We start from the raw sequence: 57,671 nt of genomic DNA, 5'->3' as shown, positions 1-57,671 counted from the left end.
CCAGTTTGAGGCCGCCGCGACCATGCTGACAACCCCGACATGCGGCTGGGTGCGGCGCCAAGTGACAGGCGCGGTCAATCACAGGATAATGCGCGCACTTTACATGGAGGTTCGCCCTTGGCGAACCGGCAATGGTCTTGGCTGTCTGTATCCTTTGTTTGGCTGTCCGAGCCTGACAACCCAGGAGTGTCTGGTTTGATCGTCTTCCGTTATCTGTCCCGCGAGGTCCTGGTGACCTTGAGCGCCGTCAGCGCCGTGCTGTTGGTCATCATCATGAGCGGGCGTTTCATCAAGTACCTGGCCCAGGCTGCCCAGGGCGCGCTCGACCCGAGCGTACTGTTCCTGATCATGGGCTATCGACTGCCGGGTTTCCTGCAGTTGATCCTGCCACTTGGCCTGTTCCTCGGAATCCTGCTGGCCTATGGCCGGCTCTACCTCGAGAGCGAGATGACCGTGCTCTCGGCTACTGGTATGAGCCAGCAGCGCCTGTTGGCCATGACCCTGGCACCCGCGGCGTTGGTCGCCCTGCTGGTGGCCTGGCTGAGCCTGAGCTTGGCGCCCCAAGGCGTGGACCGGGTGGCGCAGATCATCAATCAGCAGGACGCCCTGACCGAATTCGACACCTTGGTGCCGGGCCGCTTCCAGACTTTGCGCGATGGCACCCGTGTGACCTACACCGAGGAACTGTCGGACGACCGCGTCAACCTGGCTGGCGTGTTCATCTCCGAGAAGCGTTTCAACCAGGACAAGACCAAGGACCGCGGCCCTTCGGTGCTGGTCGCAGAGAAGGGCCACCAAGAAGTCCAGGCCGATGGCAACCGCTACTTGATCCTGGAGAACGGCTACCGCTATGACGGCAACCCCGGCCAGGCCGACTACCGCGCGATCAAGTACGACACCTATGGCGTACTGCTGCCCAAGCCTGAGGTCAGTGACGAAGTGACGGAGCGCGAAGCCATCCCGACCTCGCAGCTGTTTGGCAGTGACAACCTGCGCGAGCGCGCGGAGCTGCAATGGCGCCTGTCCTTGCCGTTGCTGGTGTTCGTCGTGACCCTGATGGCGGTGCCGCTGTCCCGGGTCAACCCGCGCCAGGGCCGCTTTCTCAAGCTGCTGCCGGCCATCCTCCTGTACATGGCTTACCTGACAATGCTGATTTCCGTACGCGGCGCCCTGGAAAAGGGCAAGTTACCGATCGCCCTGGGCATGTGGTGGGTGCATGGGCTGTTCCTGGCGATTGGCCTGCTCCTGCTGTACTGGGAGCCGCTGCGCCTCAAGCTGGCGGCGCGCCGTGGGGAGGTGACCCATGGTTAAGCTGGACCGCTATATCGGCAAGAGCGTATTGCTGGCGATCCTCGCTGTGCTGGGGATCATCCTCGGGCTGGCCTCGTTGTTCGCTTTCATCGACGAGATGGGCGACATCAGCGACACCTATACCCTCATGGACGCTGGCAACTTCGTCCTGCTGACCGCGCCACGGCGCCTCTACGACATGCTGCCGATGGCTGCTCTGATCGGCTGCCTGATCGGCCTGGGTAGCCTGGCCAGCAGCAGCGAGCTGACCATTATGCGCGCCGCCGGTGTCTCCATCGGCCGCATCGTCTGGGCGGTGATGAAGCCGATGCTGGTGCTGATGGTCGTTGGCTTGCTGATCGGCGAATACCTGGCTCCAGTGACCGAGAACAAGGCCCAGGCCGAGCGTTCCCTGGCCCAGGGCGGCGGTGAAGCGCAGAGTTCCAAACGCGGCATGTGGCACCGCCAGGGCGAAGAGTTCGTGCACATCAACTCGGTGCAGCCCAACGGCCTGCTGCTTGGCGTGACTCGCTACCGTTTCGATGACGAGCGGCATATGGTCTCTTCCAGCTTTGCCCGCCGGGCGCAGTACCAGGAAGATCACTGGCTGCTCAGCGATGTCAGCACCACGCATTTCCGTGGCGACCACACCGAAGTGATCACGGCACCGGAAGAGCGCTGGGACGTTTCGGTGACCCCACAGTTGCTCAATACCGTCATCCTTGCGCCGGAATCTTTGTCGATCACTGGGCTGTGGGACTACATCCACTATCTCTCCGAACAGGGCTTGAACAACGCCCGCTACTGGCTGGCGTTCTGGACCAAGGTTCTGCAGCCGGCCGTCACGGCGGCGCTGGTGCTGATGGCGATTTCCTTCATCTTCGGTCCGCTGCGCTCGGTGACCCTCGGCCAGCGTGTATTCACCGGTGTGTTGGTGGGCTTCGTGTTCCGCATCGCCCAGGACCTGCTCGGGCCTTCGAGCCAGGTGTTCGGCTTCCCGCCATTGCTGGCGGTAGTGATCCCGGCAGGGATCTGTGCCCTGGCGGGGCTATGGCTGTTGCGCCGCGCGGGTTGATGGCCGACATGATGTGAAAAAGCCGACCTCAGGGTCGGCTTTTTGTGAGCACTTACTTCTTCTGCTTGGGGATCCGCACCAGTTGGGTCTCCGAGTAAATGTCGTGCCAACTGCGCTTGCGCTTGTCATACAGCGACCAGAGAAAGCCCAGGCCCAGGCACAGCCAGGACGCAATCGATACGACGAAGCGCAGCAGCGCTTGCCACAGGCTGATGGCGGTGCCATCGGCGTTCTGTACCCGCACGCCCCAGACTTGCATGCCCAGGGTCTGGCCACCATGGGTCCAGAATTTGGCGAAGAAGGCGAACAGGGCGAACAGCAATACGGTGGAGAGCAGGGGATCACCATCCAGGGCGCCTGCTTCGGTGAGTTCGCGCATGCGCGCTTCGCCGATAATGGCCATCTGGATGAGCTTGTAGATGCCGGCGGTGACGATCAGCAGCGCAGTGCACAGCAGGAAGTCATAAAACATGGCGGCCAGGCGTCGGCCCAGGCCGACTGCCGGGAAGTCTCCCTGAGGGGTGAGCACGTGCTTGGGCATGCAATGAGGTTCCTTGCGAGAGAAAAGCCCATTCTACGGAATCGCGGGCACAAAAAAGCCCCTGCTGTTGCCAGCAGGGGCTTTTTATCGGAAATCAGCCTTCCGCGATAACTTCGTCGGCTTGCATGCCTTTCTGGCCTTGAACGGCGACGAAAGTCACTTTCTGGCCTTCTTTCAGGCTCTTGAAGCCGCTGCCCTGGATAGCGCGGAAGTGCACGAACAGATCCGGACCGCTCTCAGGAGTGATGAAACCAAAACCTTTTTCGTCATTGAACCATTTGACGGTACCGGATTGACGCTCAGCCATTGTCTTATTTCCTTTGAAACTTGAATTTTGATGACAGTTTCTTCCAGTTGGATGTGCTGGAAGAGTACTGGGCTGGGTTGCAGGAAAGTAAGAGACGTCAAACGGGTTGTAGCAAATCTCAGCGCTACTGCCCAGGTCACGAACCGTAGCGACCCATGCAAACACAGTTCAGTGACTCTACGCTAACTTCGACGACAAAAACAAGCCCTGCATACAGCTGGATTTCGACCTTTTTCCGGCCACCGGGAAAATCGCCGGACACGGCATGGCGCCTGCCTTTGCGCCATGTTCGAAAGTTATGGAACAGGTTCGAAATCGAATATGCCGGACCTGCTCCATCCGTGTGCATCAACCGCGGTAGTAGCGCTGTGCAACAAACGGCATCTTGCTCACTTTTAGTGCAACGCGCTTGCCACGGACCAATGCCCAGAGAGGGGTATCCAGGGCGGCATGTTCGCTGTCGACATACCCCATCGCCACCGGCCCGGCGAGCGTCGGACCAAAGCCACCGCTGCAGACTTTGCCGACCACCGTGCCCGCTTCATCGACGATCTCGGCATCTTCGCGTACCGGTGTCCGCTCCTGGGGTAGCAGGCCGACACGTTTGCGCGCCACACCCTCCCGTTGCTGGGCAAAAATCACTTCGGCGCCGGGGAATCCGCCAGCGCGCACGCCATCGGCGCGGCGGGGTTTGGAAATGGCCCAGAGCAGGCTGGCTTGCGCCGGAGTGGTTTGGGTGTTCATGTCGTGGCCGTACAGGCACAGGCCGGCTTCCAGGCGCAGGGAGTCGCGCGCGCCCAAGCCGATCGCAGCTACTTCCGGTTCGGCCAGCAGGCGGCGCGCCAGGGCCTCGGCGCTGGCAGCCGGTACGGAGATCTCGAAGCCGTCTTCACCGGTGTAGCCCGAGCGGCTGACATAGCAGTCTTCACCCAGCAGTGTGACGGCTTTGAACTGCATGAAGGTCATGTCGGCAACCTCTGGCGCCAGGCGCTTGAGCACCTCCACTGCCGCCGGTCCTTGCAGGGCCAGCAGGGCGCGCTCCTCGAACAGCGGCTGAACCTCGCATTGGCTGCCGATGTGCTGGCGCAGATGGGCCAGGTCCTGCTCCTTGCACGCGGCGTTGACCACCAGGAAGAGTTCATCGTTGCCCAGGTTGGCGACCATCAGGTCGTCGAGGATGCCGCCCTGTTCGTTGGTGAACATGGCATAGCGCTGCATGCCTACCGGCAGGTCGATGATGTCCACCGGCACCAGGGTTTCCAGGGCCTTGGCGGCTTGGGCGCCGCTCAGGCGGATCTGGCCCATGTGCGAGACATCGAACAGTCCGGCCTGCTCGCGGGTATGCAGGTGTTCTTTCATGACCCCCAGCGGATACTGGACCGGCATGTCATAGCCGGCGAACGGCACCATACGCGCGCCCAGTTCAAGGTGCAGGGCATGCAGCGGGGTCTTGTGCAGTGTTTCGGACATCGGTGGCTCCTTGGGTTGTAGAGGGTCAACATTCGATGATGTTGACGGCCAGACCGCCGCGAGCGGTCTCCTTGTACTTGCTTTTCATGTCGGCGCCGGTTTGGCGCATGGTGCGGATGACCTTGTCCAGCGAGACGTAGTGTTGCCCATCGCCACGCAGGGCCATGCGCACCGCATTGATGGCCTTGACCGAGCCCATGGCGTTGCGCTCGATGCAAGGCACTTGGACCAGCCCGCCGATGGGGTCGCAGGTCAGGCCCAGGTTGTGCTCCATACCGATTTCGGCGGCGTTCTCGACTTGCTGCGGCGTGCCGCCCATGACCTCGCAGAGTGCGCCAGCGGCCATCGAGCAGGCCACGCCTACCTCGCCCTGGCAGCCAACCTCGGCGCCGGAGATCGAGGCGTTCTCCTTGTAGAGGATGCCGATCGCCGCAGCGGTGAGCAGGAAGCGCACCACCCCGTCCTCGTTAGCACCGGGGATGAAGCGCATGTAGTAGTGCAATACCGCCGGGACAATGCCCGCCGCACCGTTGGTCGGCGCCGTGACCACGCGTCCTCCGAAGGCGTTTTCCTCGTTCACCGCCAAGGCGTAGAGGTTGACCCAGTCGAGTACTGTCAGGGCATCACGCAGGCTCGCTTCCGGGTGCTGGCACAGTTGCCGGTACAGCCCTGCGGCACGCCGCTTGACCTTGAGTCCACCGGGCAGGATGCCTTCATGGTGGCAGCCAGCGTCGACACAGTCCTGCATCACCTGCCAGATGCGCAGCAGGCCGGCGCGGGTCTCGCTTTCCGGGCGCCAGGCGGCTTCGTTGGCCAGCATCACCTGGCTGAACGACAACTGCTGCGCGGTGCAATGGGCGAGCAGCTCCTTGGCGGTCTTGAACGGATAGGGCAGGAGCGTGCTGTCTTCAACGATGCGGTCCTGCCCTGCGGCGGCTTCATCGACCACGAAGCCGCCACCTACCGAGTAGTACTCGCGGCTGCGGACTTGCAGGCCGGCGCTGTCGAAGGCACGGAAGATCATGCCGTTGGGATGGAAGGCCAGGGGTTTGCGGATCATCGCCAGGTGCTGCTTTTCATTGAACGCGATCTCGTGTTCGCCGAGCAGCTTGAGGCGGCCGCTGTCGCGGATCGCCTGCAGGCGGGCGGGGATCGATTCGGTATCGACGGTGTCTGGGTGTTCACCCTCGAAACCGAGCAGCACAGCCTTGTCGCTGCCGTGGCCCTTGCCGGTCGCGCCGAGCGAGCCGTACAGCTCGGCCTTGACGCTGACCGTGCTGGCCAGCAGGCCGTCGCGGCGCAGTCCTTCGGCGAAGCGTGCAGCGGCGCGCATTGGCCCGACAGTGTGGGAGCTGGAGGGGCCGATGCCGATCTTGAACAGGTCGAAGACGCTCAGTGACATGGTCGTACCTCCGGGTGGCAGGGCCTGTCCGTAATGCAGGGGCTGGCGCTGGACTTGTAGGAGCGCCGAACTGCCGCTCCTACAAGAGTCGTGGCGACTTTGCCAAGGCGCCACACGAAAACGCCGGTGTCAGGCGTCCTGGTAGCTCTCGATCGACGGGCAGGCGCAGACCAGGTTGCGGTCGCCGAACACGTTGTCGACCCGGCCGACCGGTGGCCAGTACTTGCCTTCCACCAGGCTCGGCAGCGGATACACCGCTTGTTCGCGACTGTAGCCATGCGGCCATTCGCCTGCCAGCTCCGCGGCGGTGTGCGGGGCGTTCTTCAACGGGTTGTCGTCCTTGTCCAGGCTGCCGTTCTCCACTGCGCGGATCTCTTCGCGGATGCGGATCATGGCGTCACAGAAGCGGTCCAGCTCCTCTTTAGACTCGCTTTCGGTCGGTTCGATCATTAATGTGCCGGCCACCGGGAAGGACATGGTCGGGGCGTGGAAGCCGAAGTCGATCAGGCGCTTGGCCACGTCATCGACGCTGATGCCGCTGCTGTCCTTGAGCGGACGCAGGTCGAGGATGCACTCGTGCGCCACCAGGCCATTGCTGCCGCTGTACAGGACAGGATAGTGCTCTTCCAGGCGGCGGGCGATGTAGTTGGCGTTGAGGATGGCCATCTGCGAGGCACGCTTGAGGCCGGCACCACCCATCATGCGGATGTACATCCAGGTGATCGGCAGGATGCTGGCGCTGCCGAACGGCGCGGCGCATACCGCGCCTTGGTTGTTCTCCAGTTGCGCGTGGCCTGGCAGGAAGGGCGCCAGGTGCGACTTGACGCCGATCGGGCCGACGCCCGGGCCGCCGCCGCCATGGGGAATGCAGAAGGTCTTGTGCAGGTTCAGGTGCGAGACGTCGCCACCGAACTTGCCCGGAGCGCAGAGGCCGACCATGGCGTTCATGTTGGCGCCATCGATGTACACCTGGCCACCGTTGTCGTGGATGATCGCGCAGATCTCGCCGATGGCTTCCTCGAACACGCCGTGGGTCGACGGGTAGGTGATCATCAGGGCGGCAAGGTTCTCACGGTGCTCGGTGGCCTTGGCGCGCAGGTCGTCGATGTCGACGTTACCACGGGCGTCACAAGCGGTGACCACCACGCGCATGCCTGCCATGTGCGCGGTCGCCGGGTTGGTGCCGTGGGCCGAGGACGGGATCAGGCAGATGTTGCGGCGGCTTTCGCCACGGCTCTGGTGATAGGCGCGGATCGCCAGCAGGCCGGCGTATTCGCCCTGGGAGCCGGCATTGGGTTGCAGCGACACGGCGTCATAGCCGGTGGCGGCGCAGAGCATAGCTTCCAGTTCGCGGGTCAGTTGCTGGTAGCCCTGGCTCTGATCGGCCGGGGCGAAGGGGTGCAGGTTGCCGAATTCGGCCCAGGTCACCGGGATCATCTCGCTGGCGGCGTTGAGCTTCATGGTGCACGAGCCCAGCGGGATCATGGTGCGGTCCAGGGCCAGGTCCTTGTCGGCCAGACGGCGCAGGTAGCGCATCAGCTCTGTTTCGCTGTGGTAGCGGTTGAACACTGGGTGTTCGAGGATGGCCGACTGGCGCAGTAGCGCAGTTGGCAGATGGGGCTGGGCACTGGCGGCCAGGGCGGCGAAGTCAGGCAGGGTCTGGCCCTCGGCGAACAACTGCCAGAGCGCCTCGACATCGGCTTGAGTGGTGGTTTCGTCCAGCGACAGGCCGAGGTGGCCGGCATCGACCTGACGCAGGTTCAGGCGCTGGGCGCGGGCCTTCTCGTGCAGGCTGGCGGTGGCGTTGCCGGTGGCCAGGGTGAGGGTGTCGAAGTACGCCTCGGTCACCACAGCAACGCCCAGGGCCTTGAGGCCGGCGGCGAGGATCGCGGTCAGGGCATGGGTACGCTCGGCGATGGCCTTGAGGCCAGCCGGGCCATGGTAAACGGCGTACATGCTGGCGATATTGGCCAGCAGCACCTGGGCGGTGCAGATGTTGCTGGTGGCCTTCTCGCGGCGGATGTGCTGCTCGCGGGTCTGCATGGCCAGGCGCAGGGCGGTCTTGCCGAAACGGTCGATCGACACTCCGACCAGACGGCCGGGCATGTCGCGCTTGAAGGCATCGCGGGTGGCGAAGTAGGCCGCGTGTGGGCCGCCAAAGCCCAGCGGTACGCCGAAGCGCTGGGCGCTGCCGATGGCCACGTCAGCCTCGAACTCGCCGGGCGGGGTGAGCAAGGTCAGGGCCAGCAGGTCGGCAGCGACCGCGACCAGGGCGTTGCTGGCGTGGAAGCGTTCCACCAGCGCGCGGTAGTCGAACACTTCACCGTTGCTGGCCGGATATTGCAGCAGGGCGCCGAAGAAGGCGCTGGTGTCGGTCAGCTCGCGCTCGTCGCCGACCACCACCTCGATGCCCAACGGCTCGGCGCGGGTGCGCAGCACGTCGAGGGTCTGTGGGTGGCAGTGGACGGAGGCGAAGAAGGCATGGCTGCCTTTGTTCTTGCTCAAGCGCTTGCAGAAGGTCATGGCCTCGGCAGCGGCAGTGGCCTCGTCGAGCAAGGAAGCGTTGGCGATCGGCAGGCCGGTCAGGTCGCTGATCAGGGTCTGGAAGTTCAGCAGCGCTTCCAGGCGGCCTTGGGAGATTTCCGGTTGGTAGGGGGTGTAGGCGGTGTACCAGGCCGGGTTTTCCAGCAGGTTGCGCAGAATCGGCGCGGGAGTGTGGCAGTTGTAGTAGCCCTGGCCGATGTAGCTCTTGAACAGTTGGTTCTGGCCAGCGATGGCCTTGAGCGAGGCGAGGGCGTCGGCTTCGCTTTGGCCGTCGCCCAGCTCCAGAACGCTGGTGCCCTTGATGCTGTCGGGGATGACCGCGGCGCTCATGGCTTCGAGGGAATCGAAGCCGAGGGCGGCTAGCATGGCTTGCTCGTCGGCGGCGCGTGGGCCGATGTGACGGGCAATGAATTCGTTGGCAGTGCCGAGGTTGATGGTCATGGCAGTTCCTCAGGCGTCAGCGTTGGCTTTGATCAGGCGGTCGTAGGCATCCTGGTCGAGCAGGCTGGCCACGGCGCTGGCGTCAGCGGGAGTGAAGCGGAAGAACCAGCCTTCGCCCAGAGGGTCTTCATTGACCAGCTCGGGATTACCGTCGAGTTGTTCGTTGACCGCTACCACGGTGCCAGCGAGCGGCATGTACACGCCGCTGGCGGCTTTCACCGATTCGACGGTGGAGGCTTCAGCGCCTTGGTCGTAGTGCTGCAGTTCCGGCAGTTGCACATAGACCACATCGCCTAGGGCATTCTGGGCAAAGGCCGTGATGCCCACGGTGACACTGCCGTCGGCTTCGGCGCGCAGCCATTCGTGATCTTCGGTAAAACGCAACTCGCTCATGGAAACTCCTCAGGGAACGCAGGAAACGACGCAGGGGGCACGGTGAAATGCGCCGTGCTCTAGGTTGGTGTTCCCTAGCAATATTGCGGCCACATGAAAAATTTCTTTTAAAATCAGTCGGTTATTATTTTTGTCGAAAAAGCTGTGTAACGAAATCGCTACGCCTACACGCTGTAAAAAAAGACGTGATGGATCAAACCCTTGCGTAGCGGTGCCAGTACGGCTCTGTAGTGAATTCGTTACGGTGTATCGATTTCGATACGAATATTTAGCGGATCAAGGTTTTCCGGGGATGCCGTACTTGCGCAGGCGGTGGGCGATAGCCGTATGCGACGTCTGCAGGCGGCCGGCCAACTGCCGGGTGGAAGGGTAGCTGAGGTACAGGCGCTGCAGCAGGTCGCGCTCGAAGGCCTCCACGGCTTGTTCCAGGCTGGCCACTTCGGTGTCGTGCCCACCGGCCACCGAGGTGCCGGCAATGTCCAGATCACCGATATCGACCAGGTTACTTTCGCAGATGGCGGCGGCGCGGAAGATCACGTTCTGCAACTGGCGCACATTGCCTGGCCAGGGGTTGTCCAGCAGCGCCGGGTGGGTGGCGGGTGCCAGGCGGCAGAGCGGGCGTTGGATCTGGGTGCAGGCCTGCTGCATGAAGTAGTGCGCCAGCAGGAGGATGTCCTGGCCGCGTTCGCGCAGCGGCGGCACCTGCAGGTTGAGGACATTGAGGCGGTAGAACAGGTCTTCGCGGAAGGTGCCTTCGGCGACCATTTTTTCCAGATCGCGATGGGTGGCGCTGAGGATCCGTACATCGACCTTCACCTCACGGTCGCCACCCACCCGACGGAAGCTGCCATCGTTGAGAAAGCGCAGCAACTTGGCCTGCAGGTAGGGCGACATCTCGCCAATCTCGTCGAGGAACACCGTGCCCTGGTTGGCCAGCTCCATCAGCCCAGGCTTGCCGCCGCGCTGGGCGCCGGTGAAGGCGCCGGGAGCGTAGCCGAACAGTTCGCTCTCAGCGAGGTTTTCCGGCAGGGCGGCACAGTTCAGGGCCAGGAACGGCGCGGCATGACGGCTGCTGATGGCATGGCAGGCGCGGGCCACCAGCTCCTTGCCGGTGCCGGTCTCGCCGTTGATCAGCAGGGGCGCGTCCAGTGTGGCGACGCGCAAGGCCCTGGCCTTGAGGGTTCGGATCGCTGGCGACTCGCCGAGCAGGGCGTCGAAGCCTTCGGCGTGGTCATGGTGCAATGCCGAGAGGCGTTCGCCCATGCGGTTCGGCGGATACAGGGTCAGCAGGCCACCGGCATTGGTGATCGGCGTGGCATCGAGCAACAGGCTCTGGCCGTTGAGCTGCATCTCCCGCATCGGCAGGTGAAAGCCGTTGTCCAGCAGAGCCTGGAGCAGGCCGGGGTCACCGAACAGGTCACCGACCGAGCGCCCCGCCGACTCTCGCCCGCACAGCGCGATCAGCGCCGGGTTGGCCAGCAGTACGATGCCAGCGCTGTCCACTGCCAGCACCGGGTCGCTCATGGCCGCGAGCAGGGCATCGAGTTGCAGGTGGCGGCGCTGTCCGGGAAGGATGTCGACCACCTCCACCGATTGCACGCCATGGACATCGAACAACGCGTCGTGCAACTCCTCAAGCACGGCGGGGCTCAGGGTCGGGGCGTCGATATAGACGTTCGGCGGCACCATCTCCACGGCGTCCAGGTTGAGGTTGCGGGCACCGAGCAGGGCCAGGACTTCCTGGGTGATGCCGACGCGGTCGATGAAGCTGACGTGGATACGCATGAGAGAAGGCAGTGTCGGAACGAAGACGCGATAGCTTCAAGCTTCAAGCGACAAGCTGCAAGAAAAAAGCAGCAGCGCCACGGACTGCCTTACTTGTCGCTTGCGGCTTGCCGCTGCCTTCACTCCAGGTGCTCCGGCTTGACCGGGTCCCCCGATTTCACATCGAGCTGCTTGCGTACGTCTTCGAACATTTCGTCGTAGTACTTGTGCATCGAGCCGATGCTTGCGGTCTTGGGCATGCCATATTTCTGGGCAATGCGGGTGGCATGGCGGGCGAAGTCGAAGGCCTGGTCCTTGGGCAGGAAGAAGGTCTCGTCCAGGCTCTTGTCTTCGACGGAGCCATGCAAGCGGAACTGCATGCCTCGCCCTTCCTTGGGGTCCTGGGCGACTTCGTAGTCGATGTGCAGGTTGTAGCTATGGTCGTCCTTGGTCAGCGCATGGCGCTCGATATGCAGGTGGCCGGGTTCGAACTGGGCCATGGTGGAATCCTCCGGAAGGTTGAAACGGGCGGGCCTGAAAGCCCGCCTAGCGTATTCAACGGTAGCTGATACCAGGCGCCGAGGTGCTGACACGGGTACCTGCGGTGCCCTTGACGATCTCCTCGATGTCGGCTAGCGAGCCGATCACCGCTACCTTGCCGGTGTTGCGGGCAAAATCACAAGCGGCCTGAACCTTCGGCCCCATGGAACCGGCAGCGAAGCCGAGCTTCTCCAGTTCGTCCGGGTGTGCCTGCGCGATGGCTTTCTGGGTGGGCTTGCCATAGTCGATGTAGGCGGCGTTGACGTCTGTGGCGATCACCAGCAGGTCGGCTTCGAGCTGTTCGGCCAATAGCGCCGAGCAGAGGTCCTTGTCGATCACGGCCTCGATGCCTTGCAGCGTCCGTTTCTTCTCTGGGTCGTACATGGTGGGGATGCCGCCGCCCCCTGCGCAGATCACCACGCTGCCTTTCTCCAGCAGCCAGGTGATCGGACGGATCTCGAAGATGCGCTTGGGTTTCGGGCTAGCCACCACGCGGCGGAACTTGTCGCCATCGGGTTTGACGACCCAGCCCTTTTCCTTGGCCAGGTGTTCGGCTTCCTCCTGGCTATAGACAGGGCCGATGAATTTGCTCGGGTCCTTGAAGGCCGGGTCACTGGCATCCACTTCGACCTGGGTCAGCAAGGTGGCGAAAGGTACTTCGAAGTCCAGCAGGTTGCCCAGTTCCTGTTCGATCATGTAGCCGATCATGCCTTCGGTTTCTGCCCCGAGGACATCCAGCGGGTAGGCTTCGTCCGGCTTGTAGGACTGCGCCTGCAACGACAGCAGGCCGACCTGGGGGCCATTGCCGTGGGCGATGACCAGTTCGTTGCCGGGGTGGATTTTGGCGATCTGCTCGGTGGCGATCCGGATATTGGCGCGCTGGTTGTCAGCCGTCATCGGCTCGCCGCGGCGTAACAGGGCGTTGCCGCCCAATGCAACAACGATACGCATGGTGGGGTTCCTTCTAGCGAAGAGGGGAGGGGCGAAGGCTGTAGGAGCGGTCTGGCCCGCGATGCAGGTACCTCGCTGTGTCGGAGGAATCCATCGCGGGCAAGCCCGCTCCTACAGGGTTAGTGTCGGGCTGGCTGTCAGAGGTCAGCCAGGGTCGACACCAGGATCGCCTTGATGGTGTGCATGCGGTTCTCCGCCTGTTCGAAGGCAATGCAGGCCGGCGACTCGAACACGTCGTCGGTGACCTCGATGCCATTGGCCAGGTGCGGGTACTGTTCGGCGATCTGCTTGCCGACCTTGGTCTCTGAGTTGTGGAAAGCCGGCAGGCAATGCATGAACTTGGTCCGCGGGTTGCCGGTGGACTTCATCAGCTCGGTATTCACCTGGTAGGGCAGCAGTTGCTTGATGCGTTCGCCCCAGGCTTCGACCGGCTCGCCCATGGATACCCAGACGTCGGTGTGGACGAAGTCCACGCCCTTGACCGCGGCTTTCGGATCTTCGGTGAGGGTGATGCGCGCGCCGCTTTCCTCGGCGTATTTCTGGCAGCGCTCGACCAGGTCGTCATGGGGCCACAGGGCCTTGGGCGCGGCGATGCGCACGTCCATGCCGAGCTTGGCGCCGATCAGGAGCAGCGAGTTGCCCATATTGTTGCGGGCGTCGCCCAGGTAGGCGTAGCTGATGTCGTGCAAGGGCTTGTCGCTGTGCTCGCGCATAGTCAGCACGTCGGCGATCATCTGGGTCGGGTGGTACTCGTCGGTCAGGCCGTTGAACACCGGCACACCGGCGAACTTGGCCAGCTCTTCGACGATCTCTTGCTTGAAGCCACGGTACTCGATGGCGTCGTACATGCGCCCGAGCACGCGGGCGGTGTCCTTCATGCTTTCCTTGTGGCCGATCTGGGAGGAGTTGGGGTCGATGTAGGTGACGTTGGCGCCCTGGTCATAGGCGGCGACTTCGAAGGCGCAGCGGGTACGGGTGGAGGTCTTCTCGAAGATCAGGGCGATGTTGTTGCCCTTGAGGTGTTGCTGTTCGGTGCCGGTGTACTTGGCCCGCTTGAGGTCGCGGGAGAGGTCCAGCAGGTAACGCAGCTCGCGGGTGGTGTGGTGTTCCAGGCTAAGCAGGTTACGGTTGTGGATGTTGAACGCCATGATGATTCTCCTTGGATTCGGTGATCGGCCCGGCCGCGCCTGGTAAGCGCGGCCGGGGTGATGGTCGTCTAGTAATCGATCGGGTCGCGGACGATCGGGCAGGTCATGCAGTGGCCGCCGCCACGGCCCCGGCCCAATTCACCGGCACTGATAGTGATGACCTCGACCCCGGCCTTGCGCAGCAGGGTGTTGGTGTAGGTATTGCGGTCGTAGCCGATGACCACGCCGGGTTCCAACGCCACCACGTTGTTGCCGTCATCCCATTGCTCACGTTCGGCGGCGAAGCTGTTGCCACCGGTTTCCACCACGCGCAGTTCTTTGAGGCCAAGCACTTCGGCGACCACCTCGATGAAGGATTTGTCCTCACGGCGCACGTCCATGCCATAGGGCTTGCTTTCGTCCGGACGGATGATGAACGGCACGATCTCCTGGACCACTTCCGGGAAGACCGTGACCAGGTCGCGGTCGCAGAAGCTGAATACGGTGTCCAGGTGCATGGCCGCGCGGGATTTCGGCAGGCCGGCGACGACCACTTTCTCCACCGCGCCTTTGGCGAACAGGGACTGGGCCAGTTGGCCGATGGCCTGGCGCGAAGTGCGCTCGCCCATGCCGATCAACACCACCCCATTGCCGATCGGCATGACGTCGCCGCCTTCGAGGGTGGCCTGGCCGTGGTCCTGGTCGGGGTCGCCATACCAGATCTCGAACTGCGCTTCAGTGAACTGTGGGTGGTACTTGTAGATGGCGCTGGTCAACAGGGTTTCCTGGCGTCGCGCCGGCCAGTACATCGGGTTGAGCGTAACGCCACCGTAGATCCAGCAGGTGGTGTCGCGGGTGAATTGGGTATTGGGCAATGGCGGCAGGATGAAGCTGGAATGGCCCAGGTAATCGTTGTACATCTTGATCACGCTGGCGCCTTCGCTCTCGGGCAGATCCTGGCCGGCCACGCCACCGATCAGAAATTCAGCCAGATGACGGGCTTCCAGACCTTCGAGCCAGCTGCGCACTTCGTTGGTCAGGCCGACGCCGACGGTGTCAGGGGTGATCTTGCGGTCGAGGATCCACTTCAGTGCTTCGGGGTTCTGGACGGTTTCGGTCAGCAGGTTGTGCATTTCCAGCACTTCGATGCCGCGCTCGCGCATCTTGGTGACGAAGTCGAAGTGGTCGCGCTTGGCCTGGTTGACCCAGATGACGTCATCGAACAGCAGTTCGTCGCAGTTGCTGGGGGTCAGGCGCTGGTGGGCCAGGCCGGGGGAGCAGACCATCACTTTGCGCAGCTTGCCGGCTTCGGAGTGGACGCCGTATTTAGCTTTTTCCGTGGACATGATGCATTCCTCCAATTTCGTGAATACGGGGATCAAAGGGTCAGGAAGCCGTCGTACAAGCCGTAGGCGGCCAGCAGGGCGCCAGCGACCACGGCGGCGAAGATCAGCTTTTCCACATGGGTAAAGATCGGTTGGCCCACCTCGCGCTTGGCCTTGGCGAACAGGATGGCGCCAGGGGCATAGAGCAGGGCCGAGAGCAGCAGGTACTTCACGCCACCGGCATACAGCAGCCAGATCGCGTAGATCAGGGCGATGCCGCCAATGATCAGGTCCTTGCGCCGTTCGGCCAGGGCCTGTTCGTAGGTTTCGCTACGCACCGCCAGCAGCACCGCATAGGCCGCCGACCACAGGTAGGGCACCAGGATCATCGAGGTGGCGAGGTAGATCAGCGAGAGGTAGGTGCTGTTGGAGAACAGAGTGATGACCAGGAAGACCTGCACCATGGCGTTGGTCAGCCACAGGGCGTTGGCCGGCACATGGTTGGCGTTCTCGCGGCGCAGGAACTCCGGCATGGTATGGTCCTTGGCCGCGGCGAACATGATTTCGGCGCACAGCAGGACCCATGACAGCAGGGCACCCAGCAGGGAGATGATCAGACCGACGCTGATCAGCACCGCGCCCCAGTGACCCACCACGTGTTCCAGCACGGCGGCCATCGAGGGGTTCTGCAGCCCTGCCAGTTCCGGCTGGGTCATGACGCCCAGCGACAGCACGTTGACCAGCACCAGGAACAGCAGCACGGTGATGAAGCCGATGACCGTGGCCTTGCCCACGTCGGAGCGTTTTTCCGCCCGCGAGGAGAAGATGCTCGCACCCTCGATACCGATGAACACCCAGACGGTGACGAGCATCATGTTGCGCACCTGGTTCATCACGCTGCCCAGCTCCGGCGTGCCCAGCGCCCAGATGTCGGCGGTGAACACGTCGAGCTTGAAGGCGAACAGGCAGATCAGGACGAACAGCGCCAGCGGCACCACCTTGGCGATGGTGGTTACCAAGTTGATGAAGGCTGCTTCCTTGATTCCGCGCAGCACCAGGAAGTGCACGGCCCAGAGCAGGACCGAGGCGCCGATGATGGCTGCCAGCGTATTGCCTTCACCGAAGATCGGGAAGAAGTAGCCCAGGGTGCTGAACAGCAGGACGAAATAGCCGACGTTGCCCAGCCAGGCGCTGATCCAGTAGCCCCAAGCCGAAGAAAAGCCCATGTAGTCGCCGAAACCGGCCTTGGCGTAGGCGTACACGCCGCCGTCCAGGTCAGGTTTGCGGTTGGCCAGGGTCTGGAATACGAAGGCGAGGGTGAGCATACCCACCGCGGTGATGGCCCAGCCGATCAGCACGGCGCCGACACCGGCGCTGGCTGCCATGTTCTGGGGAAGTGAGAAGATCCCGCCCCCAATCATTGAACCGACGACAAGTGCAACAAGTGCACCCAGTTTTAGTTTTCCGGGAGAATCTGACATTGAATAACTCCATACCAGGAGAAAGTTGACGACAGAATAAATCCGACGCCGGGGTCATTCGCTGATGTAGATCAGTTCATGACAACATGAGGAGTAGAAAAACACCCCGCATGCGGCTCCTGGAGTGTGCCGACGGCATTGCCGCAGGCCTTTTGCGCTGGCACCTCCATGTTTCCCAAAGCGTTCGCTCTGCTAGCCTGCGAACCTTGAAGCTAGCCGCTTTTACAGCTTTCGCAAATTTTTACGAAGGAATTTTTTTATTGCTGTAGAGGCCCCGAAATAAACCCTGAAAGCGCGTTCTCCGGCTGTTGTGGCATAGACAAACTAGTTATGACTGCTATAGCTTTAATGGCTTCGGCTAATATATGTAGCGGGCGGCTTTATATAGATAGCAGAGGCGTTTCATTCAGGTTACAGCCGAAGAAAAGGAGGCCGTATGAGCGAACCGGGACAGAAGCTGCGTCTGGGTGCGCTGATCGCCTTGGTCGTCGGGTCCATGATCGGTGGTGGCATCTTCTCCTTGCCGCAGAACATGGCCGCGCGTGCCGATGTCGGCGCCGTTCTGATCGGTTGGGCCATCACCGCAGTGGGCATGCTGACCCTGGCGTTCGTGTTCCAGACACTGGCCAACCGCAAACCCGAGCTCGACTCCGGGGTCTATGCCTACGCCAAGGCCGGCTTCGGCGACTACATGGGCTTTTCTTCGGCCTGGGGCTACTGGATCAGCGCCTGGCTGGGCAACGTCGGTTACTTCGTCCTGCTGTTCAGCACCCTGGGCTTCTACTTTCCAGTATTCGGCGAAGGCAACACACCGGTTGCCATCGGCTGCGCTTCGCTGCTGCTCTGGGCTGTGCACTTCCTGGTGCTACGCGGGATCAAGGAGGCGGCCTTCATCAACCAGGTGACCACCGTGGCCAAGGTGGTGCCGTTGCTGATTTTCATCGTCATCGCCGCTTTGGCCTTCCGCGCCGATATCTTCACCCGGGATATCTGGGGGATGAGTAACCCCAAGTTCGGCAGCGTACTGGAGCAGGTGCGCAACATGATGCTGGTGACAGTGTTCGTGTTCATCGGCATCGAGGGCGCCAGCGTGTATTCCGGACGGGCGCAACGCCGTTCCGATGTGGGCAAGGCCACCGTGATCGGCTTTCTCGGCGTGCTGGCGCTGTTGGTACTGGTCAACGTGCTGTCGCTGGGGGTGATGACCCAGCCGGAACTGGCCGAGTTGCAGAACCCATCATTGGCGTCGGTGCTCGAACATATCGTCGGCCCCTGGGGAGGCTTGCTGATTAGCATTGGCCTGGCGGTGTCGTTGCTGGGGGCCTTGCTCTCCTGGGCCCTGTTGTGCGCGGAAATCCTCTTCGCCACGGCCCGGGACAAGACCATGCCGCGCTTCCTGGCGCGGGAAAACGCCAACCATGTGCCGGTCAATGCCCTGTGGCTGACCAACTGCATGATCCAGGGGTTCCTGCTGATCACCCTGGTTTCCTCTGGCACGTACACCAGCCTGATCTATCTGGCATCGTCGATGATCCTGGTACCGTACTTTTGGTCGGCGGCCTATGCAGTGTTGCTGGCGGTGCGGGGCGAGAGCTATGCCGGACACGTGGGGGCGCGGCGCAAGGACCTGCTGGTCGCCGGGGTCGCGCTGTTGTATGCGGTCTGGCTGTTGTATGCCGGCGGCCTGAAATACCTACTGCTGTCGGCCTTGCTCTATGCCCCCGGGGTGATCCTCTTCGCCCGGGCCAAGCATGAGCAGGGGCAAGCTCTGTTCACCACCTGGGAGAAGTTGATTTTCGCGGCGGTGCTGGTGGGGGCCGGGTTGGCGGCCTATGGGCTGTATTCCGGGGTGTTGAGCTTGTAGGACTGATCTTCAATCAAGGCCGCTACGGCCATCGTCAGTTGCGGCAGGGCCTGCAAGGTGTGTGGATCACCACTGCGCCGGCGCCGACCCCAGCGCGCAAGCGCCGCGCGCCCAGCGCAGTGTCGTTTCACCCACCGAGAGTGGTCCCTTGAGTCTTTGCGCCGGTCCCCAGGGCGTCTGCTCCAGGTGCGGATCGAGGTCCTGCTCTGACTCTGCAGCCAGTGGCAAATCATGGCTTACCGTACCGTGCTCGATCAGCAGTTTTGCCGTCCGCGCCAGCGACAGGCGTGCGCTGGCGCCGCGACCGTTGCGTAGGCGCTCGGCGAAGGCGTGTATTGCGGCTGCTGCCATCAGGTAGCCGGTGGCATGGTCCAGCGCCTGTACAGGCAGGGGTACTGGTCGCTCGGCTTGCCGCCAGCGCATGCCTTCGTGGGCGATGCCAGTGCTCATCTGCACCAGGCTGTCGAAGCCCCGGCGGTCCCGCCACGGGCCACTCCAACCGTAGGCATTGAGGCTGACGTCGATCAGGCCGGGGTTGAGCAGGCGCCGTTGTTCTGGCCCATAGCCCAGGCGCTCCAGGGCGTCGGCACGGTAGCCGTGAAGGAGGATGTCGGTGTTAGCCAGCAGGCGCTCGAATACCTGGCGGTCATCGGTTGCGCGCAGATCGAGGCGGGCGCAGCGCTTGCCCAGGGTGACTTCGGCGACCACCGCAGGCTCTTCCCACCCCGGCGGGTCGATACGCAAGACCTCAGCGCCGAACCCGGCCAGTAGCCGGCTGGCGGTGGGGCCGGCGAGGATACGGGTCAGGTCCAGCACCTTGACCCCTGCCAATGGCTGTGTGCTGGTTCCGGTCCAGCCGCGTGTGATGCCGGCAGGCCCCGGTTGTTGCAGGATCAGCGGCTCGGCGTTGACGGCCTGGCCCTGGGGGTGAGCTGACCATTGCCGCCAACTGCGCATCTGCGCGGCGCATCCACCAGCCTCGACTACCGCCCGCTCCAGTTCATTGGCCGGCCACTGCGCCACGCGCCGCAGGACCTCGGCACGTTCATTGGCTGCGCCCAGCACGCGCTCGACGGCTGCGCGATGATGCGGTGCGTTGGTGTGCAGGCGAATCCAGCCATCGCTCGTGGCATAGTCGCCGGCGATGGCGTCCCACAGGGGCGGTGCCTGCCAGCCCAGAGGGCGCAGGCTGCTGGCGAACCAGAACGAGGCCAGCCGACGGTCGACCTGCACCAATGGCTCGGCGCCGGTCTGTTCCTGCAGCAGCTTGGCCAGCGCCAGGCCTGCGACGGCGATGCTGGCGCTGGCCAACTCCGTCACGGCATAAGTCGAAGGCAAGGCGCCGCTGCCATGCCAGCGCACGGCGGCAGGGTCGAGAGCCAGTTCTTTGGCGATGACGCTTAGCAGTTGCTGCATGCAATGTCCTCCTCGGCAAGGTCATTGCATTACATCCAGGGCTAGCGGTCAAACCCTGGCTGGGTGGCCCGTGGCCCTAGCGTTGGATTCCGCTGCTGCAGGCGGTGTGGACGCGTTCCGGCCGCGACCAGATCCACAGGTTGCCCAGGGCCATACCGCCAATGGCCAGGAACACCGGCCAGCGGTGTTCGAGGAACACCAGCATCAGGCAGGCGCAGAGCAGCATGCTGAGGGTGGCGCTGACCTTGGCCCGGCGCTGGATCACCTTGCCGTTGCGCCAGTTGTGCAGGATCGGCCCGAACAGCCGGTGGTTCTCCAGCCAGGCGCTCAGGCGTGGCGAGCTGCGCGTGGCGGCCCAGGCGGCGAGGAGGATGAATTCAGTGGTGGGCAGGCCCGGAATGACGATGGCGACCAGGCCGATCCCCAGGCTGACATAGGCCAGGATAGCGAACAGCAGGCGGGACAGTTTCGAGGCGGCTGGGCGGGTCATGGGCTCGTTGACTGCAAGGCTTTTGCAGGTTGGTCAGGGCCGGCCGCCAATAGGGCGGCCGGGAAGGCGTATCAGGCAAGTTCCGCGTTCGATGCGTAGGCATGCTTGAGCAGCTCGGTGAAACGCTCGAAGGCAGCCACGGCACCACGTTCGGCGGCGGCTTCTTCCTCGGCGCTCAGCTCCAGGCCGTCAAGAATGCGGGTGAACTGCTTCCAGCCTTCGGCACGGCCACCGGCCGGCTCGCCCAGGTGACGGGCCCCGAAGCTGTCCGACAGGCCCAGGCCGACAGCACGCTTGATCAGAAACGCTGCGCCCAGTTTGGAGCCTTCGGAGACGAAGATCCAGCCCATGGCTTCACCCAGGCTGGGGTTGTGCAGGGCGCCGGGGACGGCAGCAGGTACATCGGTGTCGAGATCGGCCAGGTCCAGGCGGGCCTGTTCGGCTCGGCAGCGCTCGGCCAGGTCGGGCACGATGGCGATCAGTTGCGGGTCGTTGTACAGGGCCTGCAGCTCGGACTGGAACAGGTATTGGGCGACCACGAAACGGGCAAAGCTCTCGCGCGTGTCGAAGGGCGCATGGGATTTGACCAGGGCGTCGAGCTCGCTGTGCGGGGCGTGGGTCAGTTGGTTCAGGCGCTGCGAGCGCAGGCTGGCGCGCTCGGTTGTGTGGGCGGTGGTCATGGTCGATCCTTGGGAAGTAGACGTGTCTTCTAACAAGACGAAACAGAAGACGCGGGACAGTAAAAAAACCTCACCTCTGGTCGGCTAAAAATAGTGCGGGGCAAACCCGCTCCCATTTCCTCCAGTAGAGGGCATGGGAGCGGGCTTGCCCCGCGACCAGGGGATGAATCAGATATCCCAGATCAGGTTGATCGCGAAGTTGCGGCCCGGCATGGTCAGGCGGTCGAGGTTGGCGGGTTGGGTCACGGCGGCCTCACCCAGGCCGTCGTAGCCGCGCACCGAGTCCCATTGCCAGTACTTCTTGTCGGTCAGGTTGTACAGGCCGGCATTGACCGTGATGTCGTCGGTCACCTTGTAGAAGCCGGTCAGGTCTAGCACGCCGTAGCCCGGTGTACGGAACTGCGAGCTGGTGCCGTCGGGGGCGAAGAAGGTGGTGTCGTCGACACGGTTCTTGCGCTTGACCAGGGTCCAGCTGAGCAGGCCACCGTAGTTCTGCTGCTCGTAACCCAGGCCGATCACGGCGGTCAGCGGGTTGACGCTGTTGAGCGGTTGGCCGTTGTCGTCATTGCGGCCATGGGCGTAGGCCAGCGAGCCCTGGGTGTACAAGCCTTGCGGCGCACCGAAATGGTCGAGGTTCAGGCGGCCCTTGAACTCGGCACCCTTGATGGTGGCGTGCTTGATGTTGTTGGCCTGGAAGGTCGACTCCAGGTCAGCGGACTGCACGGCGTCTTCATTGATGAAGTCGCGGTACTTGTTGTAGAACACCGCCACGTCGAAGTTGCCGGCATCGAAGTTGCCACGCAGGCCGGTTTCATAGCTCTTGCTCTTTTCCGGTTCCAGGTCCGGATTCGGGCGAACGCTGTAGTCCAGGCCCGGGTTTTCGAAACGGCCATACAGGGCTTTGGCGGTCGGCGTGCGGAACCCTTCGGCATACTGGCCGTACCAGGTGTAGTTGTCATTGAAGGCATAGGTCACGCCGAACTTGGGCGAGACGCGATGCCATTTTTTGTCCGAGTCGTCGATGTCGCTCGGGGCGCCAGTGCTCGAGCCTTGCAGCGCGCGCAGGTACTCCGTGGTCATTTTCGGCTCGAGGCGAGTGTAGTCGTAGCGCGCGCCCGGCAGGAAGGTCCACTGGTTCCAGCGGATTTCGTCCTGGACGAACAGGCTGTAGGTGTTGACGGTCGGATCGGGGAAGTCGCTGACCAGGACCTGGCCGTCACGTGAGCTGTCCTGGCCGATGGCGGTACAGGATCCGCCTACGTTGAGGCAGGTGCCGGTGCCGCTGCGCGAGCCGGTGACTTTCTCATGCTTGAGCGTGGTGCCGTACGTCAACAGGTGTTCGGTTGGCCCGATGCTGAAGGCTTTGTCCAACTGGGCATCGAATACCCATTGACGGTCCTTGTAGGTGGTTTGCCGGTCACGGAAGACCTCACGCCCCGAGGCGAAATAAAGTTCGTCGGTGCGCTGGTCGGTCTTGGCGATCTGGTAGTTCAGGCTCCACTTCATGTTATCGACGAGCAGGCTGTCGAGTGCGAATTCGTGATTGATGCCGAAGCGTTCGCGAGTGACGGTGTCGTTGCCAGTCCGCATGCGATAGGAGTTCATGGCGCCAAAGCCCGGGATGAAGGGGCCGCCCACCGCGCTCAGAATGTTCTGGTCCCGATCATCCTTGTAACGCTCATAGGTGAACGCCAGGCGCGCGTCATCGGCATAGTTCCAGCCGACCTTGGCCAGTACGTTGGTCGTGCGTACGTCTTCGGGGTTGGCCTCGGTGCGCTCCAGGCCAGTGCCGCCGTGGCTACCATAGGACTCGGTTTCATGCCCATTGCGCTGGCTCAGGTGCAGCAAACCGTCGAAGTCGCCCTGGCGGCCAGCGACGGTGGCCGAGGTCAGCCAGCTCTCGTCGGCGGAGCTGTAGCCGGCCTTCAGGCGTGCGCCGACGTCCTTGCCGGGCTTGATGATGTCTTCTGGATCGAGGGTGAAGTAGCTCACCGCACCGCCAATGGCGTTGCTGCCGTACAGCACCGAGGCCGGGCCACGGAGAATCTCCACGCGCTTGACGATTTCAGGGTCGACATAGTTGCGCTGGGTCTGGGCATAGGGGCCGTAGAAGAAACTGTCGGGGATCGAGACGCCATCGACCTGGGTCAGGATCCGCTCGCCGTCGATGCCGCGGATGTTGTAGCCGTTCAGGCCGCTGCGCTGGCCAGTGCCGCTGACCGATACACCCGGTTCGTAGCGCACCAGTTCCTGGATGTTGTTGACGTTCTGCCGGTCCAGTTGCTCGCGGGTCTGTACCGAGACGGTGCTGGGTACCTGGCTGACATCCTGGGCGCTGCGGGTGGCACTGACGGTGAGTTGCTGCAAGGCGATGGCGTTGCTCGCCACCTGGCGCTCCAGCACCACGTTGCCGTTGCCGATCTTGCGGTAGTTCAAGCCGGTGCCGCTCAGCAGGTGGCGTAGGGCCGCGTCTGGCGTCAGCGAGCCTTGCACGCCCGGCGAGGACACGCCCTCGGCCAGCTCGGCGGAGAAGCCGACCTGCCAGCCAGTGACCTGGGTGAAGGCGTTGATGGCCGAGACCAGAGGCTGTTGGGCGATGGCGAAGCGGTAGTCGCCCATGCGCGGGCTGCTGGCCAGGGCAGGCTCCGCAGCCAGGGCTGGCAGGCTGCAGGCACCGCTGGCGAGCAGCGCCAAGGTCAGCAGGGACAGGCTGCAGCGCTGACCCATGCGGCGGGAGGAAGTGGACTGGCGGGTTGAACCTGTGGACATCGGATAGCGCTCCCTGTCGCGCATTGTTATAGGAAACGTCTGATTCAAAACAAGAATCAGTTGCATTGGCTATAACGAGACGAGTGGGGCAGTGCTATCGCGTAAAAAAAAGTTTCAGATCAGTTGAGAATGACCACGGCCGGGTATTCGTGCAATTGCGCCGACGTGATGTGGGCCAGGGCGCGTAAGGTCTCCAGCGGCTGGTCGAGGCGGTAGTTACCGGTGACCGCCACCTGTTCCAGGCGTTCGTTGCGGCTGATGATCCAGCCCGGGTAGTAGCGGCGCACCTCATCGAGTACCTGGCTCAGCGGGCAGTTCTCGAACACCAGGCGGCCTTGGACCCAGGCCAGGTCCTGGTTCATGTCCGGACGTTCACGCTGGCCGAAGCCATGGGGGCCGACACTGATACTGTCGCCGGCGCTCAGGCGGATGCGTTGGTCGCTGTCGGCCTGCAGGTCGACATCGCCACGCTGCACCCTGACTTGCGCCTCGCCATTGAGGTAGCGCACGGCGAAGTCGGTGTCGCGGACATGGGCGCGCAGCGGCCCGGCCTGCACCTCCAGCGGCAGTTGGCTGCCGCCGGGAATCTCGAAATAGGCCTCGCCCTGCAGTAGGCGTGCGATCCGGCGGTCGCCCTGCAGGTTGCTGGCGAAGGCCGAATTGGTGTTGAGCAGAACCTTCGAGCCGTCCTCCAGTTGCAGGCGCTGGCGTTCGCCGACCACCGTCAGGTGATCGGCTTGCAGGCGCACCGGCAGGTTGCCGAAGGTGAACAGCCCGACCAGCAGCACGGCGGCTGTGGCCAGGGGTTTCCAGTAGGTGCGCAGGCGTCCGCCCAGGGATTTGCGACGACTTTGCTGCAACTGCGTGGCGGCCTGGCGCAACGGGTTGCCGTTCCATAGGGCTTCGGCTTCCACGTAGGCGCTGGCATTGGCCGGGTCGGCCTCCAGCCAGGCCTCGAAGGCGCGGGTATCGTCTTCGCTGGGGCACTGCAGGCGGATGAGCCAGTCCAGCGCCTCGTCCATGGCACGGGCGCGGGCGTCAGGCTCGGCAGGTGACGGGCGAGGGGCAGGGCTGTCGGTCACGGGGGTTCCTTGCGGTAGGCGTTTTCTTGGAATGATCGGGGCTGTGCCGGGGCATGGCAAGCGCTTTGCCCAACCAGATGTCGAGCGGTCGGCCTACTTGAGCCGGTCGGCCACGCCCATGCAGATCGCCATGATCAGTTTCAGTTCCTTCTGTACCGTGCTTGCCGACACTTTCAACTGTCCGGCGATTTCCAGGTAACTGGCGCCATGCAGCCGGCTGAGGATGAAGATGCGTTGCTGGCGCGGGGTCAATTGGCCAAGGCTGGCGCTCAGGTGTTTGAGCAATTGCTCGGCATGGGCGGCATCCTCGCTGCTGCCCACGGGGGCGGCGACATTGTGCAGCACCTGCTCGGGGACGTCGTCGAGCAGGGTACGTGATTGCACGCGACGGGCACGCAGGTGGTCCAGGGCGAGGTTGCGGGCAGTCTGGAAGACGAACGGCTCCAGGTGTTCGATGGGGCGCTCGCTCAGGGCTCGGGTCACACGCAGGTAAGTTTCCTGCAACAGATCCTCGGCGGTACTGGGATTGTCCACCATGCGTTGCAGCGTACGCAGCAGCGTGAGGCGCTGGGTGAGGAAAACTGTGTTGAACCGAGACTGACTCACGGGGATACCTGACCAATGCTTAGCGAATGATAATGCTTATCATCCATAGCTTTGGTCAAGTGTTGCCTAGGTAAAGAATGGGTAAGGAAGCCCCAAGCCAAGGCAGATCGTGGGAGGGGGTACGATCTGCTTTGGCTCTTTCTTGCAGCCCGCGGCTGTGAGGCTTGCGCTGCTAGCGAGCGTTGCACAGCGCCAGGCAGTTATCCAGCATGCGGTTGGAGAACCCCCATTCGTTGTCGTACCAGGCCAGGACCTTGAGCATCCGGCCGTTGGCACGGGTGTGGTTGGCGTCGAAGATCGACGACAGCGGGTTGTGGTTGAAGTCGCACGACACCAGCGGCAGGGCGTTGTAGCCCAGTACCCGGGAGTGCCGGCTGGCTTCGAGGAACAGTTGGTTAACCTCGTCGGCACTGACTTCGCGCTTGAGGTTGACGGTCAGGTCGACCAGCGAAACGTTGATCACTGGCACCCGCACGGCCATGCCGGTGAGCTTGCCGGCCAGTTCTGGCAGCACCAGGCCCACGGCTTCGGCGGCGCCGGTCTTGCTAGGGATCATCGACTGGGTCGCCGAGCGGGCACGGAATGGGTCGCTGTGGTAGACGTCGGTGAGGTTCTGGTCGTTGGTGTAGGCATGGATGGTGGTCATCAACCCTTGTTCGATGCCGTATTCGCGGTGCAGTACCTGGGCCAGCGGGGCCAGGCAGTTGGTGGTGCAGGAGGCGTTGGAGATGATCTGGTGGGATGGGCGCAGGATATCGTGGTTGACCCCGTAGACCACCGTGGCGTCGGCTCCCTTGGCTGGCGCCGAGATGATCACCTTGCCGGCGCCCGCAGCCAGATGCGCGGCGGCCTTGGTACGATCGGTGAACAGCCCGGTACACTCGAACACCACGTCCACCGATTCGGCCTTCCAGGGCAGTTCGGCCGGGTTGCGGATAGCACTGACGGATATACGGTCGCCATTGACCGTCAGACTTTCGTGGTCGGCCTCGACAGTGGCATCGAAAGTGCCATGGACGCTGTCGTACTTGAGTAGGTGCGCGTTCATCGCGCTGTCGCCAAGGTCATTGATGGCGACGACCTGCAGGTCCTGGCGGTAGCCTTGGGTATAGAGTGCGCGCAGGACGTTGCGTCCGATGCGGCCGAATCCATTGATGGCGATGCGAAGGGTCATGGCACTACCTCTGGCAGACCGGGTGAAGCCTGTGGCAAAAAGAGATGGCTTCACTGAAACGGTTTTGTTGTTGGAATTACAAGATTATTCTCAATTCGATAGAAAACAAGCCTTTTTGATGGCAGTATTTTGGTTAATCTACAACGAGTGATCGGCCGGGCCGTACCTCTCGATGCGACAAGCACCTGCCTTGAGCCTAGGTCGCAATCGTTTGGAAGTGAAACGCCCGCAGAGATCACCCCCACTGTTAGCCTGGAGTCCAGTACATGCATCCGCGCATCCTTGAGGTTACCGAACGGCTGATCGCCCGCAGTCGCCCTACCCGTGAACGTTACCTGCAACTGATTCGCGGCGCGGCCAGTGACGGACCGATGCGTGCCAAGCTGCAGTGCGCCAACTTCGCCCACGGCGTGGCGGGGTGCGGCTCCCAGGACAAGCAGAGCCTGCGGCTGATGAACGCGGCCAACGTCGCCATCGTCTCGGCCTACAACGACATGCTTTCGGCACACCAGCCCTACGAGCACTATCCGGAGCAGATCAAGCAGGCCTTGCGCGAGATCGGTTCGGTCGGCCAGTTCGCTGGCGGCGTGCCGGCCATGTGCGACGGCGTGACCCAGGGCGAGCCGGGCATGGAACTGGGCATCGCCAGCCGTGAAGTGATCGCCATGTCCACTGCCATCGCCCTGTCGCACAACATGTTCGACGCGGCGTTGATGCTCGGTATCTGCGACAAGATCGTCCCGGGCTTGATGATGGGTGCCCTACGCTTCGGCCACCTGCCGACCATCTTCGTGCCGGGCGGGCCGATGCCCTCGGGGATTTCCAACAAGGAAAAGGCCGACGTCCGCCAGCGCTACGCCGAGGGCAAGGCCAGCCGCGAAGAGCTGCTGGAGTCGGAAATGAAGTCCTACCACAGCCCTGGCACCTGCACCTTCTACGGCACGGCTAACACCAACCAATTGCTGATGGAGGTGATGGGCCTGCATCTGCCGGGCGCATCCTTCGTCAACCCCTACACGCCGTTGCGTGATGCCTTGACCGCCGAGGCGGCGCAACAGGTCACGCGCATGACCAAGGCCAGCGGCAGTTTCATGCCGTTGGGCGAGATCGTCGACGAAAAGGCGCTGGTCAATTCCATCGTCGCCCTGCATGCCACCGGCGGCTCCACCAACCATACCCTGCACATGCCGGCCATCGCCCAGGCGGCGGGTATCCAGCTGACCTGGCAAGACATGGCCGAGTTGTCCGAGGTGGTGCCGACCCTGTCTCACGTCTATCCCAACGGCAAGGCCGACATCAACCATTTCCAGGCGGCGGGCGGCATGGCCTTCCTGATTCGCGAGTTGCTCGATGCCGGGCTGCTCCACGAAGACGTCAACACCGTGGCCGGCCATGGCCTGCGCCGCTATACCCAGGAGCCGTTCCTCGACAATGGCAAGCTGGTCTGGCGCGAAGGTCCGCAGACCAGCCTCGACGAGAACATCCTGCGCCCCGTGGCACGGCCGTTCTCGCCCGAGGGTGGGTTGCGGGTGATGGAGGGCAACCTTGGCCGTGGGGTGATGAAAGTGTCTGCCGTGGCGCCCGAGCACCAGGTGGTGGAGGCTCCGGCGCGAGTGTTCCATGACCAGCAGGCGCTGGCCGATGCCTTCAAGGCTGGCGAACTGGAGCGTGATTTCGTCGCCGTGGTGCGCTTCCAGGGGCCTCGCTGCAATGGCATGCCTGAACTGCACAAGATGACCCCCTTCCTCGGCGTGCTGCAGGACCGCGGCTTCAAGGTGGCGTTGGTCACCGATGGGCGTATGTCCGGTGCCTCGGGCAAGATCCCGGCGGCCATCCACGTCTGTCCGGAAGCCTTCGACGGCGGCCCGCTGGCGCGGGTGCGCGATGGTGATATCGTGCGAGTGGACGGTGTCGAGGGGACGCTGCGGGTACAGGTGTCGGAGCAGGAATTGGCCGCCCGTGACCTGCCGGCTGCGCCGCAGGGCAATGACCTGGGCTGCGGCCGCGAGCTCTTCGGCTTCATGCGCATGGCCCTGAGTCCGGCCGAGCAGGGCGCCAGCGCCTTCACATCGGCTCTGGAGAACCTCAAATGAAAGCCGCGTTGGTGGGGGACATCGGTGGTACCAACGCCCGCTTCGCCCTGTGGCAGGACAATCAACTGCAGGCTGTGCAGGTACTGGCGACCGCCGACTACACCAGCCCCGAGCAGGCCATCGAGGCCTATCTGCAGGAGCAGGGCATCGCCCGTGGTGGGCTGTCGGCGGTGTGCCTGGCGGTGGCTGGGCCGGTGGACGGTGACGAGTTCCGCTTCACCAACAACCACTGGCGCCTCAGCCGCCGCGCCTTCTGCCAGACCTTGCAGGTCGGGCAGTTGCTGTTGATCAACGATTTTTCCGCCATGGCCTTGGGCATGACCCGCCTGCAGGAGGGTGAGTATCACGAAGTCTGCGCGGGCCAGGCCGACCCGGCGCGCCCGGCGCTGGTCATCGGCCCGGGCACGGGGCTCGGCGTCGGCACCTTGCTGAACCTCGGTGGCCAGCGCTGGTTGGCCTTGCCGGGGGAGGGCGGGCACGTCGACCTGCCGGTGGGCAACGCCCGCGAAGCGGCGATCCACCAGCAGATCCAGAGCCAGGTCGGTCATGTCAGCGCCGAAACCGTGCTCAGTGGTGGTGGCCTGGTGCGCCTCTATCAGGCGATCTGCGCCCTGGACGGCGAGGCCGTGAAGTACAAGACGCCGGCGCAGATCACCGATGCCGCGCTGGCCGGCGAACCGTTGGCGCTGGCGGTGATCGAGCAGTTCTGCCGCTTCCTTGGGCGCGTGGCCGGTAACAATGTGCTGACCCTTGGCGCTCGTGGGGGTGTGTATATTGTCGGGGGTGTGATTCCACGCTTCGCCGAGCTTTTCCTGCGCAGTGGCTTCGCCGAGAGTTTCGCCGACAAGGGCTGCATGAGTGGCTACTTCGCCGATGTGCCGGTATGGCTGGTGACGGCGGAGTTTTCCGGCTTGCTCGGCGCTGGAGTGGCGTTGCAGCAGGTGATCGAGCACTGAGGCTAGACGAACAGCGGGCAGCAGACCCGCGTCGACCAGGGGATGGGACTTTTGTGAGCACTGCCGGTAGATCGATCCTGATGGTCGATGACGACCAGGAAATCCGCGAACTGTTGCAGACCTATCTGAGCCGCTCCGGCTTCCAGGTGCGCGCCGAGGCCGATGGCCAGGGCTTTCGCCAGGCGCTGGAGGCGGCTCCCTGCGACCTGGTGATCCTCGATGTGATGCTGCCCGATGAAGATGGCTTCAGCCTGTGCCGCTGGGTGCGCCAGCACCCACGCCAGGCGCGGGTGCCGATCATCATGCTGACCGCCAGCTCCGACGAGGCCGACCGTGTCATCGGCTTGGAGCTGGGCGCCGACGACTACCTGGGCAAGCCGTTCAGCCCCCGCGAGCTGCAGGCGCGGATCAAGGCGTTGCTGCGCCGCGCCGGCTTCGGCCAGGAGCGTGGCAGCGAGGTGCTGGTCTTCGATGACTGGCGCCTGGATACAGTCAGCCATCGCCTGTTCCATCGCGACGGCGAGGAGGTAATCCTTTCCGGCGCTGACTTCGCCCTGCTCAAGCTGTTCCTCGACAACCCCCAGCAGATTCTCGACCGCGACACCATCGGCAACGCCACCCGTGGCCGTGAACCGATGCCACTGGACCGTATCGTCGACATGGCGGTCAGCCGCCTGCGCCAGCGTTTGCGTGACACCGGAAAGCCGGCGCGGCTGATCCGCACCGTGCGCGGCAGCGGCTACCTCCTGGCGGCGCATGTCAGCCCCGCGTCCTGATCCACGCTGGCGCCTGCTGCCGCGCTCGCTGCTCGGCCGCATGCTGCTGCTGACCCTGCTGGTGGTGCTGCTGGCCCAAGGGTTGTCGAGCCTGATCTGGGTCTCGCAGTTGCGCGCCAGTCAGTTGCAAGGCCTACAGGCCAGCGCCCGCAGCTTGGCTCACTCGATGAGTGCCAGCGTCAGCTACTTCCGTTCCCTGCCGGTGGCCTACCGGCCCATGGTGCTGGACCAACTGCGGAGTATGGGCGGCACGCGCTTCGTCGTTTCGCTCAATGACAAGCCGCTGGAGATGCCGGTATTGCCAATCACGCCGCGCAAGCAAGCGGTAATCGAGGTCTTCGAGCAGGTGTTGCGCGAGCGCCTGGGCCCGCGCATGGAAATCTCCGTCGAGTTCGTCAGCCCTCAGGAACTGCGGATCTTCAACAGTGGCCTCAAGCTCGATGAGCTACCGCGCTCGTGGGCGCATTACTCGCTGACCCTTGAGCCGCTCAACCCGCCGGTGCTGGTGACCCAGATTCGCCTGGGCGAAGGCGAATGGCTGTACATCGCCTCATTGATGCCCGAGCCCTACACCAGCCTGGAGGCCGAGCGCCTGCCTCGCCAGCAGTTAGGTTTCATAGGCCTGACCAGTGCGTTCCTGTTGCTCTTCATCGGCCTTTTGGTGCATTGGCAGAGTCGCCCACTCAAGCGCCTGGCGCGGGCGGCGAGGGAGATGTCGCTGGGCGCCGATGTGGCGCCGGTGGCCGAAGGTGGTGGCAGCGAGGTGGTGGAGGTGGGGCGTGCCTTCAACAACATGCGCGAGCGCATCAGCCGTTACCTGACCGAGCGCAGCCAGTTGTTCAGCGCCATTTCCCATGACTTGCGTACGCCTATCACCCGCTTGCGCTTGCGTGTCGAGCTGCTGGAGGACGAACAGTTGCAGGCGAAGTTCGGCCGCGACCTCGACGAGTTGGAACTGCTGGTCAAAGGCGCCCTGCAGTGCGTGAAGGACACCGACATTCACGAGAACATCGAGCCGATCGACCTTAACCAGGTGCTGGAGATTCTCGCCGAACCCTACCTCGACAGTGGGCGCATCACCCTGGAAGGCCGCGCCTTGGCGCCTTATCCGGGCAAGCCCCTGGCCCTTCGGCGTTGCATCGGCAACCTGATCGACAACGCGATCAAGTACGGCGAGCGCGCGCACTTGCGCATCCTCGACAGTGCCAGCGGTGTCGTCCTGCAGGTCGACGACCAGGGCCCCGGCGTGCCCGAGCAACGCCTGGAGCGGGTGTTCGAGCCGCACTTCCGCCTGGCCGCGCAGCAGCAGGGCTATGGCCTGGGCCTGGGTATCGCGCGCAACATCGCGCACAGCCATGGCGGCGAGGTCAGCCTGCTCAACCTGCGCCAGGGCGGCCTGCGGGTGACCTTGAGCCTGCCGCGTTCGCCAGACTGAGCGGCGAATGTCACAAGTTGGTGACATTCGCGCATCCCTTCGTTACCTGTCGGCCAGTCATGGCTGGTTAGACTCCGATGCAAGCGCAAGCACCCATGACTTGCCTCTGCATAACAACAAGAAAAGGTTCTTCACGATGAATGCGTTCAATCGTCTCGCCGCTGTCATTTCCCTCGCCTCCTTGTTGCCCCTGGGCGCTGTCGCCGCCGACAACGGCACTGTCGAAGTGCTGCATTGGTGGACCTCGGGCGGCGAAGCCGCGGCGGTCCAAACCCTCAAAGAACAAGTGCAGCAAGACGGTTTCACCTGGAAGGACAATGCCGTCGCCGGTGGCGGCGGCGCTGCGGCCATGACCGTGCTCAAGAGCCGCGCCGTGGCCGGTAACCCGCCTGCCGCGGCACAGATCAAGGGCCCGGACATCCAGGAGTGGGGCGCCCTGGGCCTGCTCACCGAACTGGACGATGTGTCCAAGGCCAACAACTGGGACTCTCTGCTGCCGGCCAAGGTCGCCCAGATCATGAAGTATGACGGCCACTATGTGGCCGTGCCGGTGAACATCCACCGGGTCAACTGGCTGTGGGTCAACCCGCAAGTCTTCGAGAAAGCCGGCGCCAAGGTGCCCACCACCCTCGATGAACTCTTCGACGCTGCCGACAAACTCAAGGCCGCCGGCTTCCAGCCCCTGGCCCATGGCGGCCAGCCATGGCAGGACAGCACTGTCTTCGAAAACCTGGCCCTGAGCATCCTCGGGCCCAAGGGCTACCACGCCGCCTTCGTCGACAATGATGAAGCCACCCTGACCGGCGAGCAGATGGTCGAGGTGTTCAAGACCTTGCAGCGCCTGGGCACCTACATGGACCCGAACCGGGCTGGGCGTGACTGGAACATTGCCGCCGCCGAGGTGATCAATGGCCGGGCCGGGATGCAGATCATGGGCGACTGGGCCAAGAGCGAATGGACTGCCGCTGGCAAGGTCGCTGGCCAGGATTACCAGTGCGTTGCATTCCCGGGTACCCAGGGCAGTTTCACCTACAACATCGACTCGCTGGCGATGTTCAAGCTGAAGAACGAGAACGACATCAAGGCCCAGAACGACCTGGCCAAGGTCGCCCTGGAGCCCCGCTTCCAGACCGTGTTCAACCAGAACAAGGGGTCCTTGCCGGTACGCCAGGACATGGACATGAGCGCCTTCGACGCCTGCACCCAGCAGTCGGCCAAAGACTTCAAGGAGGCCGAGCAGGGCGATGGCCTGCAGCCGAGCATGGCGCACAACATGGCGTCCTCGCTGGCGGTGCAGGGGGCCATCTTCGATGTGGTCACCAACTTCCTCAACGACCCCAAGGCTGATCCGGCCAAGGCGGTCCAGCAGCTCAACTCGGCGATCAAGTCGGCCAAGTAAAGGCTCCAGGCATCCGACCTGCGGGGCCCCTTCCGCAGGATTCACCAGCTCCCGCAGGTATAGCGTCGCCCTCAAAAACAGAGGTATGCAGGGACTTTGTGGGAGCTGGCGAAGCCTGCTAATAGCAGCGCCGCCGAACGTGAGATCACAACACATGAACACTATCGCCACACGCCTCAGGGCCTCCCCCTTGGATGCCCTGCAACGCTGGCTGCCGAAGCTGGTGCTGGCGCCAAGCATGCTGATCGTCCTGGTGGGTTTCTACGGCTACATCCTCTGGACTTTCGTGCTGTCCTTCACCAATTCAAGCTTCATGCCCAGCTACAAGTGGGTTGGCCTGGCCCAGTACCTCAAGCTGATGGATAACGACCGCTGGTGGGTCGCCAGCAAGAACCTGCTGGTTTTCGGCGGCCTGTTCATCGCCATCAGCCTGGCCATCGGTGTGCTGCTGGCCGTGCTGCTGGACCAGCGTATCCGCCGCGAAGGCTTCATCCGCACCATCTACCTTTACCCCATGGCCTTGTCGATGATCGTCACCGGCACGGCCTGGAAGTGGCTGCTCAACCCAGGCCTGGGCCTGGACAAGCTGTTGCGCGACTGGGGCTGGGAGGGCTTCCGTTTCGACTGGCTGGTGGACCCGGATCGGGTGGTGTACTGCCTGGTGATCGCCGCCGTCTGGCAGGCCTCGGGCTTCGTCATGGCGCTGTTCCTGGCCGGCCTGCGCGGGGTCGACCCGTCGATCGTGCGGGCCGCCCAGGTCGATGGTGCGAGCCTGCCACGCATCTACCTGCGCATCGTCCTGCCGAGCCTACGCCCGGTGTTCTTCAGCGCCCTGATGATTCTCGCGCACATCGCCATCAAGAGCTTCGACCTGGTCGCGGCGATGACGGCGGGTGGCCCTGGTTACGCCTCGGACTTGCCGGCGATGTTCATGTACTCCTTCACCTTCAGCCGTGGCCAGATGGGCATGGGCTCGGCCAGCGCCATCCTGATGCTCGGCGCGATCCTGGCAATCCTGGTGCCTTACCTGTATTCGGAATTGAGGAACAAGCGCCATGACTAGTCCACGCTGGTTTTCCCCCGGCCGCCTGGCCATCCACGGCACCTTGCTGGTGGCTTGCGCGCTGTACCTGATCCCGTTGATCGTGATGCTGCTGACCAGCTTCAAGTCGCCGGAAGACATTCGCACGGGCAACCTGTTGAGCTGGCCCGAGGTGGTCACCGGCATCGGTTGGGTCAAGGCCTGGGATACGGTAGGCGGCTACTTCTGGAACTCGGTGAAGATCACCGTGCCTGCGGTGCTGATCTCGACTTTGCTTGGCGCGCTCAATGGCTATGTGCTGTCGATGTGGCGCTTCCGTGGCTCGCAGCTGTTTTTCGGCCTGTTGCTGTTCGGCTGCTTCCTGCCGTTCCAGACGGTGCTGCTGCCGGCGTCCTTCACCCTTGGCAAGCTGGGCCTGGCCAGTACCACTACAGGCTTGGTGCTGGTGCACGTGGTCTATGGCCTGGCCTTCACCACGCTATTCTTCCGCAACTACTACTGCAGCGTACCCGAGGCCCTAGTGCGGGCGGCACGCCTGGATGGCGCCGGCTTCTTCACCATCTTCGGCAGGATCCTCCTGCCTATGTCGGTGCCGATCATCATGGTCTGCCTGATCTGGCAATTCACTCAGATTTGGAACGACTTTCTCTTCGGCGTGGTCTTCGCCAGTGGCGATGCCCAGCCGATCACCGTGGCCCTGAACAACCTGGTCAACACCAGCACAGGGGTCAAGGAATACAACGTCGACATGGCAGCGGCAATGATCGCCGGGTTACCGACCCTGCTGGTCTATGTCGTGGCTGGCAAATATTTCCTGCGCGGCCTCACCGCCGGCGCGGTCAAGGGGTAGGCACATGGCACGTCTTCAACTACGCAACGTCAACAAGACCTACGGCAGCGGCCTGCCGGACACCCTCAAGGCCATCGACCTGGCCATCGACTCCGGTGAGTTCCTGATCCTCGTCGGCCCCTCCGGCTGCGGCAAGTCGACGTTGATGAACTGCATCGCGGGCCTCGAGCAGATCAGCGGTGGCGAGATCCTGGTGGATGACGCCGACATCAGCGGCATGAGCCCCAAGGACCGGGACATCGCCATGGTCTTCCAGTCCTACGCGCTGTACCCGACCATGAGTGTGCGCGACAACATCGCCTTCGGCCTGAAGATCCGCAAGATGAGCCAGGCGGCCATCGACGAGGAGGTGGCACGGGTCGCCAAGCTGCTGCAGATCGAGCACTTGCTCGGGCGCAAGCCGGGCCAGCTTTCCGGTGGCCAGCAGCAACGCGTGGCCATGGGTCGGGCGCTGGCGCGCAGGCCGAAGATCTACCTGTTCGACGAACCGCTGTCGAACCTGGATGCCAAGCTGCGGGTGGAGATGCGCACCGAAATCAAGCTGATGCACCAGCGCCTGAAGACCACCACGGTGTACGTGACCCACGACCAGATCGAGGCCATGACCCTGGGCGACAAGGTGGCGGTGATGAAGGACGGGTTGATCCAGCAGTTCGGCACACCGCAGCAGATCTACAACGATCCGGCGAACTTGTTTGTCGCCAGCTTCATCGGCTCACCACCGATGAACTTCATTCCAGTGCGCCTGAGGCAGCAGGAAGGGCGTTTGCTGGCGCTGCTCGACAGCGGCCAGGCGCGTTGCGAGTTGCCGCTGGGGCTGGCTGGCACAGGCCTGGAGGATCGCGAGGTGATCCTGGGTATCCGTCCCGAGCAGATTTCCCTGGCTGCAGGCGCGGGCAACGGCCTGCCGAGCCTTCGCGCCGAGGTGCAGATCACAGAGCCTACCGGCCCAGACTTGCTGGTATTCGTCACCCTCAACCAGACCAAGGTGTGTTGCCGCCTGGCCCCGGATGTCAGTTGCCGTATCGGCGACACCTTGACCCTGCAGTTCGACCCTGGCCGGGTCCTGCTGTTCGACGCCAGCAGTGGCGAACGCCTGGATATCACCGCACCTGCCAGCGGTAGCCGGGATAACGTGGCCCGCTTCACGGGTCGTTGAATCGATGTAGATCGTCTAAACCCATCAAGAACAATAAATCGAGGACACAAGGGATGGATCATCGCAAAAGCATCAGGTCGCTGGGATCGTTGACCCTGCTCGCGGCATTGGGCGCTACCGGCGCGGCGCAGGCCGCGGAGGCCTTCTCGCCGGAGTCGAAATGGATGAGCGGCGATTGGGGCGGTACCCGTACCGAGCTGTTGGAAAAGGGCTACGACTTCACCCTGGACTATGTCGGGGAAGTGGCCGGCAACCTAAACGGTGGCTACAACGACGACAAGACCGCACGCTACAGCGACCAGTTCGCGCTGGGCATGCACCTGGATCTGGAGAAGATCCTCGGCTGGCAGGACACCGAGTTCAAGCTGGCGATCACCGAGCGTAGCGGGCGCAACCTGTCCAACGACCGCATCAGTGACCCACGTGCTGGGCAGTTCAGCTCGGTGCAGGAAGTCTGGGGTCGTGGCCAGACCTGGCGCCTGACCCAGATGTGGATCAAGCAGAAGTATTTCGACGGCGCCCTGGATGTGAAATTCGGCCGCTTCGGTGAAGGCGAGGATTTCAACAGCTTCCCCTGCGACTTCCAGAACCTGGCCTTCTGCGGCTCTCAGGTAGGCAACTGGGTGGGGGGCATCTGGTACAACTGGCCAGTCAGCCAGTGGGCGTTGCGGGTCAAGTACAACATCACCCCGGAATTCTTCGTCCAGGTCGGCGCCTTCGAGCAGAACCCCTCCAACCTCGAGACCGGCAACGGCTTCAAGCTCAGTGGCAGCGGCACCAAGGGCGCGCTTCTGCCGGTGGAAATGGTGTGGTCGCCACAGGTCAATGGCCTGCCGGGCGAGTACCGCCTGGGTTACTACTACAGCACGGCCAAGGCTGATGATGTCTACGACGATATCAATGGCCAGCCCCAAGGGGTGACGGGAGAGGCCTTCAAGTCCCATTCCAGCAAGCATGGCTGGTGGGTGGTGGCGCAGCAGCAGGTCACCGCGCACAACGGTGACGCTAGCCGTGGCCTGAGCTTGTTCGCCAACTTCACCGTGCATGACAAGGCCACCAACGTGGTCGACAACTATCAGCAGGTCGGCCTGGTCTACAAGGGTGCCTTCGATGCACGGCCCAAGGACGACATCGGTTTCGGTATCGCCCGTATTCACGTCAACGACGATGTGAAGAAGCGTGCCCAATTGCTCAATGCCCAGAGCGGTATCGATGATTACGACAATCCGGGCTTCGTGCCACTGCAGCGCACTGAGTACAATGCCGAGCTGTACTACGGCTTCCATGTCACCAACTGGCTGACCGTGCGGCCCAACCTGCAGTACATCAAGAGCCCGGGCGGCGTGGACGAGGTGGACAACGCGCTGGTCGCCGGCTTGAAGATTCAGTCTTCCTTCTGAGATAAATTGTTGTAAATTTACGCCAACCCTGCGATCGCGACACAAGGCCCCTCCCACACGTCCTGCGGTGAGCGGCCTTGTGTCGTGATGGGCCGCCATGCGGCCCTGGCAGGTTATGACTGGCCTTCGGCTTAGGCTGAGACAGCGCTATCTAATGACAACAAGAGTTCTGAACCATGCCCGAACATCCGCTCCACCGCTTCTTCACCACGCGGCGGCCCAGGCCAACTTTCGAGTGGGAGCGTTACCAGCAGCGTGATGTGCTGATCATCGATCACCCCAGTTGCCAGGCAGTCTTCAGCCGACAGGGCGCGCAGTTGCTGCATTTCCAGCCACGGGGCGAACATCCTTGGCTGTGGTGTGCCGAGCAGTGGCCGCAGGTCGGGGCGATTCGTGGGGGCGTGCCGGTGTGCTGGCCCTGGTATGGCCGCCATCCCAGCGAGGACCTGTGGCCCGCCCATGGCTGGGCGCGGTTGCTCGACTGGAAGCTGGTCGACAGCCGTGAGGACGAGGAGGGCGTGACCCTGAAATGGCGCCTGCAACTGTGCGACTGGCAGGTCGACCTGCATGCGCGCCTGGGCAAGAGCATGGAATTGCGGCTCAGCACAGAGCATCAGGACAGCGAGCCTTGTCAGCTGAGCCATGCGCTGCTGGCTTATTGGCGTATTAGCGACGTGTCTGAGATAGCGCTGTCTGGGCTTGAAAACATTGAAGGTTACGACCGTTTGAACCGTCAGGCCTGCCGGCAGAAAGAGGCGTTGAAGGTCCATGGAGGCTGTCAGCGCGTCTATCCGGGAACGGCGATGGTGCAGTTGCATGATCCGGCCTGGAAGCGTCAACTGTGTATCGATACCGGTGACAGCGATGACACCGTGGTATGGCATCCCGGCAGCCGTCCCCTGATGGGGGTCAGCGGCCGTGAGACGTTGGGCTTCATCTGCGTCGAGGCGGCCAGTGGCAGCGGCGACGGATTGAGCCTGGAGCCGGGTGAGCGGGCCCACTTGCGCCTGCAGGCGCACCGGCTCAGTTGAGTTCGTCGTCGATCGGGTAGCGGCTGGCGTTGAGGCTTTCCTTGATCTTGCGCAAGTGTGGCTGGAAGTCGACGCCACGGCGCAGGGTCATGCCGGTGGCCAATACATCGAGCACGGTCAGTTGGATGATCCGCGACGTCATTGGCATATAGATGTCGGTGTCTTCCGGCAGCGGGATGTGCAGGCTCAGGCTGCAGGCCTTGTCCAGCGGTGAGCCGGCAGCGGTCAGGGCGAGCACCGAGGCGCCGTTCTCGCGGGCCAGGCGCGCGACCTCCACCAGTTCGCGGGTGCGGCCGGTGTAGGAGATGATTACGAATAGGTCGCCGGTGTGCGCCACCGAGGCCAGCATGCGTTGCATCAGCACGTCGGCATGGGCCGACACCGCCAGGTTGAAGCGGAAGAACTTGTGCTGCGCGTCCAAGGCCACCGGGGCCGAGGCGCCGAGGCCGAAGAAGTGGATCTGCCGAGCCTGGATCAGCATGTCGACAGCGCGGCTGATTTGCTGCGGATCCAGTTGCTGGCAGGCGCTGTCGAGCGAGGCGATGGCACTGCCGAAGATCTTCTGGGTGTAGGAGGCCGGATCGTCGTCGGCTTCCACCGCCCGGCTGACGTAAGCGGCTCCACTGGCCAGGCTTTGCGCCAGTTGCAGCTTGAGTTCGGGGTAGCCGCTGACGCCGAAAGAGCGGCAGAAGCGGTTGACGGTCGGTTCGCTGACCTTGGCCGCCTGGGCCAGGGCTGCGATGCTGAAGCGGGTGGCTTGTTGCGGGTTGAGCAGGATGACTTCGGCGACTTTGCGTTCGGCCTTGTTCAGCTCTTCGAGGCGTCCCTGGATCTGCTCCAGGAGGTTTCGCACGCGGTCCATGGTGTGTCCTTGGGTCGAGAAGACAGCCGGCCGCCAGTGGCAGCGGGCTTTTTTGCACGGTGGCCTATCGTACTGTTGGCTTGGGCAGCACACCACTCGAATATGGCTGTCTTAGCAAATGTTGTGGTTTTTACTACATTAACCCTTGAAAACTGGGTTTGAAAACGGTATTTCTACGTCAACTTTATAAAAGAACCGACATCATGGCTGCGATCAGTGTTGAACCTTGCACTTTTGCCCTGTTTGGCGCCCTCGGCGACCTGGCATTGCGCAAGCTGTTTCCTGCTCTCTACCAACTGGACCGCGCTGGCCTGCTGCACTCGGACACCCGTCTGCTGGCCCTGGCCCGTGAGCCCGGTAGCCCGGAGGAGCACCTGGCGACCATCGAGGCGCACCTGCGCCAGCATGTGTCAGCCGCGGACATCGACAGCGAGGCCCTGGCGCGCTTCTTGGGGCGCCTGAGCTACTTGCATGTGGACTTCCTCCAGGTCGAAGGCTATCAAGCGCTGGCCGAGCAGGTCAGCGGCGAGCTGCCGTTGATCGCCTACTTCGCCACGGCGGCCGCCGTGTACGGCGCGATCTGCGAGAACCTGGACAAGGTCGGGCTGGGCCCTGGCACCCGCGTGGTGCTGGAAAAGCCCATCGGCCACGATCTGGAGTCGTCGCGCCGGGTGAATGATGCCGTGGCCCGGTTCTTCCCGGAGAACCGCGTCTATCGCATCGACCATTACCTGGGCAAGGAAACCGTGCAGAACCTGATTGCCCTGCGCTTCGCCAACAGCCTGTTCGAAACCCAGTGGAACCAGAACTCCATCTCCCACGTGGAAATCACCGTGGCGGAGAAAGTCGGCATCGAAGGCCGCTGGGGCTACTTCGACAAGGCCGGGCAACTGCGCGACATGATCCAGAACCACCTGCTGCAACTGCTCTGCCTGATCGCCATGGACCCGCCCAGCGACCTCTCTGCCGACAGCATCCGTGACGAGAAGGTCAAGGTGCTCAAGGCCCTGGCACCGATCACCGGCGAAGGCCTGAGCACCCGTGTGGTGCGTGGCCAGTACATCGCCGGCTACAGCGAAGGCCGGCCGGTGCCGGGCTACTTGGAAGAAGACAACGCCAACGCCCAGAGCGACACCGAGACCTTCGTCGCCCTGCGCGCCGATATCCGCAATTGGCGCTGGGCCGGCGTGCCCTTTTACCTACGTACCGGCAAGCGCATGCCGCAGAAACTGTCGCAGATCGTCATCCACTTCAAGGAACCGCCGCACTACATCTTCGCGCCGGAACAACGTTTGCAGATCGGAAACAAGCTGATCATCCGTCTGCAGCCGGATGAGGGGATTTCCTTGAGGGTGATGACCAAGGAGCAGGGCTTGGACAAGGGCATGCAACTGCGCAGCGGGCCTTTGCAACTGAACTTCTCCGACACCTGGCGCAGTGCGCGGATTCCGGATGCTTACGAGCGCTTGCTGCTGGAAGTGATGCGCGGCAACCAGAACCTGTTCGTGCGCAAGGATGAAATCGAATTTGCATGGAAATGGTGCGACCAACTGATCGCCGGCTGGAAGAACGCCGGCGATGCTCCCAAGCCCTATGCGGCTGGATCCTGGGGGCCGATGAGCTCGATCGCACTGATCACCCGAGATGGGAGGGCATGGTATGGCGATATCTGAACTGCAACTACCGGATACGGTGAAGGTGCACGAGCAGCCCAACCCGGCGCTGCTGGCCGATACCCTGGCCCGTGATGTGGCCGAGCGCCTGCGACAAGCCATCGCCGACAAAGGCGTGGCCACCCTAGTGCTGTCTGGTGGGCGCAGCCCGGTCCTGTTCCTGGAGCAGTTGGCACGCCAGGTGCTGGACTGGTCGAAAGTGGTTGTCAGCCTGGCTGATGAGCGCTGGGTGCCGGTCGAGCATGCCGACAGCAACGCCGGCCTGCTCAAGCGCCACCTGTTGCTGGGCGCGGCGGCCAAAGCCCGTTTCATCGGTTTGTATCGCGCCAGTTCCAGTCTGGAAGCCGCCGCCGAGGAAGCCGACCAGGCCCTAGCCGAACTGCCGCCGATCGACGTACTGGTCTTGGGCATGGGTGATGATGGTCACACCGCATCGTTGTTTCCCGAGAGTCCCAACCTGAGCGAAGGGCTGGATTCGGCGAGCACACGTCGTTGCTTGCCGATGTTGGCGCCGAGCGTGCCGCACCAGCGCCTGAGCATGACCCGGGCATTGCTGGCCAGCGCCGCTTTCACCGCGCTGTCCGTGCAAGGCCAAGGCAAACTCGATACCCTGCGCGCCGCGCTGGCGGGCGATGACCCGGCCAGGATGCCGATTCGCGCCTTTCTTCAAGACCCCCTGGACATTTACTGGTGCCCATGAGCCAAGGATCCGCTGTTATGACCACGCTTGAACGCCCACAGCCTCTGCTTTCCATGGCCGAGAAAACCGCCCGGATCGACGCGATCTGCGGCCAGGCGCGCATCCTGCCGGTGATCACCATCGCCCGCGAGGAAGACATCCTTCCGCTGGCCGATGCCCTGGCGGCCGGCGGCATCAAGACCCTCGAGGTGACACTGCGTTCGGAGCATGGCCTCAAGGCCATCCAGGTACTGCGTGAGCAGCGCCCTGAACTGTGCATTGGTGCCGGTACCGTCCTGGACCGTACGATGTTTGCCGCCGTCGAGGCTGCTGGTGCGCAGTTCGTCGTAACCCCAGGCATCACTGCGGATCTTCTCGAGGCAGGCGTGGAAAGCGACATTCCCCTGCTGCCAGGGATCAGCACGCCGTCGGAAGTCATGATGGGCTACGCCCTGGGCTACCGGCGCTTCAAGCTGTTTCCGGCGGAAATCAGCGGCGGTGTGGCAGCGATCAAGGCCTTCGGCGGTCCTTTTGGCGACATCCGCTTTTGCCCTACTGGTGGCGTCAACCCGTCCAACGTGCGCAACTACATGGCCCTGCCCAATGTCATGTGCGTGGGCGGGACCTGGATGCTCGACAGTGGTTGGATCAAGAACCGCGACTGGGCGCGCATCGAGGCTTGCAGTGCGGAGGCCATGGCGCTGCTGGACTGATATCGAATTCGTTGTGTGCTACACGGCTTATGGGGCGCTTGGTCGGCGCCCCTTTTTTTATGGTCATGAAAAAGCCCGCATCCAAGGATGCGGGCTTTTGGTCGGTGCATTATCGAAGGATCAAGCCGCCTTGGCTGCCTGCTGGCTCAGCGAGCGGTTCAGGGCGCTGAACAGTGCCTTGAAGCTGGCGCTGGTGATGTTTTCATCGATGCCCACGCCATGCACCGGACGTCCGCCGGCCACGCGCAGTTCGATGTAGGCCGCTGCCTTGGCATTGGTGCCTGCGCCGATGGCGTGCTCGTTGTAGTCCATGATCTCCACAGCGACCGGCAGGCCGGCGACCAAGGCTTCGAGGGCGCCATTGCCCTTGCCGCGCCAGTGCAGGGTGGTCTCGCCTTCGCTGGAGACTTCCACTTCCACAGCACTGTGGCCGTTCTCTTCCTGCAGGCGGTGGCTGACCAGCGCATACGGGGCGTTGGCCTGCAGGTACTCGCGGTGCAGCAGGTTGTAGATCTGTTGTGCAGTCATCTCCAGGCCCAGGCGGTCGGTCTCACCCTGCACCACTTGGCTGAATTCGATCTGCATGCGGCGTGGCAGGCTGATGCCGTATTCCTGTTCGAGCAGGTAGGTGATGCCACCTTTGCCGGACTGGCTGTTGACGCGGATCACTGCCTCGTAGCTGCGGCCGATGTCGGCTGGATCGATCGGCAGGTAAGGCACTTCCCACAGAGCGTCGTCCTTCTGCTGGGTGAAGCCCTTGCGGATGGCATCCTGGTGTGAGCCGGAGAACGCGGTATGCACCAGATCGCCAACGTACGGGTGACGTGGGTGCACCGGCAGTTGGTTGCACTCTTCGACGACCTTGCGCACGCCGTCGATGTCGGAGAAGTCCAGTTCTGGATCGACGCCTTGGGTATAGAGGTTCAGTGCCAGGGTCACCAGGTCAACGTTGCCGGTACGCTCACCGTTGCCGAACAGGCAGCCTTCGGCGCGGTCGGCGCCGGCCATCAGGCCCAGCTCGGTGGCGGCGATGCCGGTGCCACGGTCGTTGTGGGTGTGCAGGCTGATGATCACGCTGTCGCGACGGTTGATGTTGCGGCAGAACCATTCGATCTGGTCGGCGTAGACGTTCGGGGTCGCTACTTCAACGGTGGCCGGCAGGTTGAGGATGATCTTGTTCTGCGGGGTCGGGTTCCAGACCTCGATCACCGCATCGCAGACTTCCTTGGCGAACTCCAGTTCGGTGGCGCTGAAGGTCTCCGGCGAATACTGGAAGGTCCACTGGGTTTCCGGCTGCTGGGCCGCGAACTTGACGAACAGCTTGGCCGCGTTCACCGCGATGTCCTTCACGCCCTGCTTGTCCTGGTTGAAGACGATGCGGCGGAACGACGGGCTGGTGGCGTTGTACAGGTGGACGATGGCCTTCTTGGCGCCGCGCAGGGATTCGAAGGTACGGGCGATCAGATCTTCACGGGCCTGGGTGAGCACCTGGATGGTGGTGTCGTCCGGGATGTGGCCATCTTCGATCAGGGTACGCACGAAGTCGAAGTCGGTCTGCGAGGCGGAGGGGAAGGACGCCTCGATTTCCTTGACGCCCACCTGAACCAGGGTCTTCCAGAAGCGCAGCTTCTTGGCCGAGTCCATCGGCTCGATCAGCGACTGGTTGCCGTCACGCAGGTCCGAGCTACACCAGATCGGCGCTTGGGTGATGGTCTTCGATGGCCAGGTGCGGTCAGGCAGATCGATGGTCGGGAAGGCGCGGTACTTCTTCGAAGGGTCTTTGAGCATGGTCATGGGAGCAATCCTTGAGTGTGCGGCCGTGATCGGGCCTACCAAACGAAAACGAGATGAAAAGGCGAGGCGACGCGATTCACCCTGGTAGTCGTGCACTGACCAGGCAGAGGCTGCGGTGTTGGCGAAGCAGAATGAGGGTCGTGGAGGTTTTCATGCCTTCAACCCTAACCAGAGAGGTGAGGGATGGCAAGCCTTCAGGAAAAAATGAGAGAAATGCTTAAAAAAAACAGATTTACGATATTTAATCGCGTTATTTTTGTTTGTGTTTAATTCTTGTTGCGCAGTGCTTCCGCCTGGCGCAACTGCCAACCCATTGAGTTGGCAGTGCGGGCTCCTACGCAGACAGAAGGGTATGGCAGCGTCCAGGAGGTCGTCGCCAACCTGTGTGGGGGTCGGGAAAAGAGCGACGCGTTAGTCAGGGCTGGAACGCACCGATAAAGATCGCCGGGTCCACCCGCGCATCGTTCAGGCTGACATTCCAGTGCATATGCGGCCCGGTAGCCCGCCCAGTCGAGCCGACTCGGCCAACCACGTCTCCACGACGCAGTTGCTGCCCCGGTTTCACGTCGATCTTCGACATGTGGCAGAACATGCTGATAAAGCCCTGGCCATGGTCGACGAACACCGTCTGGCCATTGAAAAAGTAATCCCCGACCAGGATCACCTTGCCATTGGCCGGGGTTTTGATCGGAGTGCCGGCCGGCACGGCGAAGTCCAGGCCTGCGTGTGGGTTGCGCTCTTCGCCATTGAAGAACCGGCGCACGCCGAACTTGCTCGACAGCGGACCGCTGACCGGCTTGTCGAGGAGCAGGTTGCTCGGCAGGTTGGGGCTGAAGCTGCGATAGGCCTTGATCTGCTCGGCCAGCTCGCGGTCGATGCGCTTGAGGTCGGCCGGGTTGGGGTTGACCTGGCGCTTGTTCTTCAGGGTGATGTGCTGTTCGGGGTACTTCTTGCTGCCGACCGTGAAGCTCAAGGTGCGCGACCCCTGGGTCAAGGTGGCGGTGCCGGGCTTCTGGGTCAGCGGCAGGCCAACGATGGCCAGCCAGTTGTCCTGCTCCTTGACCACCAGCACCGGCTTGCCGTCGAAGCGTGCGCTCGGCGCTTGGGCTGCCGGGCCAAGGTCGATCACAGCGACGCCGCCGGGCACTGGTTTGTTCAACTGGCGGGTGATGTAACTGGCCTGGGCATGGGCGCCGAGCAGCAGCAGGGAGAGGGCGAGCAGAGGGGCGAGCAGACGGGGCATGTTTCAGTCCAGTAAAGAAAGGGTGACCGGGGTCTGGTGGTTGTCCTCGACGCGAACCTGCAACTCGCCCTCGTTGAGGCGTGCAGTCAGGCGCTGGCCGTTGCGGGTCTGGGCGGCGCTGCGGATGGCTTGGCCGCGCTCATCGAGCAGGATGCTGTAGCCACGGGCGAGGGTAGCCAGTGGGCTGACCACTTGCAGGGTTTGCAACTGGGCCTGGAAACGCTGGCGGCGGTCCTTGAGCACATCACGCATGGCCCGGGGCAGGCGCTCGCTCAAGCTGTCCAGGCGCTGGCGCAGCAAGGCCAGGGTGCGGCCGGGATGTTGCGCGGCCAGGCGCGTGCCGAGATGGGCCAGGCGCTCGTGGCGCTTGTTCAACTGCTGGCTGAAGGCGCGGCGCAGGCGCATGTCCAGGTCATCCAGGCGCTGGGCCTGTTGGCGCAGGCGTTCACCAGGGTGGCGCAGACGCCGGGCCAGGCTGTCCAGGCGCAGGCGGTCGTGGGCCAGGCGGTTCTGCATGTGCAGCAGCAAGCGTCGTTGCAGGCTGTCGAGGCGCCGTTGCAGGTCGCTGTTGTCTGGCGCCAGCAATTCCGCGGCGGCCGAAGGCGTGGGGGCGCGGACGTCGGCGACGAAGTCGCTGATCGACACATCGGTCTCGTGCCCCACGGCGCTGACGATGGGCGTGGCACAGTCGGCCACGGCGCGCGCCACAGCTTCCTCGTTGAAGCACCAAAGGTCTTCCAGCGAGCCGCCGCCTCGGGCCAGGATCAACGCGTCGAAACCGCGGTTGTCGGCCAGGCGCAGGGCGCGCACGATCTGGTTGATCGCCTCGCGACCCTGCACGGCGGTGGGGATCAGGGTCAGTTCGACCTGCGGTGCCCGGCGGCGGAACACGCTGATGATGTCGCGGATCACCGCGCCGGTGGGCGAGGTGATGATGCCAATGCGCTGCGGGTGGACGGGTAGAGGCTGCTTGTGCTCGGAGCTGAACAGCCCCTCAGCGCCCAGCTTCTCCTTCAGCGCTTCGAAGGCCAGGCGCAGCGCGCCGTCGCCGGCCGGCTCGACCGTATCCAGGATAAGCTGGTAGTCACCACGGCCCTCGAACAGCGAAACCTTGCCGCGCACCCGCACTGCCAGGCCATCGCGCAGGGCCTGGCGGACCCGCGTGGCGTTCTGCCGGAACAGCGCGCAGCGCACCTGAGCCCCGCTGTCCTTGAGGGTGAAATAGATGTGGCCGGAAGCCGGGCGGGCGAGGTTGGAAATCTCGCCTTCGACCCAGACACTGCGGAACACGTCCTCGAGCAGCACGCGGGCGCGGCCGTTGAGCTGGCTGACAGTAAGGACCTCGCGGTCCAGGCCGAGTCTTTCGAAAGGGTCTTTGATCATGGCGGGCATCATAAAGGATTCGCTGCAGGAGTTCATCGCACCGCCGTCCAATCGCAGGTTCCCCAGGCCGCTAGTGGATGAAGGCTGTATCGGCACCGTGGCATTGGCGAACAGGTACAACATTCGTCGGCGACACAGTACCTGTAGGAGCGGGCAAGCCCGCACCTACAGGTCCCGCTACAGCCCTGGGAATTGGGGCATGCAGGGGGCTGTGCGCTGTAGGAGCGATCTCCCGCATGCACTCGGGCGGCAGGGGAACGCTGAATTTGGCCTGAATCAGGTACCCCTGAAGCTGCCGTACTCGGCGATTTCCACGAGTTTCGAGATGACTAAAAGTGAAAAACCATATCTAGTCGGCATGGCTCGTGTCTGGCTAACCTTTCCCTGTCTTCCCTTGGATGTGCGCCATGCTCGCTTCTCTTCCTTCTTTTGGTGCCGACTGGCTTGTGATCCTGCTAGGCATTGGCATGGCCTATATCGTCTTCGGTATCGCAGGCTTTGGCACGGCACTGGTCGCCGGGCCGGTGCTGCTCCACTTCATGCCGTTGTCGCGGATCATCCCGCTGTTGGTGCTACTGGACTTCGTCGCTGCGTTCGGCAACCTGCTGCCATCCCGTCGGGATGTGGTGCGTGGCGAGTTGCTGCGTCTGCTGCCGTGCATGGCGGTGGGCTGTACGCTGGGGGTGGTGTTCCTGTTGCGGCTCAAGTCCGACCTGCTACTCCTGCTGATGGGGCTGTTCGTCACCGCCTATGCGCTCTACGGCCTGGCGGTGAAGGTTCGGCCGGCGAACCTGTCTGGTTTCTGGGCCGTGCCGATGGGCGCGGTGGGCGGGCTGTTCGGTGCCTTGTTCGGCAGTGGCGGCTTTCTCTATGCAATTTACCTGAGTGGCCGACTGGATTCGAAAGAGCAGGCGCGGGCGACCCAGAGCGCGTTGATCAGTTGCAGCACGGTGGTGCGCCTGGGGTTGTTCCTGCTGGCGGGCGTCTACGCCGACGCCTCTTTGTTGTTGCTTGCGGCTTGTCTGCTGCCGGTGATGTTCGCCGGACTCTGGCTGGGGCGGCGGCTGACCTTGCGGCTCTCGCGCGAAGCCTTCGTGCGCCTGGTCACCTGGCTGGTGCTGGCCAGCGGCCTGGCGCTGATCGGGCGCTACCTGGGTGCTTGAGCGAGCGAGTAGAATCAAGCTTTACCGCAGTTTCCAGGCCGTCCTCATTACATGAACACCCAGAGCATCATCGTTCCCAAACTGTCCACTGTCCCGGTGCACGAGGCGCGCGCTAGGGCCATCCTGCGCTGGCTGGTGCGCGAGAAGATCGTCGAGGAGCAACTGAGCACTTGCGGGCGCACTGGCAACCGCATGGGCCATGCCCTGGGGGAGGGCGCGCGCAAGGTGGCGCTGGAGCCGAAGCTGTTGCCTTTCGGCCAGCAGGTCAATGGCCTGGAGGTAGTGACCAAGCGCTGCATCTTCACCCCGCTGGACGGCTTCCTTGGGGAGGCCGGTTGCCCGGAATGCCGCCGAGAGGTCGGCGAACCGCTGTTCGACAGCCTGGAGGAGTGGATGCCGGGCGTGAGTGACAACTTTACCTGTCCGCTGTGCGGCTTCGAAGATGACATCAACGGCTTTCTGTTCCTGCAGCCATGTGCCTTTTCCAACCTGGGGTTCATCTTCAACAACTGGGGCGAGGCCGGATTTACCCCGGCTTTCCTCGACGCCTTCGCCGACTGGCTCGACCAACCGGTGGCGGTGGTGCAAGTCAGCGGCAAGCTTTAAGCGGCAGCAAGCTACAAGAAAAGCAGACCCTGTACCGATCTGGGTTTCTTACAACCTGCCGCTTGTAACTTGAGGTTTGAATTGCATTGAGCGGCGCGCCGTGGATGAGTATAATGGCGCGCTTCCATTTTTCCCGCCCGGGAGCCCCCGCGATGCTGCGTATCAGCCAAGAAGCCCTGACCTTCGACGATATTCTCCTTGTACCTGGTTATTCCGAGGTACTGCCCAATGAAGTCAGTCTCAAGACCCGTTTGACCCGTGGCATCGAGCTGAATATCCCCCTGGTTTCCGCCGCCATGGATACCGTGACCGAAGCACGCCTGGCCATCGCCATGGCCCAGGAAGGCGGCATCGGCATTATCCACAAGAACATGACCATCGAACAGCAGGCTTCCGAAGTCCGCAAGGTCAAGAAGTTCGAGGCCGGCGTGGTGAAGGACCCGATCACCATCGATGCTGACGCCACCGTGCGCGACCTGTTCGAACTGACCCGCCTGAACAACATCTCTGGTGTTCCTGTGCTGGAGAACGGCGACTTGGTCGGTATCGTGACCTCCCGTGACGTGCGCTTCGAAAGCCGCCTCGACGCCACCGTACGCGAAGTGATGACGCCGAAGGATCGCCTGGTCACCGTGCGTGAAGGCGCTGACAAGAACGAAGTCCGCGAACTGCTGCACAAGCACCGCCTGGAGAAGGTCCTGATCGTTGACGACAAGTTCAGCCTCAAGGGCATGATGACCGTCAAGGACATCGAGAAGGCCAAGGCCTATCCGCTGGCCAGCAAGGACGACCAGGGCCGCCTGCGCGTCGGTGCTGCCGTCGGCACTGGCAAGGACACCGGTGAGCGCGTTGCCGCCCTGGTTGCCGCTGGCGTCGACGTGGTGGTGGTGGACACCGCCCACGGCCACTCCAAGGGCGTGATCGATCGCGTGCGTTGGGTCAAGGAAAACTACCCGCAGGTGCAGGTCATCGGCGGCAACATCGCCACCGGTGCTGCGGCCAAGGCCCTGGCTGAAGCCGGTGCCGACGCGGTCAAGGTCGGTATCGGCCCAGGCTCGATCTGCACCACCCGTATCGTCGCCGGTGTCGGTGTGCCGCAGATCAGCGCCATCGCCAACGTCGCCGCTGCTCTGGAAGGCACTGGCGTGCCGTTGATCGCCGACGGTGGCATCCGCTTCTCCGGTGACCTGTCCAAGGCCATCGTCGCCGGTGCCTCCTGCGTCATGATGGGTTCGATGTTCGCCGGCACCGAAGAGGCCCCGGGCGAGGTCGAGCTGTTCCAGGGCCGCTCCTACAAGGCCTACCGTGGCATGGGTTCGCTGGGTGCGATGTCCCAGGCCCAGGGCTCTTCGGACCGCTACTTCCAGGACTCCTCGGCCGGTGCCGAGAAGCTGGTGCCGGAAGGTATCGAAGGCCGCGTGCCGTACAAGGGTGCCCTGGCCGCGATCATCCACCAGTTGATGGGTGGCCTGCGTTCCTCCATGGGCTACACCGGCAGCGCGACCATTGAAGAGATGCGCACCAAGCCGGAATTCGTGCGCATCACCGGTGCCGGCATGGCCGAGTCCCATGTGCATGACGTGCAGATCACCAAGGAAGCGCCAAACTACCGGGTCGGCTGACGCCTCCAGTAACAAGTTTCTAGCTACAAGCGGTAGCTGCGCTGCAGCAGCTACCGCGTATTCCCCGATCAACTTGCAGCTTGCGGCTCGAAGCTCGCAGCTGCATCAGAGATTGAGTCATGGCCCTCGACATTCACGCTCACCGTATCCTGATCCTCGATTTCGGTTCCCAGTACACCCAACTGATCGCCCGCCGCGTGCGCGAGATAGGCGTGTATTGCGAACTGCATCCGTTCGACATGGACGATGAAGCGATCCGCGAATTCAACCCGCGCGGCATCATCCTCGCCGGCGGCCCCGAGTCGGTCCACGAAGCCAACAGCCCGCGTGCGCCACAGGCCGTGTTCGACCTGAACGTGCCGGTGCTGGGCATTTGCTACGGCATGCAGACCATGGCCGAGCAGATGGGCGGCAAGGTCGAAGGTTCCGACTTGCGCGAGTTTGGCTACGCCCGTGTCGACGTGGTCGGCAAGAGCCGCCTGCTCGACGGCATTGAAGATCACATCGACGATGACGGCGTGTTCGGTCTGGACGTGTGGATGAGCCACGGTGACAAAGTCACCCAGATGCCGGAAAGCTTCCACGTGCTGGCCAGCACCCCAAGCTGCCCGATCGCCGGCATGTTCGACGATGAGCGTGGCTACTACGGCGTGCAGTTCCACCCGGAAGTGACCCACACCAAGCAGGGCGGCCGCATCCTGTCGCGCTTCGTCCTCGATATCTGCGGCTGCGAAGCCCTGTGGACCGCCTCGAACATCGTCGAGGACGCCATTGCCCAGGTCCGTGAGCAGGTTGGTTCGGCCAACGTGCTGCTGGGTCTGTCCGGTGGTGTCGACTCCTCGGTGGTCGCCGCTCTGCTGCACCGCGCTATTGGCGACCAACTGACCTGTGTATTCGTCGACAACGGTTTGCTGCGCCTGCACGAAGGCGAGCAGGTGATGGCCATGTTCGCCGAGAACATGGGCGTCAAGGTGATCCGCGCCAACGCCGAACAGCAATTCCTCGACAACCTGGCCGGCGAAGCCGACCCGGAGAAGAAGCGCAAGATCATCGGCCGTACCTTCATCGACGTGTTCGATGCCGAAGCCAGCAAGCTGGAGAACATCCAGTTCCTCGCCCAAGGCACCATCTACCCCGACGTGATCGAGTCGGCTGGCGCCAAGAGCGGTAAGGCCCACGTGATCAAGTCGCACCACAACGTTGGCGGCCTGCCGGAAGAGATGAACCTCAAGCTGGTCGAGCCACTGCGTGAGCTGTTCAAGGACGAAGTGCGCAAGATCGGCCTGGAACTGGGCCTGCCGTACGACATGGTCTACCGCCACCCATTCCCGGGCCCGGGCCTGGGCGTGCGTATTCTCGGCGAAGTGAAGAAGGAATACGCCGACCTGCTGCGCCGTGCCGACCATATCTTCATCGAAGAACTGCGCAAAGCCGACTGGTACCACAAGACCAGCCAGGCGTTCGTGGTGTTCCAGCCGGTGAAATCGGTGGGCGTGGTCGGTGACGGCCGTCGCTACGCTTGGGTCGTCGCCCTGCGCGCCGTGGAAACCGTGGACTTCATGACCGCTCGCTGGGCACACCTGCCATACGAGCTGCTGGAAACGGTCAGCGGCCGGATCATCAACGAAATCGATGGCATCTCCCGCGTCACCTACGACGTGTCGAGCAAGCCGCCTGCCACCATCGAGTGGGAGTGAATTGACGTCCTTCGGGAACTATCGCTAGCTATCGAAAAGCTGCTGTAACGTATTGATCTTCAAATAAATAGGTTGCGGCAGCTATCGGTGACTATCGCTGGCCAGCAGAGCAGGTTGGCGGTGGAAGTGGCGGTAAGAACCGGAGGCCGGGTTAAGACCCTCCCGTGCCCTGGCCAGTCAGCGCAGAACACGATATGACCCGGTTTGATGAAGCGCTGGGCCCATGCGGGTCTTCCCATTGGGGTATCAAGCCACTCGGTCCCCTGATGTGACGATGCTAGAGAACGCCGACCAATCCTGCTTGCCCAAACCTTGGGCGATCGCCGTGGTCATTCTTGAGCGTACTATTTCGGCGGCCGGCAATTGCAAACCCTTGTCGCTGCCGGAAGCGATCGCCAGGTTAATGTCTTTAAGCCCCAGGACAAGCTTGAAGCCCGGCTCGTAGCGCCCGTTCACAATGTTCTGCCCGTAGCGCTGGTAGCTGGGGCAGGCAAAGAGCGTCTGGGTCATCAGTTCCACAAAGGGGCCTGCATCCAGCCCATAGCACTGGATGAGCGCAGTTGCCTCGGCAAGGGACTCGATGGCTTGTGCGATCATCATGTTTCCCGCGATTTTCGCAATACAGGCCTGTACCGGGTGATGGCCCAGGTGCCAGGTCTTTTTGCCGAGCACATCGAATAACGGTTGAACTCTAGCCATTGCCGCATCCTGGCCTGCTGCCAGAATGTTCAGCTCGCCTTTGCTGGCCACTACCGGCACACCGAACACCGGCGCGGCCACAAAGGCCAGCCCTAACTGCTCATGCAGTGTTTGCAGCTGTTCCATGAGCAAGGGCGACAGGGTCGACATCACGACATGCGTGCAGTGTTCGGCAGCCTCTTGCAGCGCCCCGGACGACAGCAGTACCTCGTGCACCGCCTGATCATCAGCGAGCATGCTGATGACCACATCCTCCTTGAAAGCCGCCGCTGGCGTGCCCAGGCGATATACTCCCTCCAGATTTTCCAGTGCTCGGACGCTGCGGTTCCATACACTGACGCGGTGGCCTGCGCGGACCAGCAGCGGCAACATGGCCTGGCCCATGCTTCCTGTACCTATGAATCCGATTCTCATTATTCCACCCCTCGTTTTGAAACTGCTCGAGGTATTCTGTGAGCCTGGGGGGCGCGACGGGACAGCCATTACTGCATCTTAGGCGTTCATTTTTGTACGAGATAAACCCTGTACTGGAATGACTTGCGTGTCATTCTGGCGCTTGCCCGCAGCGCCCACTAGGAGACGCGGTCCAGTAACTGGCCGTCAGCCACCCCAACGGCGGGTGTTGTACAGGCTTGCCAACCAGGGGCTGAAGCTGACCGCTGTTGGTGAGAGCATCCTCTTTCTGGCGCAAGAAATGGAGCGCAGCGGCCTGGCCCTCGAGCGCCTGGACACTGAAACCGAGCTGCCTGAGCGAGATAGCTGGATGGGCTATCACCAAGATTGTCGGGCGTTGAAGAGGCAACGCCCGATCGAGATTTATGGATGGGCTAATAGTCTGGTGATATCGACTTGGGGGGGGCGTCAAATTTGCGAAAGACCGCCGTCGACCATCAGTTCCACACCGTTGACATACTTGGCATCGGCCGATGCCAGGAAAAGAGCTGATGTGGCGATTTCCTCAGGTTGGGCCATGTAACCCAGCGGCACAATTTGCTCTACATGGTTTCTGAGTGCTTCGATCTGGCTCTCATCCATCTTCAGGCCGTTATCCATCAATGGCGTTCTGGTGAAGCCAGGGCTCAGCACGTTGGCACGAATTTTCCGGCCTTTGAGCTCATTGGCCCAGGTCCGTGCAAATGAGCGCACCGCAGCCTTGGAAGCATTGTAGAGGCTCAGGCCTTCCATTCCGTTGCTGGAGCAAATGGAGGCGGTCAGAACGATCGACGCGCCATCTTTCATCAATGGCAAGAGCGTCTGAACAGTGAAGAACACGCCTTTGACGTTAATGTCGAACATCGTGTAATAGGCAGCCTCGGTGGTTTCGCCGACCGGGTTTTTTTCGCATACGCCAGCGTTGGCAAACACCGCATCCAGTTGATCGTCTTGTTGTTCAACCAATACCTTGAGTGCATCAAGGTCGGCCTGTGTGGCAACATCGGACACGACCGCGACCGCTTTACCGTCCAGTTTCGCAGCCGCAGCCTCCAGCGTTGCCGGTGAGCGACCAGTGATGTAGACACGTTTAGCGCCCTCGGCAACCAATGCTTGCGCAATTGCAAAGCCTATCCCGGTGGAAGCGCCCGTGACGACTGCTACTTGATTGTTGAATTTACCCGACATGTCTTGACTCCTCAGTAATGCCTTCATGGTTCATTGCAAAAGGCAGTTGATGGGCACATTGTGGGAGTCAACTAGCGACGGCGGCACTGCCAGAAATGTAAGTTTCTTGTGCATTTTTGTTGAGGGACTAAGTTGGCCAGGATGAGTTGATAAACTTTCTTCATTTACTTCTGCCCAATCTTGATGCGTGTTCCATATCTATGATTCATGAATGGCAGCTACTCTCGGATCCGGCTACGAAGCCTGGAAGGCGGACACGGGCGTCATTCTCTACGCGTGCGCACGGTTGTCGGTGAATCGTGCTGGCGGCCACGTGTCAGCGAGCGTACTGGGTAAACAGTTACTTTCAAGCCATCAGTTCGGTGATCAATCGGTGCACCGCAGTTCACCTGTGCCTTATGTCGAGAAATGCTGGGCGATCCACTGCTCACACAGCGCCCACAGCTCAGGCGCACCTCGCTCGATAACTGGACCGTATCGGGCGGTGACCTGGTCGAGGGAGACGTCGCTCTCTGACCAGGTCCCGCCATCGGTGAACACGTTGGTCAGCAGAGGTTGAAAGCGATCGAGTGCTTTTGCGAACTTCGCATCGTCCGTCTGCGCCTGCTCGAATTCTTGCCACAGTCCGATGAATTCATCGCCTTGCGGCTGTGGCAACTGGCCAAACAACCGCTGCGCCGCTTTGGATTCCAGCTCTTGTTGCACCTGGGGTGATACTTCGCCATGAATGGGGAAGTCGCCCACGTCGATCTCGACAATGTCGTGCAATAAAAGCATCCGTATGACGCGATTGATATCCACGGGTCCACTGGCATATTCACTCAGGATCAGGGCGTACATCGCCAGATGCCACGAGTGCTCAGCGGAGTTTTCCTTTCTGCTTTTGTCGAGCAGCGGAGATTGTCGTATGACGCCCTTCAGGCGGTCGATTTCTCTGAGAAAACTCAGCTGCTTTTCCAATGCCATCAATTGCGTGATCTCCGTGATGCAGCATCTCGTTGGTTAACTGAGCGACAGGTCATCCGGATCGGTCAGATGAATTGGGTGTCCGGGCATATGCTTTTCGAACCAAGACATGACCCGCGCAGTGAAGTCGAAGGTCGCCGGCATGTTGCGTATCCCGTGGCCTTCTTGCGGGTAGGTCAGCAGCACGCTCTCCACATCAGTGCTGCCCTGCAAGGCCCGGTGAAACTCGAGTGCTTGGCCTGCGGGCGTGATCTTGTCGAGCGCGCCACAGATGTGGAGCGTCGGGGTCTTCACCCGGTCGGCGTAGTGGATCGGGCTCCGCGTGAAATACTGACCATGCGGGTCACCAAGCTTGTCGCTGAGAAACAGTTCGCAGAAGGTCGGCACGTTGCAGGTCAGATGCTGGCTAACCCAGTTGGTGACCGGCGCCATCGGCACGGCAGCGGCGAAGCGCTGATCTTGTGTAATTAGCCAGGAGGTGATGTAGCCGCCATAGCTACCACCCATGACACCGATCCGCGCGGGATCGATCACGCCCTGCGATTCGAGCGCATCCAGCCCCGACAGGTAGTCGTACGTGTCGGCCCCTCCCATATCGCCGAACACCAGGCGGGCAAACTTCTGACCGCGTCCACTTGATCCACGCGGATTGGGCAGGAACAGCGCATAGCCGGCTGTGAGCGCGATTTGCTGCAGCGCTGAGCGGCCAATGTATTGGGGGCGGACGTACCAGACCGGCCCTCCATGGACGTGCATGATGAGCGGATGCGGGCCAGCGCCCCTGGGCGTGATGAGCCAGCCGTGCAAGGTAAGCCCGTCGGGCGCCGTCCAAACGAAGTCGCGCGCCGAGGCACCAAGCGCCTGGACGCGCGCATCAAGCTCGGGAGTTCCAAAAGTGCGGATGGAGCGCTCTGTGCCACCTTCGTACGCGATCAGCATTGGCGCATTCAAGAAGGATTCGACGAGAAACAGAAAATCCTCGGGATGGCTGCCGAGCGGCGCGATCTCCGGAAAAATAGAGCCGCACGGCTGGCGCTGGCTGTCGCGCCACAACTCGCGGACCTTGCTTGTCTGCCGATCGAGCAGACCGGCGACATAGTCGGGGCCTTGGCCCGCGCCGAAGAGCAGCGTGTCCTCGTCACGCCAGATCAGTTGGGTGACATCGGCATCGAGCGTCGCTGCGTGGGTAACCTTTGCGCTCGCGACGTCGATCAACCGCAGATCACCTGCAACGAGGTTGCGATCGCTGCAAACGGCTTCGATCACGGCGATCGTGTTGCCTGACGGCGTCGCGACAACGCTGTTGAGCTGATCTTTGGGTTTGAACAATGTACGGATAGTGCCGCCCTCGACAGCTATCAGACGGACATCGGCCGTGTACCACCAAGTCTCTTCCGGATGGGCTGAGCAGATCGCGACAATGTGATCGGGGCCAGCCCAACTCGCCTGCCAGACATTGACGCTGGGCGAAGTGATCCGACGCACACTCGCTGTAGCGACATCATAGATCCACGCACTGCGCCAGGGGGACGCCTCTGGCGCGCCTTCGACAATGGGCGCCCAGCCAGCTTGCACATCGGCTTCACTATCGAGGCTGACTGCGAAGGCGCCCTGCGCTCCCGCGAGATCAGATCCGAAGCCAGCGACGCATAGCAGCAGAGACTTGCCGTCGGCCGACCACTCTGCCGATTCGACGAAGCCGTCGATTTCCGGGCCAGCACGGTCGGCGCGGCTCTTGACATCGAGGATACGTAGGCGATTCACATAGGCCTGCTCGCGATCTGACAGGTAAGCGATCGAACAGCCGTCTGGCGACCATTTGGGGCTGCTATCCGAACGCGGACCGCTCGTGACGATCTCGATGGCGCCCGAGCCGAGGTCGATTAGCGCGATCCGAGTCGATGGCAGGCCTTGGAGTTCCTCGCAAACCACTGCGGTGGCAGCGGCTGTGGAGCCGTCCGGGCTTGCCATCAATTGGCTCAAGCTGGATGCTTCGCCGCTACCTGGACGCAACCATGCTCTTGTCAGCTGCTGGGCTTCAATGAACGACCGATGGTCGCGAAAATCGTTCTGCATCA

General features: G+C 62.7%; 48 protein-coding genes. 21 read left to right on the top strand and 27 right to left on the bottom strand.

What is annotated here, in order from left to right; genetic code table 11:
• The first annotated feature begins 195 nt into the window (after positions 1 to 195).
• Complete coding sequence (lptF, locus tag ACYU03_RS20685) at positions 196 to 1,311, top strand: LPS export ABC transporter permease LptF (protein ID WP_461886492.1); 1,116 nt, start codon at positions 196 to 198, stop codon at positions 1,309 to 1,311.
• Positions 1,304 to 2,365, top strand: a complete 1,062-nt coding sequence (gene lptG / locus ACYU03_RS20680) for an LPS export ABC transporter permease LptG (protein ID WP_461886491.1) — start codon at positions 1,304 to 1,306, stop codon at positions 2,363 to 2,365. The genes lptF and lptG overlap by 8 nt, the downstream gene beginning before the upstream one ends.
• Before the next feature lie 52 nt (positions 2,366 to 2,417).
• On the opposite strand, the gene ACYU03_RS20675 is transcribed toward lptG, so the two are convergent.
• The 12 genes from ACYU03_RS20675 to arcD (ACYU03_RS20620) form a co-directional block, all read right to left on the bottom strand.
• Positions 2,418 to 2,906 (bottom strand): RDD family protein, encoded by a 489-nt coding sequence (locus ACYU03_RS20675; RefSeq protein WP_461886490.1) that lies wholly within the window; start codon positions 2,904 to 2,906, stop codon positions 2,418 to 2,420.
• Positions 2,907 to 3,000: 94 nt separating this feature from the next.
• Positions 3,001 to 3,213 (bottom strand): cold-shock protein, encoded by a 213-nt coding sequence (locus ACYU03_RS20670; protein ID WP_461886489.1) that lies wholly within the window; start codon positions 3,211 to 3,213, stop codon positions 3,001 to 3,003.
• 348 nt (positions 3,214 to 3,561) lie between these two features.
• A complete protein-coding gene (gcvT, locus tag ACYU03_RS20665; RefSeq protein WP_461886488.1) occupies positions 3,562 to 4,683 on the bottom strand; it encodes a glycine cleavage system aminomethyltransferase GcvT in 1,122 nt (373 codons plus the stop codon).
• 25 nt (positions 4,684 to 4,708) lie between these two features.
• Positions 4,709 to 6,085: an L-serine ammonia-lyase gene (locus ACYU03_RS20660; protein ID WP_461886487.1), complete on the bottom strand. Its 1,377-nt coding sequence runs from the start codon at positions 6,083 to 6,085 to the stop codon at positions 4,709 to 4,711.
• Between the two features lie 129 nt (positions 6,086 to 6,214).
• On the bottom strand, positions 6,215 to 9,070 hold the full coding sequence (gcvP, locus tag ACYU03_RS20655) for an aminomethyl-transferring glycine dehydrogenase (protein WP_461886485.1): 2,856 nt from the start codon (positions 9,068 to 9,070) through the stop codon (positions 6,215 to 6,217).
• A gap of 9 nt (positions 9,071 to 9,079) precedes the next feature.
• A complete protein-coding gene (gene gcvH, locus ACYU03_RS20650) occupies positions 9,080 to 9,463 on the bottom strand; it encodes a glycine cleavage system protein GcvH (RefSeq protein ID WP_461886483.1) in 384 nt (127 codons plus the stop codon).
• Positions 9,464 to 9,739: 276 nt separating this feature from the next.
• Positions 9,740 to 11,248, bottom strand: a complete 1,509-nt coding sequence (locus tag ACYU03_RS20645; protein ID WP_461886481.1) for a sigma-54-dependent transcriptional regulator — start codon at positions 11,246 to 11,248, stop codon at positions 9,740 to 9,742.
• 119 nt (positions 11,249 to 11,367) lie between these two features.
• Positions 11,368 to 11,727 carry a DUF5064 family protein gene (locus ACYU03_RS20640; RefSeq protein ID WP_461886479.1) on the bottom strand — a complete coding sequence of 120 codons (360 nt, stop codon included), beginning with the start codon at positions 11,725 to 11,727 and terminating at the stop codon, positions 11,368 to 11,370.
• Between the two features lie 55 nt (positions 11,728 to 11,782).
• Positions 11,783 to 12,718, bottom strand: coding sequence for a carbamate kinase (gene arcC / locus ACYU03_RS20635; protein WP_461886478.1), 936 nt, complete (start codon positions 12,716 to 12,718; stop codon positions 11,783 to 11,785).
• A gap of 137 nt (positions 12,719 to 12,855) precedes the next feature.
• Entirely contained in the window at positions 12,856 to 13,866 is a 1,011-nt protein-coding gene (locus ACYU03_RS20630) for an ornithine carbamoyltransferase (RefSeq protein WP_461886477.1), read from the bottom strand.
• Positions 13,867 to 13,934: 68 nt separating this feature from the next.
• Positions 13,935 to 15,191, bottom strand: a complete 1,257-nt coding sequence (gene arcA, locus ACYU03_RS20625) for an arginine deiminase (RefSeq protein WP_461886476.1) — start codon at positions 15,189 to 15,191, stop codon at positions 13,935 to 13,937.
• Positions 15,192 to 15,223: 32 nt separating this feature from the next.
• Positions 15,224 to 16,651: an arginine-ornithine antiporter gene (arcD, locus tag ACYU03_RS20620; RefSeq protein WP_461886475.1), complete on the bottom strand. Its 1,428-nt coding sequence runs from the start codon at positions 16,649 to 16,651 to the stop codon at positions 15,224 to 15,226.
• Positions 16,652 to 17,087: 436 nt separating this feature from the next.
• On the opposite strand from arcD (ACYU03_RS20620), the gene arcD (ACYU03_RS20615) reads away from it, so the two are divergent.
• Complete coding sequence (arcD, locus tag ACYU03_RS20615; RefSeq protein ID WP_461886474.1) at positions 17,088 to 18,515, top strand: arginine-ornithine antiporter; 1,428 nt, start codon at positions 17,088 to 17,090, stop codon at positions 18,513 to 18,515.
• A 66-nt stretch (positions 18,516 to 18,581) separates the two neighbouring features.
• On the opposite strand, the gene ACYU03_RS20610 is transcribed toward arcD (ACYU03_RS20615), so the two are convergent.
• From ACYU03_RS20610 to gap, 7 genes are all read right to left on the bottom strand, one after another.
• Positions 18,582 to 19,931 carry a CoA transferase gene (locus tag ACYU03_RS20610; protein ID WP_461886473.1) on the bottom strand — a complete coding sequence of 450 codons (1,350 nt, stop codon included), beginning with the start codon at positions 19,929 to 19,931 and terminating at the stop codon, positions 18,582 to 18,584.
• Positions 19,932 to 20,007: 76 nt separating this feature from the next.
• Positions 20,008 to 20,421: a YbaN family protein gene (locus ACYU03_RS20605; protein ID WP_461886472.1), complete on the bottom strand. Its 414-nt coding sequence runs from the start codon at positions 20,419 to 20,421 to the stop codon at positions 20,008 to 20,010.
• 71 nt (positions 20,422 to 20,492) lie between these two features.
• Positions 20,493 to 21,101: a biliverdin-producing heme oxygenase gene (locus tag ACYU03_RS20600; protein WP_461886471.1), complete on the bottom strand. Its 609-nt coding sequence runs from the start codon at positions 21,099 to 21,101 to the stop codon at positions 20,493 to 20,495.
• A 168-nt stretch (positions 21,102 to 21,269) separates the two neighbouring features.
• Complete coding sequence (locus tag ACYU03_RS20595) at positions 21,270 to 23,870, bottom strand: TonB-dependent receptor (RefSeq protein WP_461886470.1); 2,601 nt, start codon at positions 23,868 to 23,870, stop codon at positions 21,270 to 21,272.
• 119 nt (positions 23,871 to 23,989) lie between these two features.
• The gene (locus tag ACYU03_RS20590; RefSeq protein ID WP_461886469.1) at positions 23,990 to 24,952 is read right to left on the bottom strand and encodes a FecR family protein; all 963 of its coding nucleotides are present in this window, start codon (positions 24,950 to 24,952) and stop codon (positions 23,990 to 23,992) included.
• Between the two features lie 93 nt (positions 24,953 to 25,045).
• Positions 25,046 to 25,558 carry an RNA polymerase sigma factor gene (locus ACYU03_RS20585; protein WP_461886468.1) on the bottom strand — a complete coding sequence of 171 codons (513 nt, stop codon included), beginning with the start codon at positions 25,556 to 25,558 and terminating at the stop codon, positions 25,046 to 25,048.
• A gap of 172 nt (positions 25,559 to 25,730) precedes the next feature.
• The gene (gene gap, locus ACYU03_RS20580; protein WP_461886467.1) at positions 25,731 to 26,732 is read right to left on the bottom strand and encodes a type I glyceraldehyde-3-phosphate dehydrogenase; all 1,002 of its coding nucleotides are present in this window, start codon (positions 26,730 to 26,732) and stop codon (positions 25,731 to 25,733) included.
• Here gap and ACYU03_RS20575 point away from each other — a divergent pair.
• The 11 genes from ACYU03_RS20575 to ACYU03_RS20525 all read left to right on the top strand — a co-directional run bounded on the left by ACYU03_RS20575 (position 26,731) and on the right by ACYU03_RS20525 (position 38,873).
• The gene (locus ACYU03_RS20575) at positions 26,731 to 26,883 is read left to right on the top strand and encodes a hypothetical protein (protein ID WP_461886466.1); all 153 of its coding nucleotides are present in this window, start codon (positions 26,731 to 26,733) and stop codon (positions 26,881 to 26,883) included. The genes gap and ACYU03_RS20575 overlap by 2 nt on opposite strands.
• Before the next feature lie 115 nt (positions 26,884 to 26,998).
• Positions 26,999 to 28,825: a phosphogluconate dehydratase gene (gene edd, locus ACYU03_RS20570; RefSeq protein ID WP_461886465.1), complete on the top strand. Its 1,827-nt coding sequence runs from the start codon at positions 26,999 to 27,001 to the stop codon at positions 28,823 to 28,825.
• A complete protein-coding gene (locus tag ACYU03_RS20565; protein WP_461886464.1) occupies positions 28,822 to 29,781 on the top strand; it encodes a glucokinase in 960 nt (319 codons plus the stop codon). Before edd ends, ACYU03_RS20565 begins: the two co-directional genes overlap by 4 nt.
• 53 nt (positions 29,782 to 29,834) lie before the next feature.
• A complete protein-coding gene (locus ACYU03_RS20560) occupies positions 29,835 to 30,557 on the top strand; it encodes a response regulator (RefSeq protein ID WP_461886463.1) in 723 nt (240 codons plus the stop codon).
• Complete coding sequence (locus ACYU03_RS20555; protein ID WP_461886462.1) at positions 30,538 to 31,992, top strand: ATP-binding protein; 1,455 nt, start codon at positions 30,538 to 30,540, stop codon at positions 31,990 to 31,992. Before ACYU03_RS20560 ends, ACYU03_RS20555 begins: the two co-directional genes overlap by 20 nt.
• Positions 31,993 to 32,128: 136 nt before the next feature.
• Complete coding sequence (locus tag ACYU03_RS20550; protein WP_461886461.1) at positions 32,129 to 33,391, top strand: ABC transporter substrate-binding protein; 1,263 nt, start codon at positions 32,129 to 32,131, stop codon at positions 33,389 to 33,391.
• A 154-nt stretch (positions 33,392 to 33,545) separates the two neighbouring features.
• The gene (locus ACYU03_RS20545; RefSeq protein ID WP_461886460.1) at positions 33,546 to 34,454 is read left to right on the top strand and encodes a carbohydrate ABC transporter permease; all 909 of its coding nucleotides are present in this window, start codon (positions 33,546 to 33,548) and stop codon (positions 34,452 to 34,454) included.
• Complete coding sequence (locus ACYU03_RS20540; protein WP_461886459.1) at positions 34,447 to 35,283, top strand: carbohydrate ABC transporter permease; 837 nt, start codon at positions 34,447 to 34,449, stop codon at positions 35,281 to 35,283. Before ACYU03_RS20545 ends, ACYU03_RS20540 begins: the two co-directional genes overlap by 8 nt.
• Positions 35,284 to 35,287: 4 nt before the next feature.
• On the top strand, positions 35,288 to 36,442 hold the full coding sequence (locus tag ACYU03_RS20535) for an ABC transporter ATP-binding protein (RefSeq protein ID WP_461886458.1): 1,155 nt from the start codon (positions 35,288 to 35,290) through the stop codon (positions 36,440 to 36,442).
• Between the two features lie 53 nt (positions 36,443 to 36,495).
• Complete coding sequence (locus tag ACYU03_RS20530) at positions 36,496 to 37,842, top strand: carbohydrate porin (protein WP_461886457.1); 1,347 nt, start codon at positions 36,496 to 36,498, stop codon at positions 37,840 to 37,842.
• A 176-nt stretch (positions 37,843 to 38,018) separates the two neighbouring features.
• Positions 38,019 to 38,873: a D-hexose-6-phosphate mutarotase gene (locus ACYU03_RS20525; RefSeq protein ID WP_461886456.1), complete on the top strand. Its 855-nt coding sequence runs from the start codon at positions 38,019 to 38,021 to the stop codon at positions 38,871 to 38,873.
• On the opposite strand, the gene hexR is transcribed toward ACYU03_RS20525, so the two are convergent.
• Positions 38,866 to 39,726, bottom strand: coding sequence for a DNA-binding transcriptional regulator HexR (gene hexR / locus ACYU03_RS20520; protein WP_461891512.1), 861 nt, complete (start codon positions 39,724 to 39,726; stop codon positions 38,866 to 38,868). The two genes, ACYU03_RS20525 and hexR, sit on opposite strands and share 8 nt — an antisense overlap.
• A 212-nt stretch (positions 39,727 to 39,938) precedes the next feature.
• On the opposite strand from hexR, the gene zwf reads away from it, so the two are divergent.
• From zwf to ACYU03_RS20505, 3 genes are read left to right on the top strand one after another with little or no spacing between them, the layout of a single operon-like run.
• Complete coding sequence (zwf, locus tag ACYU03_RS20515; protein ID WP_461886455.1) at positions 39,939 to 41,408, top strand: glucose-6-phosphate dehydrogenase; 1,470 nt, start codon at positions 39,939 to 39,941, stop codon at positions 41,406 to 41,408.
• Positions 41,395 to 42,108, top strand: coding sequence for a 6-phosphogluconolactonase (pgl, locus tag ACYU03_RS20510; protein WP_461886454.1), 714 nt, complete (start codon positions 41,395 to 41,397; stop codon positions 42,106 to 42,108). The genes zwf and pgl overlap by 14 nt, the downstream gene beginning before the upstream one ends.
• A gap of 17 nt (positions 42,109 to 42,125) precedes the next feature.
• Complete coding sequence (locus ACYU03_RS20505) at positions 42,126 to 42,800, top strand: bifunctional 4-hydroxy-2-oxoglutarate aldolase/2-dehydro-3-deoxy-phosphogluconate aldolase (RefSeq protein WP_461886453.1); 675 nt, start codon at positions 42,126 to 42,128, stop codon at positions 42,798 to 42,800.
• Positions 42,801 to 42,920: 120 nt separating this feature from the next.
• Here the strand turns inward: ACYU03_RS20505 and leuA are convergent, their stop codons facing one another.
• The 3 genes from leuA to xseA all read right to left on the bottom strand — a co-directional run bounded on the left by leuA (position 42,921) and on the right by xseA (position 47,220).
• On the bottom strand, positions 42,921 to 44,594 hold the full coding sequence (gene leuA, locus ACYU03_RS20500; protein ID WP_461886452.1) for a 2-isopropylmalate synthase: 1,674 nt from the start codon (positions 44,592 to 44,594) through the stop codon (positions 42,921 to 42,923).
• A gap of 415 nt (positions 44,595 to 45,009) precedes the next feature.
• Positions 45,010 to 45,837, bottom strand: coding sequence for a peptidoglycan DD-metalloendopeptidase family protein (locus ACYU03_RS20495; RefSeq protein ID WP_461886451.1), 828 nt, complete (start codon positions 45,835 to 45,837; stop codon positions 45,010 to 45,012).
• Between the two features lie 3 nt (positions 45,838 to 45,840).
• Positions 45,841 to 47,220: an exodeoxyribonuclease VII large subunit gene (gene xseA, locus ACYU03_RS20490; protein ID WP_461886450.1), complete on the bottom strand. Its 1,380-nt coding sequence runs from the start codon at positions 47,218 to 47,220 to the stop codon at positions 45,841 to 45,843.
• 407 nt (positions 47,221 to 47,627) lie between these two features.
• On the opposite strand from xseA, the gene ACYU03_RS20485 reads away from it, so the two are divergent.
• The 4 genes from ACYU03_RS20485 to guaA all read left to right on the top strand — a co-directional run bounded on the left by ACYU03_RS20485 (position 47,628) and on the right by guaA (position 52,308).
• On the top strand, positions 47,628 to 48,383 hold the full coding sequence (locus ACYU03_RS20485; protein WP_461886449.1) for a TSUP family transporter: 756 nt from the start codon (positions 47,628 to 47,630) through the stop codon (positions 48,381 to 48,383).
• 51 nt (positions 48,384 to 48,434) lie between these two features.
• Positions 48,435 to 48,989 carry a sugar ABC transporter ATPase gene (locus ACYU03_RS20480; RefSeq protein WP_461886448.1) on the top strand — a complete coding sequence of 185 codons (555 nt, stop codon included), beginning with the start codon at positions 48,435 to 48,437 and terminating at the stop codon, positions 48,987 to 48,989.
• 152 nt (positions 48,990 to 49,141) lie between these two features.
• The gene (guaB, locus tag ACYU03_RS20475) at positions 49,142 to 50,611 is read left to right on the top strand and encodes an IMP dehydrogenase (protein ID WP_461886447.1); all 1,470 of its coding nucleotides are present in this window, start codon (positions 49,142 to 49,144) and stop codon (positions 50,609 to 50,611) included.
• A 119-nt stretch (positions 50,612 to 50,730) separates the two neighbouring features.
• On the top strand, positions 50,731 to 52,308 hold the full coding sequence (guaA, locus tag ACYU03_RS20470; protein WP_461886446.1) for a glutamine-hydrolyzing GMP synthase: 1,578 nt from the start codon (positions 50,731 to 50,733) through the stop codon (positions 52,306 to 52,308).
• A gap of 246 nt (positions 52,309 to 52,554) precedes the next feature.
• On the opposite strand, the gene ACYU03_RS20465 is transcribed toward guaA, so the two are convergent.
• The 4 genes from ACYU03_RS20465 to ACYU03_RS20450 form a co-directional block, all read right to left on the bottom strand.
• Positions 52,555 to 53,421: an NAD(P)-dependent oxidoreductase gene (locus tag ACYU03_RS20465; protein ID WP_461886445.1), complete on the bottom strand. Its 867-nt coding sequence runs from the start codon at positions 53,419 to 53,421 to the stop codon at positions 52,555 to 52,557.
• Positions 53,422 to 53,868: 447 nt separating this feature from the next.
• Positions 53,869 to 54,627 (bottom strand): SDR family NAD(P)-dependent oxidoreductase, encoded by a 759-nt coding sequence (locus tag ACYU03_RS20460; protein ID WP_461886444.1) that lies wholly within the window; start codon positions 54,625 to 54,627, stop codon positions 53,869 to 53,871.
• Positions 54,628 to 55,023: 396 nt separating this feature from the next.
• A complete protein-coding gene (locus tag ACYU03_RS20455) occupies positions 55,024 to 55,593 on the bottom strand; it encodes an HD domain-containing protein (RefSeq protein WP_461886443.1) in 570 nt (189 codons plus the stop codon).
• A 36-nt stretch (positions 55,594 to 55,629) separates the two neighbouring features.
• Positions 55,630 to 57,669 (bottom strand): prolyl oligopeptidase family serine peptidase, encoded by a 2,040-nt coding sequence (locus ACYU03_RS20450; RefSeq protein WP_461886442.1) that lies wholly within the window; start codon positions 57,667 to 57,669, stop codon positions 55,630 to 55,632.
• Between the last annotated feature and the right edge of the window lie 2 nt (positions 57,670 to 57,671).

This window comes from Pseudomonas sp. X10 (assembly GCF_054889225.1).
Note: the sequence above shows the minus strand (reverse complement) of the source record. Positions and strands in the feature narration are given on the sequence as shown.

Coding starts and splice junctions, on each gene's coding strand:
- leuA (WP_461886452.1), bottom strand. CDS start 44,594: ATGACCATGCTCAAAGACCCTTCGAAGAAGTACCGCGCCTTCCCGACC.
- ACYU03_RS20505 (WP_461886453.1), top strand. CDS start 42,126: ATGACCACGCTTGAACGCCCACAGCCTCTGCTTTCCATGGCCGAGAAA.
- ACYU03_RS20485 (WP_461886449.1), top strand. CDS start 47,628: ATGCTCGCTTCTCTTCCTTCTTTTGGTGCCGACTGGCTTGTGATCCTG.
- ACYU03_RS20595 (WP_461886470.1), bottom strand. CDS start 23,870: ATGTCCACAGGTTCAACCCGCCAGTCCACTTCCTCCCGCCGCATGGGT.
- zwf (WP_461886455.1), top strand. CDS start 39,939: ATGGCTGCGATCAGTGTTGAACCTTGCACTTTTGCCCTGTTTGGCGCC.
- lptG (WP_461886491.1), top strand. CDS start 1,304: ATGGTTAAGCTGGACCGCTATATCGGCAAGAGCGTATTGCTGGCGATC.
- ACYU03_RS20535 (WP_461886458.1), top strand. CDS start 35,288: ATGGCACGTCTTCAACTACGCAACGTCAACAAGACCTACGGCAGCGGC.
- ACYU03_RS20540 (WP_461886459.1), top strand. CDS start 34,447: ATGACTAGTCCACGCTGGTTTTCCCCCGGCCGCCTGGCCATCCACGGC.
- ACYU03_RS20640 (WP_461886479.1), bottom strand. CDS start 11,727: ATGGCCCAGTTCGAACCCGGCCACCTGCATATCGAGCGCCATGCGCTG.
- guaB (WP_461886447.1), top strand. CDS start 49,142: ATGCTGCGTATCAGCCAAGAAGCCCTGACCTTCGACGATATTCTCCTT.
- ACYU03_RS20545 (WP_461886460.1), top strand. CDS start 33,546: ATGAACACTATCGCCACACGCCTCAGGGCCTCCCCCTTGGATGCCCTG.
- ACYU03_RS20455 (WP_461886443.1), bottom strand. CDS start 55,593: ATGGCATTGGAAAAGCAGCTGAGTTTTCTCAGAGAAATCGACCGCCTG.
- ACYU03_RS20600 (WP_461886471.1), bottom strand. CDS start 21,101: ATGACCACCGCCCACACAACCGAGCGCGCCAGCCTGCGCTCGCAGCGC.
- ACYU03_RS20575 (WP_461886466.1), top strand. CDS start 26,731: ATGGCACTACCTCTGGCAGACCGGGTGAAGCCTGTGGCAAAAAGAGAT.
- ACYU03_RS20460 (WP_461886444.1), bottom strand. CDS start 54,627: ATGTCGGGTAAATTCAACAATCAAGTAGCAGTCGTCACGGGCGCTTCC.
- ACYU03_RS20550 (WP_461886461.1), top strand. CDS start 32,129: ATGAATGCGTTCAATCGTCTCGCCGCTGTCATTTCCCTCGCCTCCTTG.
- pgl (WP_461886454.1), top strand. CDS start 41,395: ATGGCGATATCTGAACTGCAACTACCGGATACGGTGAAGGTGCACGAG.
- arcD (WP_461886474.1), top strand. CDS start 17,088: ATGAGCGAACCGGGACAGAAGCTGCGTCTGGGTGCGCTGATCGCCTTG.
- ACYU03_RS20645 (WP_461886481.1), bottom strand. CDS start 11,248: ATGCGTATCCACGTCAGCTTCATCGACCGCGTCGGCATCACCCAGGAA.
- arcA (WP_461886476.1), bottom strand. CDS start 15,191: ATGTCCACGGAAAAAGCTAAATACGGCGTCCACTCCGAAGCCGGCAAG.
- xseA (WP_461886450.1), bottom strand. CDS start 47,220: ATGATCAAAGACCCTTTCGAAAGACTCGGCCTGGACCGCGAGGTCCTT.
- ACYU03_RS20555 (WP_461886462.1), top strand. CDS start 30,538: ATGTCAGCCCCGCGTCCTGATCCACGCTGGCGCCTGCTGCCGCGCTCG.
- guaA (WP_461886446.1), top strand. CDS start 50,731: ATGGCCCTCGACATTCACGCTCACCGTATCCTGATCCTCGATTTCGGT.
- edd (WP_461886465.1), top strand. CDS start 26,999: ATGCATCCGCGCATCCTTGAGGTTACCGAACGGCTGATCGCCCGCAGT.
- ACYU03_RS20450 (WP_461886442.1), bottom strand. CDS start 57,669: ATGCAGAACGATTTTCGCGACCATCGGTCGTTCATTGAAGCCCAGCAG.
- ACYU03_RS20495 (WP_461886451.1), bottom strand. CDS start 45,837: ATGCCCCGTCTGCTCGCCCCTCTGCTCGCCCTCTCCCTGCTGCTGCTC.
- ACYU03_RS20630 (WP_461886477.1), bottom strand. CDS start 13,866: ATGGCGTTCAACATCCACAACCGTAACCTGCTTAGCCTGGAACACCAC.
- ACYU03_RS20675 (WP_461886490.1), bottom strand. CDS start 2,906: ATGCCCAAGCACGTGCTCACCCCTCAGGGAGACTTCCCGGCAGTCGGC.
- ACYU03_RS20465 (WP_461886445.1), bottom strand. CDS start 53,421: ATGAGAATCGGATTCATAGGTACAGGAAGCATGGGCCAGGCCATGTTG.
- ACYU03_RS20610 (WP_461886473.1), bottom strand. CDS start 19,931: ATGCAGCAACTGCTAAGCGTCATCGCCAAAGAACTGGCTCTCGACCCT.
- ACYU03_RS20605 (WP_461886472.1), bottom strand. CDS start 20,421: ATGACCCGCCCAGCCGCCTCGAAACTGTCCCGCCTGCTGTTCGCTATC.
- ACYU03_RS20530 (WP_461886457.1), top strand. CDS start 36,496: ATGGATCATCGCAAAAGCATCAGGTCGCTGGGATCGTTGACCCTGCTC.
- arcD (WP_461886475.1), bottom strand. CDS start 16,651: ATGTCAGATTCTCCCGGAAAACTAAAACTGGGTGCACTTGTTGCACTT.
- gcvP (WP_461886485.1), bottom strand. CDS start 9,070: ATGACCATCAACCTCGGCACTGCCAACGAATTCATTGCCCGTCACATC.
- ACYU03_RS20525 (WP_461886456.1), top strand. CDS start 38,019: ATGCCCGAACATCCGCTCCACCGCTTCTTCACCACGCGGCGGCCCAGG.
- ACYU03_RS20660 (WP_461886487.1), bottom strand. CDS start 6,085: ATGTCACTGAGCGTCTTCGACCTGTTCAAGATCGGCATCGGCCCCTCC.
- gap (WP_461886467.1), bottom strand. CDS start 26,732: ATGACCCTTCGCATCGCCATCAATGGATTCGGCCGCATCGGACGCAAC.
- ACYU03_RS20480 (WP_461886448.1), top strand. CDS start 48,435: ATGAACACCCAGAGCATCATCGTTCCCAAACTGTCCACTGTCCCGGTG.
- ACYU03_RS20565 (WP_461886464.1), top strand. CDS start 28,822: ATGAAAGCCGCGTTGGTGGGGGACATCGGTGGTACCAACGCCCGCTTC.
- gcvH (WP_461886483.1), bottom strand. CDS start 9,463: ATGAGCGAGTTGCGTTTTACCGAAGATCACGAATGGCTGCGCGCCGAA.
- ACYU03_RS20670 (WP_461886489.1), bottom strand. CDS start 3,213: ATGGCTGAGCGTCAATCCGGTACCGTCAAATGGTTCAATGACGAAAAA.
- gcvT (WP_461886488.1), bottom strand. CDS start 4,683: ATGTCCGAAACACTGCACAAGACCCCGCTGCATGCCCTGCACCTTGAA.
- arcC (WP_461886478.1), bottom strand. CDS start 12,718: ATGCGTATCGTTGTTGCATTGGGCGGCAACGCCCTGTTACGCCGCGGC.